The following is a 57671-nucleotide window of genomic DNA, read 5'->3' as shown; positions in this document are numbered from 1 at the left end:
TGGTCAGGTTGCGCTCCCAGAACACTTGATGCGCGTGCCCGGCATCGGCATGGAAATACTCGCTGTCCACCAGTTCATCGCAGGTCACGTAGCTGTGAGTCGCGGCACGTACGAACAGGTCGTCCATGTAGTGATCGGGGCCGCTGATCTGGCAGACACCGCGCGCATCGGCACGGTCGACGTGAATCAGCGCCGCATCGAGTTTGAGCGCCGGCATGGCGACCCAGTCCTTGCCGTCGGCATAAGGCGAGGCGATCAATTTGATCTGCGGGTTGTGCCGCAGCACATCGGTGCCCAGGCCTACCGCCGTCGGAATAAATGGCACATTCATCGCTGCGGCCCGCAGACCGAGCAGGAGCATGCCTTCGTCGATTTCCATCACCTCCAGCGCCGCCTCTTGGCGTGCCTTGCGGAAGTACGGTTCCAGTGGAATGAAATCGAGGGATACGAAGGCAAACACCAGTTTCCTGATTTTGCCGGCCGCGCAGAGCATGCCAACATCCGCACCACCGTAGGCGACCACGGTGAGGTCCTTGAGGTCCGAGCGCAGAATCTCCCGCACCAGAGCCATGGGTTTGCGTCGCGGCCCCCAGCCACCGATGCCGATGGTCATGCCGTCACGCAGTTGGCCGACCATCTCGGCCGTGGTCATTCGCTTGTCCATCGTCATCGTCCTCATTGGCGACCGACACTGAAGTCGTGGCCCCAGTGGCTGACCACGGTGCTTTCAAAAGGTGTGTGGCGATCCCAATCGACCACCAGGCCATCGCAGCCGTATTCCAGGTCAAACCCTGACGGCGTCTTGATGTAGAACGAGATCATCTGATCGTTGGTGTGCTGGCCCAGGGTGGCCGACAGCTTCACGCCATTGGCGTGCACCCGGTCCAGCGCTCGACCGACTTCGTCCAGCGCGTTGACCTCGACCATCATGTGCACGCAGCCGTGGGGCATCGGGCACTCGAAAATTGCCAGCGAGTGGTGCCGACCGTTATTGCAGTGCAGGAAGTGGATGCGCTTTTGTGGCTCGGCCGGGTCCGGGGTGAAGCGCACTTTCATCAGGTCGGACAGACCGAAACCGAGGACTTGCTCGTAGAAATCCCGGCAACGCTCGAAGCTCGGCGCCGGCAGTACCACGTGGCCCATGCCCAATTCGTTGGTGACGAAACCCTTGACCCCGACCGGAGAAACGAAGCGCGCGAAGTCCTGCAGAGGTCCCCAGAACAGTTCGTGGCGATTGCCATCCGGGTCGCTGAAGTGCACCAGTTCCTGGACCTTGCGAACCTCGGCCTGGGCCACGGTGCCGCGGGTAACTTGCACATCGGCTTGTTCCAGAACGCTGACAGCGTGTTCAAGCGCCGCTTTGCCAGGGACTTCCCAGCCGCACGCACCGAAGCCGTTCTCAGTGCTTTTCTCCACCAGAATGCGGTAATGGCGCTCGTCCATTTTCAGGTACAGCCGCTCATCGTCGTCGCTGCCGGCCACCATCATGCCCAGCACCTGGCTTGCGTACTGACGCCATTGCGCCAGGTCGCTGGATAACAGGGTGACGTAACCCAGACCACGGATATCCATGGATGCACTCCTCGTTCTTTTTCTAAGGCCCCGCCGCACTCGGCGGCTGCCGGGGGAGACTTTATGCAGGGCTATTCAAGCGGGTTTGAGCGGGGGGAACATCGTCCAATGGGACTAGCGGAAATGATTGGTGGAGACATAAAAACATGTGGGAGCGAGCCTGCTCGCGATGGGGCCATAACAGTCAACATTGATGTTGAATGTAAGACCGCTATCGCGAGCAGGCTCGCTCCCACAGGGGGTCATGCGGTGTTCAGTTGCTTATATGGCGGGGTCACGCCTTACGGAAATGCGGGATCACTTTCTCGCCAATGTTGCGCAGGGTCTCCAGTTGCGCCCATTGCGGCACGGTGCCCATCTGGCAGATGAACAGGATTTCGTCGGCGCCGGCATCGATCAGACGCTGCACGTAACCGATGCAATCCTCGACGGTGCCGTAGGCGTGGTTGGGGTTCATCATCGCCATGGTCGGGTCGGAGAAATCGACGCTGACTTCTTCCGAGGCGAAGCGCGACTTGATGACGCTCTGGCCGTTGCCATCGACGAAGGTGTCGTCCTTCCACTTCTCCGGGTCCGGGCGCTCGCCACCGCCGTACCAGTAGCCCAACGACTCCATGAAGTAACGCTGGCCACGGATGCCAATGCGGCGCGCCTCCTCGTTGTCTTCCAACACGATGGCCGGGCACAGGGCGGCGATGTGACGGTTGGGACGGAAACCCACTTGTTTCTTCTCATCGCGGTTGTCCCAGGCTTCATGGTAGACCTCGACTTTCTTGGCGATTTCTTCCGGGCCACCGAAGCCCAGCACCAGGGCGCCCATGCCGCGACCGCCGGCGTTTTTCAACGACTCGGTGTTGGTGCAAGCCAGGTACATCGGCGGGTGCGGGTCTTGATAAGGCTTGGGATGGATCGGCCGTTTCGGTATCTGCACAAAGTCGCCGTTGTGTTCGATTTCGTCCTGCACGAACATTTTCGGGATCAGGTACATCATCTCGTCGATCTGCGGCTGCAACGTGGCCAGGTCGTAACCGAAGGTGCCGGCCTCCTGCTGGGTGCCGCCCTTGCCGACGCCAAAATGCACCCGACCTTTGGACAACAGGTCGAGGGTCGCGATGCGTTCCGCGACTTTCACCGGGTGGTTCATCGCCGGCGGCAGACAGACCACGCCGTGGCCGATGCCGATGCGTTCGGTTTTGCCAGCGACGAAGGCCAGCATGGTTTCCGGCGCGGACATGTGCGAGTAGTTGCTCAGCGCCGTGTGCTCCACGCACCAGAAGGTGTCGAAGCCGAGCTTGTCGGCCAGCACAGCCTGCTCGACGGTGTCTTCGAAAATCTTGCGGTCGCCTTCGCGGCTGGAGTCCACCGTCTGGGCTTCGTAAATCAGTGAAAATTTCATGGTTGATCCTTGTGTTTATTGGATGCGCAGTCGGCGCCTGAGACCTACGCCTTGTGCCCATGCTCGGGCATCAAAGAGGCGCTCGAATCACGCAAACGGACTAGCTGACTTAAAGGGAAAAGTCAGAGAAAAAAGTCGTTGCTGTCTTGGCCCATACTGACCCCGCCGAGATTCCAGGCGTACTTGGCCGGGTTGTTCGCGACGTGGGCGCGGCCGGTGTGAATGTCGCGGAATGCCCGGTTGATTGCGTGGCTGCGGAAGATGGTCGAGGCGCCGCTGTTGAACATCAGGTCGGCAACCGCTTTGGCGCACTTGTCGGCCACCAGCGCCGAGTCGTAACGCATCTTCACCCGCTCGGGCATGCTCAACGGTTTTGCGCTGTGGGCCCGTTGCATCATCAGAGCGAAGTTGCGCAGCAGGACGGTTTTGCACTCGTCGACGCAAACCATGGCGTTGGCCAGCGCGGATTGCGCGGCCGGGTCTTGGACCATTTTGCGACCGTCGTTGACCCCGACCCGCGCGCGGTTGTGCTCGACAAACTGATCCACCGCGCCTTGCAGGGCACCAATGGCCGAGGACGACACCGCCCGCACAAAAATCTGCCCGAATGGCAGGCGGAACAGCGGCGCGGTGTTCACTGCGTTACCCGGACTGTCCTGCATGAAACCGTCGAACGCCCGATGAGTGCGGTACTCCGGAACGAAGGCGTTCTCCACCAGGATATCGTGGGAGCCGGTGGCTTCCAGGCCCATGACATTCCAGTTGTCGAGCACCTGATAGTCGCTGCGCGGCACCAGGAAAGTCCGGTAATCCGGCGCCCCGCCCGCCGCCTCCGATGGCACCAACGCCCCGAGGAACACCCAGTCGCAATGCTTGCTGCCGGAAGAAAACCCCCAGCGCCCGCTCAGCTTGAAACCACCCTCGACCCGCTCGACCTTGCCCACCGGCATATAGGAAGAAGAGATCAGCACACTGGAGTCGGCGCCCCAGACATCCTGTGCCGCACGGTCATCGAACAGCGCCAGTTGCCAGTTATGGATCGCCACCACCCCCAGCACCCAGGCCGAAGACATGCACCCTTCAGCGAGGGTCATCTGCACCTCGAAGAAGTCCCGGGGTTCCAGTTCATAACCTTCCCAGCGCGATGGCTGAAGGATGCGAAAGAACCCGGCGTCGTGGAAATCCTTCAGGGTCTCTTCAGGCAACTGGCCGGCTTGCGCGGCGTTCTGGGCGCGCTCACGCAGGATCGGCACCAGCTCGCGGGCACGTTGGCTCAGACGCTGGCGAATCAGGTCTTGGTTGAGCATTTTTATTGTTCTCCTCTGTTCACCCCATCCGCCGGGGCGCGCGTGCAGCGGGGCGGATGCAGCACCAGCGGCGCTCGCCTCCACAGCGGCATTCAAGCAATGCACGCAGCAGCGGACATCCCTCAAACGGACCATGTGCCTAAGAGAAGAGCGAAAGTTGCAGCCTCCAGTAATTCCTGAAGTCGTTGAGTCAACCTTGAGAGATTGGCTGATAGATAGACCGCCATCGCGAGCAGGCTCGCTCCCACAGGGGATCTGGGCGCATCTGCAAGAGATTGGCTGATAGATAGACCGTCATCGCGAGCAGGCTCGCTCCCACAGGGGATCGGTGTCCGTCTGCGAGACATTGGTCGGCTGTCAGGCCGCCATCGCGGGCAAGCCTTGCTCCTACAGAGTCAAAAGCAGAGCGGCATACGCCGCACCGCCCCTCACCACTCAACAGGCCGAGCGTTAGCTCGCCTGCAGCTTGTGATCTTGATCCACCCGCCCCTTCGGGAGGCTGAGTGGAGGTGTTCATCCGGGGAGTGGCGCGCAGCGCCGTTCGACGCAGTCGAACACGCTGCATGTAGGTCGTCGCGAAGCAGACCGGAGGGCAGTGTCCCCGGATGGATACCGGAGCGAAGGAACGCCGAGCCTAAGCGAGGGGCCGGACGCTCGGGGCGAGACTTTTTGGTTCCTTTTGTGGCGTTTGACAAAAGGGACTCGCCGTAAGGGCGAAACCGCCAGCCGCCGTTACCGCAGAAACGGATATGTACACAACCAACAGGAACATGGTCGGCCCAAAGGCCGCCAAGGCCTAGTCCCCTCGGACGATGTGACAGAGGGGCGTCGGAGCAAGAATCCATCGCACTCCATGCACAACGAAAGGGCTAGTGCGATGAACGACATCAATTTGAAAGCCGACATGCTCCAGGCCATGCGCCGCCTGGCCAAGTCAGTCACCATAATCAGCACCAGTAACGGCTCCGAACGCTTCGCCATGGCCGCCACGGCAGTCGACTCCCTCAGCACCGAACCCCCATCGCTACTCATCTGCATCAACAAAACCGCCTCCCCCCATGCCGCACTGGCGACCGGCGCAGACTTCTGCGTCAACATCCTCGGCGTCGAACAACAAGACCTCGCCCACCTGTGCAGCGGCGCAATCAAAGGCGAAGCACGATTCGACCGGGGCAACTGGCTAACCAGTGCCGGCGGCATTCCCTACCTGGGAGACGCCCAATCGGCCATCCTCTGCCGGCAAGACGGCCACTTCAGCTACGGCACCCACACCGTCTTCATCGGGCGCATCCTGCAAATCCACACCAGCGAATCGATCACCCCGCTGGTCTACCTCGACGGCACCTACACCACCACCGCCAAACCCGTACCCTCCTTCGCTGTCGCCGGCTGAGGCCTGAAAAAATGGACAGCCTGAACGGGTTGACGGCGTTGCGAGTGAGCAGCGCCGACCAGCTGAACTGGGATGATCGCTGCGACTTGCTGGTGGTCGGTTTCGGCGGCGCCGGTGCCTGTGCCGCCATCGAAGCCGCCAGTCGCGGATTGGCGGTGCTGGCGCTGGACCGCTTTGAAGGGGGCGGCGCCACCGCGCTCAGTGGCGGAGTGGTGTATGCCGGTGGCGGCACGCCGTATCAGCGCCAGGCGGGCTATGAAGACAGCAGCGAAGCGATGTTCAACTACCTGCGCCGAGAAGTCGGCGAGGCCGTCAGCAGCCAGACGCTGCGTAGTTTCTGCGAAGGCAGTGCCGAGCAACTGGCGTGGCTTGAACGTCAGGGTGTCGCATTCGAATCCAGCGTGCCGCCGCACAAAACCTCGTACCCAAGCGACCAGTACTACCTTTATTACTCCGGCAACGAAGCCGTGCCGGCCTATGCCGCCATTGCAAAACCGGCACCTCGCGGTCACCGCACCAAAGGCCCCGGCATGTCCGGCGCCAGCCTGTTCGCTCCGCTCAAGGCCAGCGCCTTGCGTCACGGTGCGCGCCTGCGCAGCCAGTGCGAAGTGCGGCGGCTGGTCCTCGACACCAGCGATCACGTGTTGGGGGTCGAAGCCTGGCAACTGCCGCCCGGTAGCCACGCAGCCCGTCAACATGCCCGGCTTTCACGTTGGGCCAGCGCCATCCACATGTACGCCCCTGCATTGGCCGACCGTTTGCGCGCTCGCTTGCGACGCATCGAACAAACCAGTGCCGAACGCCAGCTGATTCGCGCCGAACAGGGTGTGTTGCTGAGCAGCGGCGGTTTTATCTTCAATCGCGGCTGGGTCCGCCAGCATGCGCCGCAGTATTTGGCCGGTTTGCCGCTGGGGACCACTGGCTGTAACGGCAGCGGAATCGCCCTGGGCCAAAGCGCCGGTGGCAGCGTGGCGCGGATGGACAAGGTCAGCGCCTGGCGTTTTATCAATCCACCGCTGGCCTGGGCCCGAGGGCTGATTGTCAATGCTCGGGGTCAGCGTTACGCCAACGAAGAAATCTACGGTGCGACCCTCGGCCACGCGATGGTCGAAGAGCAGGGCGGTCGCGCCATTCTGATTCTCAACCGGGCGCTGGTGCGCGAGGCATTGCGTCAGGTCGGACCGGGCAAAGTCTGGCAATTCCAGCGCCTGCCGGTGCTGCTCAATTTGCTGTTCAACGCCCGGCGCAGCAACAGCTTGACGAAGCTGGCCAAGCGTTGCGGATTGCCCGTCGAGGCCCTGCGACAGAGCGTGGAAACCTATAGCCGCGCCGCGCGGGGCGAAGTCGTTGATACGTTCGGCAAGTCGCAAGCCATGCTCGCCGACATGGACCGGGGGCCGTGGTACGCCCTCGATCTGTCCTTCGCCAGCCGCCTGTTTCCCTGCCCGGTCATCACCCTTGGCGGGCTGAAAGTCTGCGAGCACAGCGGTCAGGTGCTGGACCACGCAGGTCAGCCAATCCGAGGTCTTTACAGCGCCGGCCGCAATGCAGTCGGGGTCGCTTCCAACCTTTATGTCTCCGGCCTGTCGCTGGCCGATTGCATCTATTCAGGTCGCCGGGCCGCTGCCCATCTGGTCGATCAAGTCGCACTTCAAACCACACGCTCAGGAGAACAACAATGCAACGTGTAGAAGGCAAAGTCTGCATCATCACCGGCGCCGCCAGCGGCATCGGTCGCGAAGACGCCCTGCTGCTGGCCCGTGAAGGTGCCAAAGTGGTGCTGACCGATCTCAACGAAGAAGCCGGACGCCAGGTCGCCGCAGAAATCGGCGGCAAGGCGCTGTTCATTCGCCATGACATCGCCAGCGAAAGCGATTGGCAACAGGTGATCAAAACCACCCTGGAACACTTCGGGCGCCTCGATGTACTGGTGAACAACGCTGCGATTCTGGCCTTGGGCAGCATCGAAGACACCACGCTTGAACTGTGGCAGAAGGTGCAAAAAATCAATGGAGACGGTTACTTTCTCGGCTGCAAATACGCGATCCAGGCCATGAAGGAAACCGGCGGCGGCTCGATCATCAATATGTCGTCGGTGGCGGCACTGGGTGCGATGCCGATGTTCTGTGCCTACTCGGCGTCCAAAGGCGCGGTGGCGGCAATGACTCGCTCGATTGCCTTGCACTGCAAGCAACAGGGCTACCGCATTCGCTGCAACAGCGTGCACCCGGATGGCGTCAACACGCCGATGACCCAGGCCTTGACCGGCGGCCAGCCGATCCCTCAGGAAGCCCTCGACCAAGACCCGATGAACCGCATGTGCGCGCCCCGGGACATTGCCAATGTGGTGCTGTTCCTCGCCACTGACGAGTCACGTTTCGTCAACGGTGCCGAGATCCGCGTCGACAACGCCCAATTGATCAGCGGGCTCTGAGGCCGAGGTGAACATGGGCACGCAACAGCAGAACCTGACACCGGCCGAATCAGCGACGGGAAGCTACTCATTGCAAGTGTGCGCGGTGATCGACGAGACCGCCGACGCGCGCTCGCTGGTGCTTGAAATACCGCCGCCACTGCGTGAGCGCTTTCGTTACAAACCGGGCCAGTTCCTGAGTTTTCGCGTGCCTTGCGCCGGCAAGCTGTTGACCCGCTGTTACTCCATGGCCAGCTCGCCGCTGTCGGATGCGCTGCCCAAGGTCACGGTCAAGCGGGTCGAGGGCGGCCGGGTGTCGAACTGGATGAACGAGGTTCAGGCCGGTGACTGGCTGGAGGTGTTGCCGCCAGCCGGGCATTTCTGCCTGAACGAGGAGCAATCGGTTGACAGACCGCTGGTGTTGTTCGGCGGAGGATCGGGCATTACCCCAGTGTTTTCGATCCTGAAGTCAGTGCTGCACAGCAGCCACCGGCCGATCAAGTTGATCTACGCCAACCGTGATGAAGCCTCGGTGATTTTCAAGGATGAGCTGTGTCAGTTGATCAAGGCGCATCCTGATCAACTGCACGTGGTGCACGTTCTCGACTCGGTTCAGGGTTTCCTGACCGACACCCAGGTGCGTCATCTGCTGCGCGGTTCGGCTGGCGGTGACTACTTCATCTGCGGACCGGGGCCGTTCATGGACACCGTGGAGCGCACGCTGCTGGGACTGGGCGAAGCCGCCGAACGCATCCATGTCGAACGCTTTGTCTCGCCTCCGGATCCCGACGAACTACTCGCTGAAGCAACCCTGGCCCGGGTGGCAGCCCTCGGATCACTGTGCGAAGCGTTGATTGTCGAGCTCGATGGTCAGCAACACGAAATTGCCTGCCGCCCCGGCGACACCCTGCTGCAAAGTTGCAAAGCGGCAGGCCTGGACGTGCCCTCCTCTTGCGAAGAAGGTTTTTGCGGGGCCTGCATGTGCGTCGTCCAGGAAGGTGAGATCCAGCTGGCACGCAACGATGTGCTCAGCCCCAAAGAGTTGGCCGAAGGCTGGACGCTGGCCTGCCAAAGCCGTCCAACCGGCGCCCGGGTACGGTTGAAGTTCCCGGATTGAGCGTCCGTCAGTCATAGTCTCAACGGACGATCACCTTGGCCGGGTCTGCGGTTAGACTCGGCCACAGCATTAGCCCACAACAATAAAAGAGGTGCAGTTATGGCTCGTTTGCAGAACAAGGTCGCGGTGATTACCGGCGGCGCTTCAGGGATCGGCCTGGCCTGTGTGCGCCGCTTCGCCGCTGAGGGCGCGCAAGTGGTCGGGCTGGACATCGGCACCGCACCGGCGGATTTCCCTGGCCTGTTCATGACCCTCGATGTGCGCGATGAAGCGCAGGTCCAGCAGGTCATGCAAGAAGTCATCGGCCACTTCGGGCGCATCGACGTGCTGGTCAACGCGGCCGGCGTCGCCGACCAGGGCAGCGTGACCCAGACCACCACCGCCAACTGGCAACGGGTGATGGACATCAACCTGACGGGCAGCATGCTCACCAGCAAATACGCGCTGGAATCGATGGTGTCCCAACGCGGCGGTTCGATCATCAATGTCGGCTCGATATTCGGCCTGCAAGGCTGCGACGGCAACGTTGCTTACAACGTCTCCAAGGGCGGCATCAACCAGCTGACCCGCTCGATGGCCATTGATTACGGCTACGCCAATATCCGCGTCAACGGCTTGTGCCCCGGCCTGATCGAAACGCCGATGACCAGCATGGTCCGCGAGCAGGAAGCCTTCCACGCCTTCTTCGCCTCGCAGCACATGCTCAATCGCTCCGGGCAACCGGAAGAAGTGGCCAGCGTCGCGCTGTTCCTGGCTTCAGACGAAGCGTCCTTTGTCAGCGGCCAGATGATCGCCGTGGACGGTGGTTTCTCCGCCGGTCGCCGCTTCGCCCCGCCCGCCGCGTAACGTCTATCCGGCCGGGTACCCTGCCCGGCCTCTCCCCTTTTCGCACTTGTCCTCTAACCGAGGAGGCCCCATGCCGCCTGTCGCAAACGCACTGACCATCGCCCAACTGTTCGCCAACGCTGCCCAGGCCTACGGCGACCGCCCGGCCATCGAGGATGACGGGCGTTCGATCAGCTACCGAGAACTCGACCAGCTGCGCCGCCAAGCCGCCCGCGCGCTGCTGGCACTAGACGTTCAAACCGGGGATCGGGTGGCGATCTGGGCGCCAAATATGTGGGAATGGATCGTGGCCGCCGGTGCGCTACAAAGTGTCGGCGCAGCACTGGTGCCACTCAACACCCGCATGAAGGGCAGCGAGGCTGGTTACATCCTTCGCGAAAGCGGTGCCTGTTTGCTGTTTGCCATCGGTGAATTTCTGGGTGCCGATTACCCGCGCATGCTGGCGTCTGAAGATCTACCGACGCTGCGCCAGATCGTCACCTTGCGCAGCGGTGGGTCGGGCACTTTGAACTGGGATGATTTCCTCGACCTGGGCGCAGACGTTTCGCAATTGTCCCTGCGAACTCGCGAACAAAGCTTTGGCCCGCAAGCGCTGTCCGACCTGCTGTTCACCTCGGGCACCACCGGCAAGCCCAAAGGCGTGATGACCAACCACAGACAAAACCTGCGGGTGATACGCGACTGGAGCGAGGTGGTGGGTTTGCGTGAGGGCGATCGCTACCTGATCGTCAATCCGTTCTTCCATTCCTTCGGCTACAAGGCCGGTTGGCTGGCGGCGCTGATGCGCGGCTGCACCATCGTGCCGCAGCAGGTATTCGATGTGCAGGCGCTGCTTGAATGCGTCGAGCGCGAACGGATCACCGTGCTGCCCGGCCCGCCGACCCTCTATCAGTCTTTGCTTGCCCACCCACAACGCAGCGAATTTGACCTGACGTCATTGCGGGTAGCGGTGACGGGTGCCGCGGCGATTCCGGTGGAGATGATCCGGCGCATGCGTGACGAACTGGGGTTTGCCACCATCATCACCGCTTATGGTCTTACCGAAGTCTGCGGTTTTGCGACGATCTGCCGTCCTGGTGATTCGCCGGAATTGGTCGCCAACACCAGCGGCCGGGCCATGCCTGGCGTGGAAATCCGCTGCGTTGGCAACACGGGCCGCAGCCAGCCGGCCAACGTCCCCGGCGAGGTTCAGGTGCGCGGCTACAACCTGATGCAGGGTTATTTCGATGATCCGCAGGCCAGCCGGGAAGTCCTCGATGCCGACGGCTGGCTGCACACCGGGGACATCGGCGTGCTCGACGAACAGGGTTACCTGCGCATCACCGACCGCCTCAAGGACATGTTCATCACTGGAGGTTTCAACGTGTACCCGGCGGAGATCGAGCACTGTTTGCTGACCTATCCTGGCGTGGCCCAGGTCGCGGTGATCGGCATCCCCGATGAACGTCTTGGTGAAGTGGCAATGGCCTTCCTGCTGCCGGCTCCAGGCATCGAGATCGAGCAGGCCCGATTCCTCGCCTGGTGCCGCGAGCAGATGGCCAACTACAAAGTCCCGCGCCGGGTGCGGGTGCTTGAGAGCATGCCGCTCAACGCAGCGGGTAAAGTGACCAAGAATGTGTTGCGTGAGTGGGCTTTGCAGCCAGTCAATTAAACGCAATCCCTGTGGGAGCGAGCCTGCTCGCGAAAGCGGTGTATCAGTCAGCATCAATGTTGAATGAACAATTGCCTTCGCGAGCAGGCTCGCTCCCACAGGGGTTTGTGTTTGTCTTGACAACGGTGGAATCAGATCACCCGTGCCGGGTGCTGCTGGCGCGGGTCGCCGAGCATGGCGCGGTGGGAAGGTGGCTGACGGCCGCCGGCTTCGCTGATGCCGTAACCGGCGGCGATTTCGGCGGTGATTAATGTCTGCCCGGAGAACGTCATCAACTGCGGGTCATTGAGCAATGCGTGAATCACCCGGCCATTGAATTGCGGGGTTTCGGCATCCGCCAGAAAGGCCTTGTATTGCTCGCCATGTTGCTCGCCGGCTATCCGGGTGCGTTCGGTCAGTTGCGGGCCGAGCCATAACGATAACGCCGCCACGCCTCGCCCTTCGAAATCGATGGCCATGTCAGCCGCCAACTTGTCGCAACCCGCCTTTTGCGCGCCGTACGCGGGGCCATGCATGTAACACCCGGCACCGAATGACGAGGTAAAACAGATCAACCCTCGACCGCTGTGCAGCAACAACGGCGCGGCGTGATAACTGGCGATATAAGCCGAGCGCAGACCAACGTCGAGGATCCGCACCAGGTCCAGAGGTTTCTCCCAGAAAGGTCCCGGTTCAATCAACTGGTCATGAATAAACGCGGCATTGTTCACCAGCAAATCCAGTTGGCCGCATTCCTTTTCAATCCGAGCGAACAGTGCCTGGACCTGCGCATCATCGGCATGATCGCAGACCACCGCGATCCCCCGCCCACCCGCCGCAGTAATCGCGGCAGCCGTGTCCTCCAGCGAGCCGCACAATGCATGCCCATATAAATTCGATCCACCGTGCTCCGGAGCGCGTCCGGTGACAAACACCGTCATGCCCGCTGCGCCAAGGGCCAGGGCGATGCCCTGACCGACCCCGCGACTGGCGCCCGTCACGACGGCAACTTGTTTAAGTGGCTGATTCATTCGACGCTCCTGAACAGGCTTTTGGCCGAGCAGATCTCGCTCTGACACTTGATGTGATTGGCCGCCACGTAACCGAAGGTCATTGCCGGGCCGATGGTCGAACCCGCGCCCGGGTACGTGCGCCCCATCATCGAAGCGGCACTGTTGCCGATGGCATACAAACCGTTGATGGGTTGCCCGTCCTCATGCAACACGCGGGCGTGAACATCGGTCAGCAAACCACCCTTGGTGCCGATATCCCCGGCATCAATGCGCACGGCGTAGAACGGACCTTTGAGCAACGGCGCCAGGCAAGGATTGGGCTGCACATTCGGATCGCCGTAGTAGCGATCGAACAGCGATTCACCTTTATGGAAATCTGCGTCGACACCCTGCACGGCCATGCCGTTGAAACGCTGCACCGTACGGACCAGACCGGCACCGTCGACGCCGATTTTTTCTGCCAGCGCCTGCAAACTCGCCGCCTTGTAAAAGTACTCGCGCAGATGCTCGGGCAGCTGCCAATCGGGCTGGGCGTAGCCTGGCAGTAACGCGCCGCAGGGGTACTTGCGGCGGAATTCGGCGTCGAACACCATCCAGCACGGCACACTCACCGCGTCTTCGCGATTGTTGGCGTACATCGCGTAAACGATATCGGTATAGGGCGCGGCTTCGTTGACGAAGCGCTCGCCGGCAGAGTTGACCAGCACGCAGCCCGGCAAGGTCCGCTCGACGAACAGTGCCCGCTGTTTTTCTTCGCCCTGAACATGGGTGGTCGGCGCCCACCAACTGTGGTCCATCAGCGCAGTGCGAGCACCGATTGCCTGACCGGCGCGAATACCGTCACCGGTATTGTGCGGCGGTGTGGCACTCCAGGTGGCCTGGGTCGGCTGTGGCAGATACTGCGTACGCATCGCCTGATTACGCTCGAAACCACCGGCCGCGATGATCACGCCGTAGCGTGCCTTGATGTTGAGTAACTGCCCGTCGCGACAGACGCGAGCGCCGCCAACCCGATCACCAACGAGCAGCAGTTCTTCCAGTGCACAGTTCAGCCAAAGAGACTTACCGCGATCCTGCAACGAACAGCGCAAGGCGCCGATCAAGGCATTGCCAAGGGTCAGGAAGCGGTCGCGGCGTGACAACCGCCGCCCCTCGCGGTCACGCCAGTAACGCCACATCACCCGCAGCGTCAGTCGCAACCAGCCAGGGCCACGGCACAGCAGAACCTGCGCCTCTTTCATGGTCATTGCCATGCGTCCCATCATCAGGGTTCCGGGGGATGGCGCACGCATGCGCAGAAATTCCTCACCCAGTTCGGCGGCGTCAAACGGTTGCGGGTCCATGGAGCGGTAACCCGGTTTTCCGCCTTCGACTTCCGGGTAGTAATCGGCATAGCGAGGCTGCGCCTCGAAACGCACGCGGGTCTGTTGTTCGAGGTATTCAACCATCTCGCGGCCGTATTCGACGTAAGCCTCGATGCGCCCGTCATCAATCTCGCCATGGGTCACTGCACGGATATAGGCAATCGCTTCGGCTGCTGAATCACTGCCGCCCAGGGCTTTGATCCGGTGGTTGTCCGGTATCCAGATGCCGCCGCCGGACACCGCCGAGGTGCCGCCGTATTCGGCGCTCTTCTCGATCAATAGCGCATTGAGTCCCAGATCGTGGGCACGCAGCGCCGCAGTCATTCCCCCCGCTCCGGAGCCAATCACCAGTACATCGCAGCACTCATCCCATTTGATCTCGGCAGTTTTCATGCGATCACCTTTGCTCAGCGCCCATCAGGCAAAAACCGCCGCCGCCAGATCTTCGCCCGGTGCAGTCGGTCTCGGGATTGTTCGCCGCGTGCTCTGAACGGTCATCGTCCGATGGGACTAAGGCGATGGGCGCCCCAGCCTTGTGCAAATCGCTTAGTCCGCTTGGACGATGTTGCGCCCCAAAGCTGACTCCATAGTCGCCCACAGCACCAATCACCCCCTGAAATGCAGGTCGGGCAGGTCTGACCTGGGCATGAGGACGACATGATAAAAACAATAATCGCCCCACAATCGCTGCACCCTCGCGTACAGCTGGCCATGCTCTTGCTGGCTGGTGGACTGGGCAGTCAAGCCAGCGCCATGAGTTTCCAGCCGAACGAGGATTTGAGCGTCGACTGGGATACCACACTGACGTACAGCCTGGCGTGGCGGACCGACTCTCGCGATCACAAGCTGACGGCCAATGCCAACGGCAACGATGGCAACAACGCGTTCGACAAAGGCAGCCTGATCAACAACCGCAGCGGTTTTCTCACCGAGGCCAACATCAAATGGCGTGAGGACTACGGCGTGTTCCTGCGTGGGACGGGCTTCTACGACAACGTTTACGATCAGGGCAACGACAACGACACGGGCACCTCGAACTGCTTCGCCGGCGGTCATTGCAACCGTCCCGACCGGTTCTCCCAGGACACCATCGACCAACACCGCAATGAACTGCGCATGCTCGATTACTACGCGTATGGCACCTGGGACATCGGCGGCCACAACTTCAACGCGCGGCTCGGCAATCAGGTAGTGAGCTGGGGTGAAAGTCTGTTCTACCCCGGCATTTCCGCCGCCCAGAGCCCGGTGGATGCGACCAAGTCGACCACTCCGGGGGTTGAGGTCAAGGAGATCCTGCTGCCCGTCGGTCAATTGTTCACGCAGTTCAGCCTGACCGACAGCCTCGACCTGCAGGCCTACTACCAATACAAATGGGAAAAGACCGAGCTGTTCGGCGTGGGTAGCTACTTTTCCACCACCGACTTCATCGACGAGGGTGGCTTCAACGACGCCAGCGGTTTCCTGACACGCCTGGGTGACGACAAGCCGAGCGACAGCGGCCAATACGGTGTGGCGCTGACCTATGCGGTAGAGTCGCTGAACAACACCGAGTTCGGCCTCTACTACTCGCGCTACCACGACAAGACCCCGTCGCTGGATTTCCAGACGGACCTGGGGCACTACCGGGTGCGCTACTTCGACAACATCGATCTTTACGGAGCGAGTTTCGCCACGGTGCTGGGCAGCGTGAGCTGGGCCGGTGAAGTCAGCTACCGCGACGGTCAGCCAGTGATGGTCGACAACGGTTTCTCAAGCCCGGTGCGCGGCAAAACCATGCAGGCGCAGACATCGATGATCTACGTGCTCGGCCCGACTTCATGGGCCGACAACACCACGCTGACCGGTGAGCTGGTCTACAACACCGTGCTCAGCAATGACAAGTCGGAACCTGTGACATTCGCCCCCGGATTCTCGCTGCCGGGCACCGACAGTCTGGTCTATGACCGCGACGCCTTCGGTTACACGGTTCAGGCGAACTTCGATTACAACAACGTGTTCAGCGGCTGGGACATGTCGGTGCCCGTCACCTACAGCACCGCCGCCCAGCATGACAGCGCACTGGTGGGCTCGATCAACTCGGGCCAGGGCGACGACCGCGCGAGCATCGGCAGCTCGTGGCGCTATCTGGGTAACTTCACCGTAGAAGCCCGTTACAACGCCTACCTGGGCAACGCCAACAACGCCCCGTTGGCCGACCGCGACAACGTCGCCCTCAACTTCAAATACCGGTTCTGAATCCCCTGATGGAGGAGCACAGCATGTCTAGATTTACCCACACATTGTTGGGCACGGCGTTGGCCGTCAGCCTGCTCGGCAGTGGCCTGGTTCAGGCCAAAATCAGCAATGAAGAAGCCGCACGCCTGGGTCAGGACCTGACCCCGATGGGTGCCGAAAAAGCGGGCAACGCCGACGGCAGTATTCCTGCCTGGAGCGGGAAATGGCGCGGCTTGCCGCCACAGCTCAAATACGCTGGCCCCGGCACGCCGTACCCGGACCCGTACGCGGCGGAAAAACCGCTGTTCGTGATCAACGCTCAGAACATGGACAAGTACGCCGACAACCTCACCGATGGCCAAAAAGCGTTGCTTAAACGCTACCCCGCGACCTTCAATATTCCGGTGTACCCGAGCCATCGCGACTTCCGTTTCGATCAGCGCCTGGAAGACCTCGTCAAAAAAAACGCGGTCAGTGCCGAACTGGCCAACGACAACAACGACACGCAAAACGCCTGGGGCGCCTCGCCGTTCCCGATTCCAAAGAACGGTAGCGAGTTGATGTTCAACCATACCCTGGCCGGACGCGCCAACACCGAAGAGGCCAACTACGGGCAGGCGGTGGTCTATTCCAACAAGGAGCGGGTACTGGAAGAGGTCAATTACAAGATCTTCTCGATCTGGTCCAGCCCGGATAAAACCCTGGAAAGTGCCAACGGCATTCTCACCAACTTCCTGATCACCACCCTGGAGCCGGTGCGCAAGAAAGGCGAGATTGTCGTCGGTCACGAGTTCATCAACCCGACCGCCTCCCCTCGCCAGGCCTGGCAGTACAGCCCGGGGCAACGGCGGGTACGTCGTGCGCCAACCGTTGGCTATGACTCACCGAGCGGCGCCGGCGGTTTTCGGGTGTATGACGAAGACCGTTTGTTCAACGGTGCGCCGGATCGCTACAACTGGACCATCGTCGGCAAGAAAGAAATCTACATCCCGTACCACAACTACAAGATCGACGACCCAAGCGTGAACACCGACCAGATTCTGGCCACCACCGGCCACATCGATCCGCAGTACATGCGCTATGAAAAGCACCGCGTCTGGGTCTTGCAGGCAACCCTTAAAGAAGGTGCCCGGCATGTTTACGCCAAACGTGTGTTGTACCTGGACGAGGACTCCTGGGCCGCAACCCTGGCCGACAACTACGACAGCCGCGGCGAGCTTTGGCGTACCAACATGCAGACCTCGATCTACGCCTATGAGCTGCAGCGCTACCACGCTCGTCTCGGGATCTACCATGATCTGATCGCCGGTTCGTACCTGGTTGACCGGATGTTGATCGATCAAAAGCCCGCCAAGCTCAACGCCACCGCCTTCACTGAAGACGAATTCACCCCCGGCAACCTGCGCAAACTCGGCACCCGCTAAGCCCTCTGCGCCCTGACCGATTTACTCGGTCGGGGCGTTGTGCTTTTTTGAACTCGCTCATTTCACGGAAAACTCCCCATGAATAAATTGTTCACTGGCGTCATCGCCATGGCCAGCGTCAGCCTGTCGATGCAGGCCAATGCCCTGAACATCCTGCTGACCAACGACGATGGATGCCGGGCACCCGGCATCGATGCAATGTACCGGGCGCTGACGGCCGCCGGGCATCAGGTGACCCTCGTGGGTCCGTTGAACGACAGCAGTGGCATCAGCGCAGCCAGCGTGGTCGTGCCCGGGCAGGCGTTGGCAGTGACCGAGTTGGCGCCAGGCAAATTTTGCGTCGGCCCACCCGAGGGCTTCACCCCACCCACGGGCAAGACTTCCGCCATCGGCACCCCCGTGGATGCAGTCAATGTTGGCCTGGACGTGCTGCTCAAAGGCAATCCACCAGACCTGGTGGTGTCGGGCAGTAATTTTGGCGAAAACGTCGGCCCGCTGACGCAAATGTCCGGCACCTTGAACGCAGCGGTCCGCGCGATGTTCAAGGGCATTCCGGCGGTGGCGGTGTCGACGGCCATCGACATGGACCTGATCATCCGCGACCAGCAGGCCGGCTACCGCAAAACCCTCGGCGCCATGGACGACACCGCACGGTTTGCGGTGAAGGTTATCGAGCAGGCAAGCCTCGCGGGTGCTCAAGCCAAACAGGCTTGCGAAAAAAACAACCTCGGCTGCGAATTGAATGTGCTCGGTTTGCCGGGTGTCAGCGGGTTGAATATCAATTACCCGGCGCTGGCGGCCAGTGAGGTCAAAGGCGTGAGTGTTGCCCCGATCGGCAATTGGGATCGGGTGAACTTCACTTCTCAGCGCGGCGCCGACGGCATGGTTCACGTCAACCTGGTCGCCCCGCCGACACCGACGGCCACCCAGCAACAGGCCGATGCGTATCAGTTATGGCAGGGGCACGCGGTGATTACCGTGATCGACGGCAACATGAGCGCACCCGTTGCGGTGCAGGATCAGGCGAAGGAAATGTTGCGAGGAATAAAACCTTAATCCAACACTAAACCTGTAGGAGCGAGCCTGCTCGCGAAGAGGCCGGCACATTCAACATCTATGCCGCGGGTAACTCCGCTATCGCGAGCAGGCTCACTCCCACAGTTGATCGTCGGTAAACACACAGCCTGTGAACACCCCAAATCCCCTGTGGGAGCGAGCCTGCTCGCGAAGGGGCCGGCACATTCAACATCTATGCCGCGGGTAACTCCGCTATCGCGAGCAGGCTCACTCCCACAGTTGATCGTCGGTAATCACACAGCCTGTGAACACCCCAAATCCCTTGTGGGAGCGAGCCTGCTCGCGAAGAGGCCGGCACATTCAACATCTATGCCGCGGGTAACTCCGCTATCGCGAGCAGGCTCACTCCCACAGTTGATCGTCGGTAATCACACAGCCTGTGAACACCCCAAATCCCTTGTGGGAGCGAGCCTGCTCGCGAAGGGGCCGGCACATTCAACATCTATGCCGCGGGTAACTCCGCTATCGCGAGCAGGCTCACTCCCACAGTTGATCGTCGGTAATCACACAGCCTGTGAACACCCCAAATCCCTTGTGGGAGCGAGCCTGCTCGCGAAGGGGCCGGCACATTCAACATCTATGCCGCGGGTAACTCCGCTATCGCGAGCAGGCTCACTCCTACAGTTGATCGTCGGTAAACACACAGCCTGTGAACACCCCAAATCCCTTGTGGGAGCGAGCCTGCTCGCGAAGGGGCCGGCACTTTCAACATCGATGTCGCCTGACACACCGTCATCGCGAGCAAGCTCGGCTCCTACAGGTTATGTGCTCGCTTAAGATAGCGCCCTGCGCAGGTCTGCCGCGGCACCGGACAAGGCTTGCGCAGCGCGCTCGACAAACGGCGCCATGCTGATAAACCCGTGAATCATGCCCTCGCAGCGCTGCACCCGCACTGACACGCCGGCTTCCCGCAGACGCAAGGCAAACGCCTCGCCCTCATCCCGCAAAGGATCAAACTCGGCGCTGATCAGGGTGGTCGGCGGCAAGTCCGCCAACCGGTCGGCGCGTAACGGCGAGGCCAAGGGATCATCCCCCTGATCGGCATCCTGCAGGTACTGCTGCCAAAACCAGTACATCATTGCACCGGTGAGGAAATAGCCCTCGGCAAAATCCTCATAGGACTGACTGTCGCAGCGTGCATCGGTGACCGGGTAAAACAGGCACTGATAACTGATTTTCGGCCCCTGACGTTGCGCCGCCAGCCGACTCACGGCGAGCACCAGATTGCCCCCGGCGCTGTCCCCGGCCAAGCCCAGCCGGCTGCCATCGGCGCCCAGTTCAGACGCGTGCTCGACCAACCAACACGTGGCCGCATAACAATCGAGCGGTGCCGCCGGGAAATGGTTTTCCGGCGCCAGTCGGTAGGCGACCGACACCACCACTGCCTCCGTCAGACTGGCGAGTGAACGGCAGAGGTTGTCATGGGTGTCGAGGTTGCCCATGACAAAACCGCCTCCGTGGAAGAACACCAGCAGCGGCAGGTTGTCCTGCTCCAGTGGTCGATACAGCCGCGCATCCAGCTCGCCCGCCGCGCCGGCGACCCGCAGGTGACGCACTTCGATCATCGGGTCGCCGGGGATGGCGGGTAGCAGGTTGTCGGAAAACTGCCGATATTGCTCGGCATCGACCTGGCTGAAGTCGGGTTCCGGCAGGTCGCGAAACTGCTGGAGAACTGCGGCGATCTGCTTATCGAGCGGCATGGGCATCTCCCCCTACATCGGTCATTTGAAACTGCGGATTGGTTTCTTCCAGGATGCTTTGCACACGTCGCTCCAGCGCCGATTTGAATCCCTTGTGAGGGAAGACCCAGAAGCGTTTTTCGGCGATGGCGGCGAACACCTGCTCCGCCAGCTCGCTCGGCGTCATGCCTTGGCGGATGCTGCTATCGAGCAATTGACTGAATGACGAACCGGCCGCGTCCACCACTTGATTCGACGCCATGATTTCGCTGGCCACCGGCCCGGGGCACACCACCGAGACCGATATCGGCACACCGAGCATGCTCAATTCGTAGTGCAGGGTTTCCGAGAGTGCGACCACGGCTTGCTTGGTCACGTTGTAAGGCGCCATCAACGGGCTACTGAGCAAGCCCGCGAGGGACGCCGTGTTGATCACATGGGCCGCCCGCCCCTGGCGCAAAAACAGCGGCACGAAACTGCGAATGCCATTGATCACACCGGTGAGGTTGACGTTGAGCATCCGCTGCCATTGCTGCGCAGTGATTTCCCAGCTGTAGCCGGTCTGCATCACTCCGGCGTTGTTGAACAGCAGATCAACCCCGCCAAAGCGCTCGAGAGCGATATCGCGCAATCGCTCGACTTGCGCCAGATCGCCAACATCCGTGACGCAAGCAATCGCCTGCGCACCGCCCGTCTGCAGTTCATCGCACAGCGCTTGCAACCCCGGCCCATCGAGATCGGCCAGCACCAGGCGCATCCCCAGCCTTGCCGCATGCTCGGCCAAACCCCGGCCAATACCACTGGCGGCCCCGGTAATCACCGCGACCGGCCCTTGTTCATTGCTCATCGCCAACTCCTGCACTGGGTCCAATGGCGTCAGTAGAGCGGGCGGGCGTAAACCGGCCATCGTCCATTCAGACGATGCCCGCTTCTACAGGGGCGGCAGAATCCGTGACAGGCGCCAAACCCGTGAACCCTGGGAGAATAATAAGATGAGTACCTTGCACCGCATCGAAGCCAAACTGCTGGAAGACCGCTACGCCCGTGGCTGGCATTGTCTGGGTCTGGCCGCCCAATACCGCGACGGCAAAGCCCATCGCCTGGAGGTGTTCGGCACCCGGCTGGTGGCCTTTCAGGGCGAAGACGGCGAGCTGCATATTCTGGATGGCTACTGCCCGCACATGGGCGCCGACCTCAGTACCGGTTGCGTTGAAGGCAACTCGATTCGCTGCCCGTTCCACGCCTGGCGATGGGGTGCCGATGGTGTCTGCGATGACATTCCTTACGCCAAACGCATTCCCCCACGGGCCCGGCTCAAGAGCTGGCCGCTCATGGAAGAAAACCAGTTGCTGTTCGTCTGGAATGACCCGGAAGGCAACCCGCCGCTCCCTGAGCAACGCATCCCGCGCATTGACGCCTGCTTCAGTGACGAGTGGGCCGCGTGGGAAGTCGCCGAACTGCAGATCGGCACCAACTGCCGCGAATTGATCGACAACATCGCCGACATGGCGCACTTCGGCACGGTGCATGGCGCCCCCGTCGAGGCGTTCAGCAACGTTTTCGAAGGTCACCTGGCCACCCAGATCATGAGCGCCCGCAGTGAGCGCTTGTCCGGCGACAGCGCGTTGAGCACCGTGGCCACCTACTTCGGCCCAGCCTACCAGATCACCGAGATGACCGGCGCGATGAATGGCCAGCCGATCCATTCGATCCTGCTCAACTGCCATGTGCCGATCGACCTCGACAGCTTCACCCTGCGCTACGGCGTGCTGGTGAAAAAGATTCCCGGTCTCAGCGAAGAACAGAATCAGGCGATGGCCAAGGCCTATGTGCAGCAAGCACAGGAAGCCTTCTACGAAGACGTGACGATCTGGCACAGCAAGACCCGCGTCGACAACCCGCTGCTGTGTGACGGCGATGGCCCGGTCTATCAGTTGCGCCGCTGGTACGAGCAGTTCTACACCGACGTCGCGGCGCTCTCGGCCGACGTGCTGGAGCAAAAACGGTTCGTCGTGCGCGCCACCGAACGGGCCTGAACACAGCGGCCTGTCGCGCTCCCTGCGCCTGACCGGCAGCCGCCCGTCAGGCCTTGAGCCCGAGCGTTGCAAGGAGTCGATATCGGCGCTTATTCTCGGCCACCGCCAACGCTAATAATAAGAACGGTTTTCCCTATGCAGCAGAGCCTCAGCCTCGATACGTTCAGTGATTTGATCGGCAACCTCTATCAGGGACCGCTGGAAACCATTCCCTGGGCGACCTTTCTCAACCAGCTCAACGTGTACCTGGAAAGCAAGTACGTGACCTTCATCCTGCGTCCGCCCAGCGCGCATGTGGATGGCTTGATGGTCAACACCACTGGCACGTCGACCGAGGCGACCGCGTCGTATAACAAACACTTTTTCACCCTCGACCCGTTCGTCGACCTGCCCAACCGCCAGGTGGTGACCCTCGCCGAGTTCGTGTCCAACGACGATTGGCAGCACTCGGAGTTCTACAAGAATTTCCTAGAACCGGTGGATGTTTTTCACATCCTCGGCGCCGACATCAACACCTGCGACGGCGCCCAGTGCCGTATCCGCATCAGTCGCGGACGCGATGACAAGGCCTTCGGCAACGAAGAGAAAGCCTTGCTGACGCACTTCATTCCGCACCTGGAACGCTCGATCAAAATCCACATGCAGCTCAATCGCATCGAAGCCGAGCGCAACCTCTACGCTGGCGCGGTGAATCAATTGGCGGTCGGTACGATCATCCTCGACGAGGCTGGCAAAGTGCTGCAAACCAACCAGGTCGCCGATCGGCTGATCCAGGAAAAGGACGGCATCAAACTGGTCAATGACGGCCTGCAAGTCGGCACCGCGCGAGACACTCAAGAGTTCCGGCGCCTGGTGAAACAATCGCTGCTCTCGCAAAAAAGCAGCAACCCGTCGGTGGTCGAAGCCCTGCGCGTGCAACGGCCGTCCGGGCGGGCGGACCTGGGGATCATCGTGCGCTCGGTGCCGTTGTCGGACTGGAGCGAAGGCAAACAATGCCCCACCGTGGTGATTTTCATCAGCGACCCGGAACAACAATCCACCGCACCACAGGAGATCGTCCGCGCGCTGTTCGACTTCACCCCGGCCGAAACTCAACTGGCCATGTTGTTGGCCAACGGCTTAACCCTCGACGAAGCCTCCGAGGAGCTGGGCATCAGCCGCAACACCTCGCGGGCACACCTGCGGTCAACGTTCTCCAAGACCGGCGTGACCCGCCAGACCATGCTTGTGCGGTTAATCCTGCGCAGCGTGGCGACCCTCGGTTAGCGTTCAACCTCCGCCCTCGTCCGCTCGGACGATGGCGGCCATCCCGGCACGGCGCACAGTGGCTTTATCCCAACCAGGGGCCTGACCATGCGCAACTGTCCGACCATCCTCAAGACTGAATTGCTGGCTGAAAGCGGCTATTTTCAGATCGAAGCTTTGCACCTGCAATTCAGCAACGGCCAGCAGCGGGTTTACGAGCGTCTGCGCGGCACCGGCTATCGCTCGGTGATGCTGGTGGCGATGCCCGATCCGCTGCATGTGTTGCTGGTGCGTGAATATGCGGTCGGTGTCGAAAAAACCGTGCTCGGCCTGCCCAAGGGCGGCGCAGAGCCTGATGAAGACTATCTGCAAGCGGCGCAACGCGAACTCTGCGAAGAGGTCGGGATGCGCGCTGCACGCCTCAGCGAACTGGGTGAACTGACCCTGGCACCGGGTCACCTGTGCCATCGCTACCGGGTGGTGCTGGCCGAACAGTTGAGTCCCTGTCAACTGGTCGGCGACGAGCCCGAACCGCTGGAATGCCTGCGCGTGCCGCTGGCGCAGATCCCCGACCTGGTGGCCCGCGGCGAACTCAATGAAGCACGGGCCATTGCTGCACTGTTCATGGCTATGGGCGCCCTCGCCCGGCGGGGTTGACGTAAATACCAGACAGTTCGCAAAACCTGTGGGAGCCGAGCTTGCTCGCGATGAGGGCGGCACATTCAACATCGATGTCGCCTGACACACCGCCATCGCGAGCAGGCTCGCTCCCACAGGGGATTCGGGGCGCACACAAATCCCAGGCAACACACAAAAACCTGTGGGAGCGAGCCTGCTCGCGAAGAGGTCGGCACAATCAATATTGATGTCGGCTGACACACCGCCTTCGCGAGCAGGCTCGCTCCCACAGGGGCCTGTAGTCCATTCGGACGAAGCCACGTTCCGCCAGCCGCAATACCTTGCCTCTACAACAATAAAATCCGTGTCGAGGCTCGCTATGCGAAAAGCCACCTGTGCCCTGTTCATCATCGTCTGCGCCAGCAGCACCGCCAGTCTGTGTCAGCTGTTCAAGAATGAAGCCTACCGACCGACCACTGCGTTCTTCAGTTGCTCGGCCAGTGCCATCAATTGCTATCCCCCGCTGGTGCGTAATCTGCTCCCATAAAAAAACCACCGGGCCTGCAAGCAAGGCCGGTGGCTTTTTGTGCTGTCGCCAGATCAGGTTGGCAAGACACCCCGCGAACGTGACAGGGTCAGCGCCAGGTCTTCGATCATGTCTTCCTGACCGCCGACGGTGCCGCGTCGACCCAGTTCCACCAGCAGCTCACGTGCGGCAATGCCGTACTTTTGCTCGGCACGTTTGGCGAACAACAGGAACGAACTGTAGACCCCGGCGTAACCCAGGGTCAGTGCATCGCGGTCGAGGCGGATCGGCTGGTCCATCATCGGCACTACCAGGTCTTCGGCAACGTCCATGATCCGGTACAAGTCGATGCCACTGTTGACGCCCATCCGCTCAAGCACCGCGACAAACACTTCGAGCGGCGTATTGCCCGCCCCTGCGCCCAGCCCCGCCACCGAACCGTCGATACGGGCGGCGCCCGCCTCGATCGCGGCAAGGGAATTGGCAATCGCCATGCCCATGTTGTGGTGACCGTGAAAACCGACTTCGGTCCCGGCGCTCAGCCCAGCTCGCAATGCAGCGATTTTCTCGGTGACTTCATCAGGCAGCATGTAACCAGCCGAGTCAGTGCAGTAAATGCAGTTGGCCCCATAACTCTCCATCAACCGCGCCTGCTCCAGCAGTTTTTCTGCGCTAACCATGTGCGCCATCATCAGAAAGCCGACGGTATCCAGGCCCATCTTCGACGACATGCCGATGTGCTGGCCAGAAACGTCCGCCTCGGTGCAGTGGGTGGCCACGCGAATGGTCGACACCCCGTGTTCATGGGCCATTCTCAAATGATCGAGGGTGCCGATACCCGGTAACAACAGCGCCGAAACCTTGGCCTGTTTCATCCGCGGGATCACCGCCGCGAAGTATTCCTCGTCGCTGTGGGCGGGAAAACCGTAGTTCAGCGACGCACCGCCCAGACCATCGCCGTGGGTGATTTCGATCAGCGGCACGCCGGCCGCATCGAGACCGGTCGCTACCGAGATCATCTGTTCCAGGCTGATTTGATGCTGTTTGGCATGCATGCCGTCGCGCAGGCTCATGTCGTGCAGACGGACGCTGTTACCTTGCAAATTCATGGCAATTCTCCACTCAACGGACTGGCAGTTGCAGGGTGCCCTTGTGGGCTTCTTCGGCGAACATCTCGGCGGTACGCAGCCCCGCAGCGGTCATGATGTCCAGGTTGCCGGCAGACTTTGGCAGGAAGTCGCCGAGGCCTTCGACTTCGATGAAAATCGACACCTTGTGCCCATCAAACACCGGGCCATTGATCAGCTTGTAGCCGGGAACATAACGCTGCACTTCCTTGACCATCTGCAACACCGAGGTGCGAATGGCGTCCTGATTCGGTTCGTCATCCGTCAGGCAGTGGATGGTGTCGCGCATCATCAGCGGTGGCTCGGCCGGGTTGATGACGATGATGGCCTTGCCGCGTCGGGCGCCGCCGATCTTCTCCACCGCACCGGCCGTGGTGCGGGTGAATTCGTCGATGTTCTGGCGAGTGCCCGGGCCGACCGAACCGGAGGACACGGTGGCGACGATCTCGCCGTAACTCACCGGCTGGACCCGCGACACTGCCGCGACCATCGGAATGGTCGCCTGGCCACCGCACGTCACCATGTTGACGTTCATCGCCAACGTCGCCGCATGCTCCTTGAGATTGACCGGCGGCACGCAGAACGGGCCGATGGCCGCGGGCGTGAGATCAATCATGATCACCCCCAGTTCGTTGAGCTTGCGGCTGTTTTCCGCGTGCACGTAGGCCGAGGTGGCATCGAAGGCGATGCGAATATCATCGTCGAGCACATGGGGCAGCAGCCCGTCGACGCCCTCGGCCGTGGTTTTTACGCCCAATTCACGGGCGCGTTTAAGGCCTTCGGATTGGGGGTCGACGCCGACCATCCACACCGGCTCGATCCATTCCGATCGGTACATTTTCATCAGCAGGTCAGTGCCGATATTGCCCGGGCCGATAATGGCCGCTCTGAGTTTCTTGCTCATCCGGTTAAACCCCACAGGTCAGGCGCAGAAGGACACCTGGGCACTGCCCAGGCCATCGATGGTCAAGGAAAAAAGGTCGCCCGCACGCGCAGGCTCCAGCGGCACCAAAGAGCCTGAGAGAATGATTTCCCCGGCCTTGAACGGAATACCGAAAGCACCCAAAGTGTTGGCCAGCCAGGCCACGGCCGTCAGCGGATTACCCTGCACCGCCGAGCCCAAACCTTCGCTGAGAGGCTCACCATTCTTGAACACACGCATGCGCAAGTTGGGCAAATCCAGCGTCCGTGGATCGACCTGAGCATCGCCCAGCACGAACACACCGCAAGAGGCGTTGTCGGCGACGGTGTCTTGTATGCGGATCCGCCAGTCATGAATCCGTGAGTCGACTATCTCGAAGCACGGCATCACATATTCGGTCGCTTCCAGCACGTCGGCTTCGGTAACACCGGGGCCGATCAGATCGTGCTTGAGCTTGAAGGCAATCTCGCCCTCGGCGCGCGGCTGGATCAGCTTGTTCGCGGCGAGGGAGATTTGTGCGTCATTGGCGAATGACATCTGCCGGGTGATGAAGCCGAAATCCGGCTGATGCACATTGAGCATTTGCTGGACCGCCGCCGACGTCACGCCGATTTTTTTGCCGACAATCCGGTCACCGGCGGCCACCCGGCGCTCGATGCTGTAGAGGGAAATATGGTAGGCGTCTTCGATGCTGATCGATGGCCAGCGCTCGGTCAGCGGCGCGAGGGTGGTGCCGCTCAGCAACGCCTGATACAGCTCTTCGCCGAATTGACGGCGCAGTTGCACGCTCATCGCTGTGCCTCCTGGAAAAATGCCAGGCACTCGCGATTGAACAGTTCACGGTGCTCGACCATCACCCAATGCCCGCATTCGCTGAGCAGGACAAAGCGAATGTTCTGGCAGTGTTGCATCATCGTTTGCGCACCAGAAACCGGGCAGAATTTGTCGTTCATGCCCCAGAAACCGAGGATCGGACACTGCAACTCGCCGAGGCGCGAGGTCATGTTCGGCACTTGCATGGTCGACAACACGCAGACCGGTTGCTGTCGCACCACTGCGACCCGCTCATTGACCGTTGCGTCGCTGATCAACGACTCATCGAACAGTTGCAGCGCCAGCAGCCGGCGCATTCCGCCCGCATCGTGCAGTTCACCCTTGGCGAAGGCCGCGCCCATTTTCTGGATGCCTTCCATCTGCAAGTAATACTGTTCTTTTTCCATCAGGCCGCCGGGTGCCATCAGCACCAGCCGGCTGACCCGCTGCGGCTGGTCGAGGGCCAGTTTGATCGCTATCGCACCGCCCAGAGAATTGCCGACCAGCAGGCATCGCTGGATATCCAGGGCATCGAGCAGATCGCACAAGGCGGCGACAAAGAAGTCCAGGGTGTAGAGGGTGTCGGGTTTATCCGATGCGCCATAACCCGGCAGGTCCGGGACGATGGTCCGGTAGCCTGCCGCGACAAACACTGGGTAGTTCTGCTTGAAGTTGCTGTGGCCGCTGGCGCCCGGCCCGCTGCCGTGAATAAAAATCACCGGCTCGCCGCTGCCGATGTCCTGCCCGCCGATATCCAAATAGTGCAGCTGCAAACCATCCGGCAGCGTAACGAAGTGCCCTTGCGCTGATGCGTCCATAAGGTGTCCTCCCGGCCTGTTGTTGTCGCCGGATTATTCCGAGCGCCCGGGCAAACAACATCGTCCGACAGGACTACGTCGCCCTAGTCTTTTCGGACGTTGGCCTGTGGGTGCTACGGACCTAGCATCGGCAGCATTCCCGAGCGATAGAACGAGGCATCCCATGCTTGATCCGTTGGACTTTCGCGGCAAAGTGGTACTGGTCACAGGTGGTGGCAAAGGAGTCGGTCGCGGCATCAGTCAGCGTTTTCTCGACTGTGGTGCTGACGTGGTGATCTGCGGTCGCGAAGCACCGGACACCCTGCCTGCCAGCGCTGGGCGCGAGGCGCAGTTTCTGCCCTGCGACCTGCGGGATGTCGAGCAGTCCGGCCGGTTGATCGACAGTATCGTCGAGCGTTTCGGTCGCCTCGATGTATTGGTCAACAATGCCGGTGGTTCGCCGAATGCCGACGCGGCCAATGCCTCGCCGCGCTTTAGCGAAGCGATCATCCGCCTCAACCTGTTGGCGCCGCTGAATCTCTGTCAGCAGGCCAATCAGGTGATGCAGGCGCAAACCGACGGTGGCGCAATCATCAATATTTGCAGCGTCAGCGCGACGCGTCCCTCGCCGGGCACTGCCGCTTATGGTGCGGCCAAGGCCGGGCTGCTGAACCTGACCGGTTCGCTGGCGGTGGAATGGGCGCCCAAAGTGCGGGTCAACGCTGTGACGGCCGGGTTGATTCTCACCGAGCAGGCGGCCATGCATTATGGCGATCAGGCGAGCATTGCCCGGGTAGCAGCGACCATCCCGCTGCAACGCCTGGCGGCTCCGGAAGACATCGGCGATACCTGTCTGTACCTGGCCTCAACGTTGGCACGTTATGTCAGCGGCGCGGACATCACCGTACACGGCGGTGGCGAACGCCCGGCGTTTCTCGATGCAGCGCAATCCCATTGAACAAGAGGAATTCCAATATGCCCGCGATTGCTCGCCACAGCGTCTTGCTCGACCTCACCCCACAAGCCGCGTGGGCCAAACTGCGCGACCTGAGCCTCGCCCCGCATTACGTGCCGGGCCTGACCGGTTGCCAGTTTCATCCCGGTGCACGCGAAGGGCTCGGCGCCAGTCGCCGGGTGTTCCGCAAAGGGGGGCAGTGGCTGGATGAGAGCGTGGTGCAATGGCAGGAAGGTGTCGGTTTTGTGCTGATTTTGCACAAGGCCAGCGGCGGCGCGCCCTTCCCGTTCCGCGAAGCCAGCTTCAGTTATGCCTTGCAGGCTGAGGGTGACGCGACACGCATCACCACCCAAATGAACTACAGCCTGCGCGGTGGCCGACTGGTGGAATGGTTGCTGGCGAAGGCGTTCAACAACGTCGTGCGTGAGATCGCCGAGAACCTCAAGGCCTTCTACGAAACCGGGCAGACGCAGAATCGCGATTTGCTCGCCGCCACGCCTCAGGAACGCGCCCTGTAGCAGCTGCCGAGCCTGCGAGGTTGTGGTGAGGGGATTTATCGAAACGTCGCACCGCCCCGTTCGGCGGCGAAGCCGTCGTAATCCATTGGACGCGGTGTGGCTGGAAAAAACAGGGGCCGCTTCGCAGCCCAACGGGGATAAATCCCCTCACCACAGCCTCGCAGGCTCGGCAGCTGCTACGGGGATTTATGCGTGGCTTTGGGGGGTTAGGTTCGCCTCGCTCCAATAGGCTTTCATCGAGCGGATCTTGCCGTCTGCATCGAACTCCATCACGTCGATCACATGAAGCGAACACGGTTGCCCGAACCACTCCATGTCGACCCGAAACGGCATCGCCCCACAACCGTTGAGTGTCGCCCGAACCGGGCCGGTCAGGGTCGCCGAGACTTTGCTCGCGCCCAGCCCTTCACGGTAGAAACGTTCGATGGCGACAAGGCCCCGAATCGGCGGTTGGCCGACGGGGTCTTCGACTACCGCGTCCTGACCATACAGCGCAATGATTGCGTCGATATCACCGGCATCCACCAATTCCACATAACGCGCCATAGTCGCTTGAATCTGTTGTGCACTAATCATTCAGAGCACCTCGAACAGTGCGGCGGCACCCATGCCGCCGCCGATGCACATACTCACCACCACGTAACGCAATCCGCGGCGCTGCCCCTCGACCAACGCGTGACCGACCATCCGCGCACCGGACATGCCGAAGGGATGGCCCACCGAAATCGCACCACCATTGACGTTCATGCGTTCGGGGGGAATGCCCAGGGTGTCGCGGCAATACAGCACCTGGCAGGCAAACGCCTCGTTCAACTCCCAGAGGCCAATGTGGTCCACGGTCAGGCCATGGCGCTTGAGCAGTTTCGGGATGGCGTAGACCGGGCCGATGCCCATCTCGTCGGAGTTGCAGCCAGCGACCGCCATCCCGCGATAAATCCCCAGCGGCTCCAGGCCACGCTTCTCGGCCAATTTGGCACTCATCAACACCGAGGCCGAAGCACCGTCGGACAGCTGCGAGGCGTTGCCGGCCGTGATGAAGCGGCCCTTTTCACTCCACTGACCGCCCGGCCACACCGGTTCCAGCGCATTCAGGCTTTCGCGGGTGGTGTCGATGCGGTTGCACTCGTCGCGCAGCAAGGTGACGGTCTCAAAGCGGGTTTCGCCACTGGCCTTGTCGAAGATCGCCTTGCGGCTGGTCAGTGGCGCGAGTTCACGGTCGAACAATCCATTACTCTGGGCCAGCGCGGTACGCACCTGGCTCTGATAGCTGTATTCGTCCTGTTCCTCGCGGGAAATACCGTAACGCGCGGAGACGATCTCGGCGGTTTCGATCATCGGAACGTAGGCGCGGGGATCAAGCTCGATCACCGAGCCTGACTGATTGCGGTACAGGTTCTTGTGCTTGTTCTGCACCAGCGAAATCGACTCCAGGCCACCGGCCACGGCGATGTCGATTTCATCGCACATGATGCCTTTGGCGGCCATGGCAATGCTCATCAGCCCCGATGAACACTGGCGCTCGACCGCCATCCCGGCGACCGAGGTCGGCAAGCCGCCGGCAATCGCGCACAGACGCCCCAGGTTATAAGACTGCGTGCCCTGCTGCGCTGCCGCGCCGATGATCACATCGTCCACTTCGCCCGGCTCGATGCCGGCGCGACGCACGGCTTCGCGCACCACATGGCCGCCGAGCTGCGGGGCGTCGGTGTCATTGAATGCACCGCGAAAGGCTTTGCCGATCGGGGTACGGGCGGTCGAAACGATGACGGCTTCTTTCATGCTGGATTCCTCGAATGTTCTGCTAAAGGGTTCACGCGGGGTAGTAACGGCTGATGGTGTCGACCACACAGCCGGGACGTTCCTCGCCGTCGATTTCGACGCTGACGCGAATGGTCGCCTGAACGCCGCCCTTGACCTCCTCGACCGCCATCAATTGCGCACTGCCGCGCACCCGCGAGCCAACACGCACCACCGTGGGAAAGCGCACCCGCTCGCAGCCATAATTGACACCCATGGCAATGCCGCGCACCTCGACGATCTGCGGTAAAAACAGATTGACCAACGCCAGGCTCAGATAGCCATGGGCGATGCAGGCGCCGAACGGACCGCTGGCTGCCTTGAGCGGATCGACGTGAATCCACTGGTAATCACCGGTCGCCTCGGCGAACCGGTCGATGCGGTCCTGCGCAAGCACCAGCCAGTCGCTGACGCCCAGCACCTCTCCCACGGCATCGTGCAAGGCGAGGGGCGTGTCGAAAATACGTGGCATGTTCAAGCCCTCTGACTGGAAACCGACAACACTTCGCCGGTCATGTAGGAGCTGTAGTCGCTGGCCAGAAACATCATCACGTTGGCCACTTCCCAGACCTCGGCGGCACGACCAAACGCTTCGTTGGCGGCGAGTTGATCAAGCACTGCCTGAGGGGCGGACTTACGCAGGAAATCGTGCAACGCAATGCTCGGGCTCACCGCGTTGATGCGGATTCCGTAGTCGGCGGCCTCGACCGCGGCGCAACGGGTCAACGCCATGACCCCGGCCTTGGCCGCGGCGTAGTGCGACTGCTCTTTCTGCGCCCGCCAGCCCAGCACCGAAGCGTTGTTGACGATGACCCCGGCACGCCGCTCGATCATCTTCGGCAACATCGCACGGGTCATGCGCATGGTGCCGGTGAGCGTCACATCGAGGACCCGGTTCCACTCCTCGTCCGTCATGTCCACCAGCAGCCGTGAACCACCAAGACCGGCGTTGTTGATCAGCACATCGACGCCCTGCAGATCGCGCTCGGCGCAGGCAATCAGCTGTTGAACCTGAGCTTCGTCAGCGACATTGCAGACCTGACCGAAGACCTGTTGCAGACCGGTCGCTTCGCGGATTTTCGACACCGCTTCTGCCAGCCGGCCTTCATGGATATCGCTGATCATCAAGGCGCGGCAACCCTCCTCGGCGGCACGCACCGCGGCGGAAAAACCGATACCGGCCCCCGCCGCAGCCGTGATCAGCACCGACTTGTCACGCAACAGGCCGTGACCTGCAACATAGTTGGGAACAGACATGGAAAACTCCTTGGTCAGGTGCGCAGGCGCGGTTCTTTGGGCATTCCCAGGGCGCGCTCGGCGATGATGTTGCGCTGGATCTCGTTGCTGCCGCCGTAGAGGGTGTCGGCGCGACTGAACAGGTACAGCGATTGCAAACGGGTGAGTTGATAGGGGGCGGCCTCAAGCACTTCGGCCTCGGCGCCGAGGACGTCCATCGCCAGCTTGCCGAGGCTGGCGTGCCAGGTGGACCAGAACAGTTTGTAGATGGTCGCTTCCTTGCGCAGCGAACCGTCTTGCGCCCCGGACAGCATGCGCAGCGAGTTGTAGCGCATGATCCGCAGCCCGCTCCAGGCTTCGGCCAGGCGCTGGCGCAGGATCGGGTCGCGCGCGGCGCCATTGGCCCGGGCGATGGCGATGATTTCATTCAGTTCATTGTGAAATTGCATCTGCTGGCCGAGGGTCGATACCCCGCGCTCGAAACCGAGCAACGCCATGGCGATCTTCCAGCCCTCGCCCGGCGCGCCGATGATGTTGGCGGCGTCGGTGCAGGCATCATCGAAGAACACTTCGTTGAACTCGCAGGTGCCTGTGAGCTGCTCGATCGGCCGCACGGTAATCTCCGCCTGGGCCATGGGCACCAGCAAGAAGGACAAGCCGCGATGGCCAACGCTGCCCGGTTCAGTGCGGGCGATCACAAAACACCAGTCCGACTCATGGGCCAGGGAGGTCCAGACTTTTTGTCCGTTGATCACCCAAGTGCCGCGGGCTTCATCAAGCACCGCGCGGGTCTTGACGTTGGCCAGGTCGGACCCGGCCCCCGGTTCGGAATAGCCCTGGCACCAGAAGGACGTGCCGTTGACGATGCCCGGCAGAAAGCGCTGTTGCTGCTCGGCAGTGCCAAACGCGGCAATGGTCGGGCCGGCCAGCCCTTCGCCGATATGCCCCATGCGTCCCGGGCCTCCAGCGCGGGCGTACTCTTCGTGGAAAATCACTTGCTGGCTGATCGACAGACCACGCCCACCGTGCTCCGGCGCCCAGCCCACACACGTCCAGCCGCCCTCGGCGAGTTTGCGTTCCCAGGCTTTGCGTTCCTCGGGAAACATATGTTCGTCACCCGGGCCGCCGCGAAAACGCAGGGGCTCGAATTCACCGCACAGGTTCGCGCTCAACCAGTCGGCTACTTCCTGACGGAAGCGCTCGTCCTGCTCACTGAAACTGATTTTCATGGCTGCTCCCCAAGAATCGCCACGGCAATGCGCTCTCGATGCCAGGCAGGTGCGCCGAGAAAGCTTTCACTGGCGCGGGCGCGTTTGAAGTAGAGGTGCGGGTCGTATTCCCAGGTGAAACCAACGCCGCCGTGCAACTGGATCGACTCGGACGCGCAGTGGAAATAGGTTTCAGAGCACTGCGCCTTGGCCAGCGCCGCCGCCAGCGACAGCTCGGCGGCCACCTGCGGGTCGCCTTCAGGATCGAGGACTTCCTGGGCCACGCAGGCCGCGTAATAACTGGCCGAACGTGCGCATTCGACCTGCAGCATCATGTCGGCGGCGCGGTGTTTGAGCGCCTGGAAACTGGCGATGGGTCGACCGAACTGCTGGCGTTCCTGCATATAGGCAACGCTCAGGTCGAGCACCTGCTGCGCGCCACCGGTCTGTTCGGCAGCCAGGCCGATGCAAGCCAGTTGCAGGACTCGCTCCAGGTGCGGCCAGCCCGCGCCGAACTCGCCGAGCAGGCAGTCAGCGCTGAGGTACAGCCCCTTGAGCTGAACCCGTGCCTGACGACGAGTCTGGTCCATGGTCGGCAACATTTGACGCTCGATCCCCGCCCGGTCCGCGTCCACGGCGAACAGGCTGATGCCCGCCTCGCCGGTCGATCCTGGAACCCGTGCGGCGATGATCAAGAGCTCAGCGCTGTGCCCGTCGAGCACATGATTGAGGGTTCCATCCAGCACAAAACCCTCGCCCTCGGTCACCACCGTGGCCTGAACATCCTTGGCCGCCCAGCCATTGGCGCTGCTGAAGGCCAGCGTAGCGGTGAGGCTGCCGTCGGCGATCAAGGGCAGCCAGCGTTGTTTTTGTTGTTCGTTGGCGGCCAGCAACAGCGCTGGCGTGGCCATGCAGGCGGTGGCGAAAAACGGCGAACACAGCAAGCGCCGACCCATCTGTTCCAGCAAAATCGACAGCTCGACAAAGCCCAGTCCCAGGCCGCCGTACGCTTCGGGAATATGAATCGCCGGCCAGTACATTTCGCGGCACAGGCGCTGCCACAGCACTTCGTCAAAACCTCGCTCGCTGACCATCGCCGCTCGCACGGCGGCAGAATCCGAGACATCGGCGAGAAAGCCCTCGGCCGATGCGCGGATCATTTCCTGTTCGTCGCTGAATGCAAACTCCATCGCGGCGCCTTCTGCTCGTTAGGCGGGGCACGCATGAAGCGACACCCCTCTGGCCTTCGAGTTTGGTGGCAGCGGCACACGACAGAAACGTCATCCCTGCCTAGTCCGAATGGGCGATGCCGAGGCCTCTGGACCCGCGACATCAACCGCGCCTATCGCATGGGCCGCGCCATCAAGGCCGGCCGTGTGTGGACCAACTGCTACCACCTGTACCCGGCGCACGCCGCGTTCGGCGGTGTGGGCGATACGGGGTTTCTGTATCGCCCTTCAAATAGTCATCGCGAGCAGGCTCGCTCCCACAGTGATTTGGGCCAGTTCCAAAAGGTAGGGTTCACTCCACAACCCTGTGGGAGCGAGCCTGCTCGCATGGCGTGAAACAGGCCGAGCATTAGCTCGCCTACAGCTTTTGATCTTGATGCTAGTCGCCGTGACCACAGAAACGGATATGTACACAAAACACAAAAAAAAAACACAAGTCGACCGCCTCGCTGTAGCACTCGGTAACATCCGGCCCTGTTACGGGGCGTCTTTTCAACGACTCGACATCATGCGCCCCGCCCTGCAAGGCCAAAACAGCCATGGCGTAAATTGTGCATCTAAACGCAACCCAATCCTGCTTGAAGCCGCCATGCGCCCCAAGGAACTGAAACTCTGGACCTCCGGTGTTGCCCATTTACTGGACCTTCCTCCCGGGCATGCGCGGCTGGCAGGCTTAAGTCACTGGTTGCGGCAAGTATGCCCGGTCGATCACTTCGTTCTGTTCGTCTACGAAGGCAATCATCGGCCGTTGGCGCTGTTCGACACCTTCGCAGCCGACAAGCGTGCGGTGTATGTCGATGACTATCAGTGCGGGCCCTATTTACTTGATCCGTTCTACCTGGCATGCACTCGCGGGCAAGCGCCTGGACTGTGGCGTTTGCGACAGTTCGCACCCGACCACTTCTACCTCGGCGAGTATTACCTGACGTATTACCAGCAAACCGGGCTGGCTGAAGAAGTGGCGTTTTTCGTCGACCTCGGTGGCGGCGCCATGGCCGTTCTGTCGTTGATGCGATCCACCGCCAGCTGTGCTTTTGGTCGTGACGAGATGCAGTTGATCGAGTGCGCGCAGGCCGTGGTTGAACAGGTCATCAATGAAGCCTGGCGTTTGCGTCAAGCCCAGCAACCACGCCCGGCGCAGGACCTGGACTTCAAGATCCGCGAAGCCTTCGATCAGTTCGGCGCGCACATCCTCACCGGCCGCGAACAAGAGATCGTGCAGTTGCTGCTACGCGGTCACTCCAGCGCCTCGGTCGCCGAACAACTGAGCATCAGTCCTGGCACGGTGAAAATTCACCGCAAGAACATCTACGCCAAGCTCGGCATCGGCAGCCAGTCCGAATTGCTCGGGCTGTTTATCCGCGACCTTACCGGCCAGGAACTGGTCGTCGAAGCCTGACACCTGAAACCGACTCTATCCCCCAAGGGATATATACAGCGCAAAACCCCGATTGCTAGTTTGGCCCCCGACGCACTGATTCATCACTGCAAGGGAGCCCGTCTCGTGAACAACAGCGTGAACGACACTTCGCCAAGCGATATCGAATTCTGCAATGTGGTCAAACGCTATGGCGAGGTGTCAGCCGTCAATGGCCTGAACTTCGCGGTGCGTCGCGGCTCATTCCATTCCTTCCTCGGCGGTTCCGGCTGCGGCAAAACCACCACCCTGCGCATGATCGCCGGCTTCGAACAGCCCAGTAGCGGCGAAGTGCGCCTGTCGGGCAAGAACGTTGCCGGAGTGCCGGCGTTTGAACGGCCGGTAAACATGGTGTTCCAGCATTACGCCCTCTTCCCGCACCTGACAGTGGCGCAGAACATCGCCTATGGACTGCGTTATCGCACCCCGCGACCCGACAAAAAAACCCAACTGCGCATGGCTGATGAAGCGTTGGAAATGGTGCGCCTGAGCGGCTTCGGCCAACGCAAGCCGAGTGAGCTTTCCGGCGGCCAACAGCAGCGTGTGGCCCTGGCCCGGGCGCTGGTCAACAAACCGACCGTGTTGCTGCTGGACGAGCCGCTGGCGGCGCTGGACCGCAAGCTGCGCAAGGAAATGCAATCTGAATTGCTGCGCCTGCAACGCGAAGTCGGCATCACCTTTGTGCTAGTCACCCACGATCAGGAAGAAGCCTTGTCGATGAGTGACAGCATCAGCGTGATGCACAACGGCTCGATCATCCAGACCGCCACCCCGGAACAACTGTATGAGGCGCCGGCCAGCCGTTACGTGGCCGACTTTATCGGCGAATCCAATCTGTTCAACGGCACGGTTCACCATATGCAGGGCGATTCAGTAGTGCTGCGCACCGAGCAAGGACTGGAACTGACCAGCCCACTGACGCCCACCGGCAAAGCCTTGAGCGCAGACGTCGCCGGTTGCATCGCGGTGCGCCCGGAGCTGATCAGCATCGCCAGCGCCAACGCCGACATGACCCGCGAAGTGAAGCTGCAAGGCCACGTGGAAGACCGCATCTACCTCGGCAACTCCACCGAATACCGCGTGCGCACCCAAGCCTTTGGCGTGGTTTGCGTGCGTGTGCCGCGCCAGCAGGATCACGGCGCCAATGCATTCGAACACGGCGCGGCAGTGAGCGTCGGCTGGGATCACGCCAATGGCCTGGCCATGGCGTTGTAAATCATCGATTCGTTTCATCAACCGAATGTGGAGCGTGCTATGGACCAGAAGACGTTTATCAAAACCCTGCGTAGCTGGCAGAACGGCTCGATCAGCCGCCGCGAGTTCCTTGGTCGCACAGGCCTGGGAATTGCCGCAGCGGTGGTCGCAACCAACATGCCCGGCCTGCTGACCTCCACCGCCGAGGCCGCCGAGCAGGCCAAGCTGGGCGATCGCCTGTCGCTGGCGACCTGGCCGAATTACCACAGCCAGGAAAACCTCGACACCTTCGCCAAAACCACCGGTGCGCGCGTTTCGATGAGCGTGTTCGGTTCCAACGAAGAGATGCTTGCCAAATTGCAGGCAGGTGGCAGTGGCTGGGACGTACTGGTGCCGACCAACTACACCATCAGCACTTACGTTGGCCTGGGCCTGATCGAACCCTTGGACCTGTCGCGCATTCCCAACTTTGAGGCGTCGGCTTTCCAGCAAAAATTCATGGCCCAAGGAACGGTGGACGGCAAGGTGTATGCGGTGCCGAAAAACTGGGGCACTACCGGCATGCTCTACGACGCCGGCAAACTGAAGAACGGCCCCGCCAGCTGGAAAGAATTCTGGGCAGCAGCTCAAGGCCCCGCCAGTGGCCGGACGATGGTTCACGACTACCAACTGACCGCCATCGGCAACGCGCTGAAAAGCTTCGGCTATAGCTTCAATTCCCTGGACCCGAAAGAACTGGCCGATGCCGAAAAACTGCTGATCGAGGTCAAGCCGCACCTGTTCGCCATCAACTCCGACATCCAGCCGTCAATGCGCAGCGGCGATGCCTGGCTGGCGATGTCCTGGACCGGCGATGCCTCTCAGTTGCACCGCGACAACGCGCAGATGCAGTTCGAACTGGGCAAGGAAGGTGGCGAACTGTGGAGTGACTTCTTTGCCATTCCCAAAAGCTCGGAGCACAAGGACGCGGCCTACGCCTTCATCAACTACCTGCTCGATCCGCAGCACAACAAGCTCGAAGTGTTGAGCCACGGTTACCCGAGCGGCGACAAACGCGTCGATGCGCTGCTGCCCACCGCCATGCTCGACGATCCGATCATGTACCCGGCCGCCGAAGCGCTCAGTCCTCTGGAGTTCGGTGCCGCGGCGACGCTCACCAGCCCGGCGCGCGCCGAACTGATGGCTCGCTTCAAGTCCGCCTGATCGCCTGGCCATGGCCAATGAGGAGTCCCCCATGAACGCCACCACCCACCCGCAAACGGTGCAGCCGGGCAATGCCCTGTCGGTCGAGGTTCGCCAACGGCGCAGCCTCGGCCGGCGGATCACCCTGCTGATGCTCTTGCCCTCGACCTTGTGGTTCCTGCTGCTGTTGTTGATGCCGCTGGTGATCATCCTGGTCTTCAGTTTCGGCGAGCGCAGTGCCGTGGGCGGTTACGCCGGTGGCTTCACGCTGGCCAACTACTTGAACCTCGGTTCCCGTGGCGCGGCGTTCAGTAACACGCTGATGTTGGCGCCGCTGGGCACGCTGGTGTGCCTGGTGGCGGCTTACCCGCTGGCGTATTTTCTGGCGGTCAAGGTCAGCAAGAACCGCTCGCTGCTGCTGACGCTGGTGATTGTGCCGTTCTGGACCAGTTTCCTGATCCGCACTTACGCCTGGATTTTCATCCTCAGCGGCAAGGGCATTCCGGCCTTGCTCGCCAGCGTTGGCCTTGAAGACGTGCGGCTGATCAATACGCCGTGGGCGGTGCTGATCGGCATCGTTTACGGCTACTTGCCGCTGATGGTGTTTCCGATTTACGTCAGCCTGGAAAAACTCGACAAGCGTCTGCTCGAAGCCTCGGCAGACCTGGGTGCCAGCGCTTTCGAAAGCTTCCGGCGGATCACTCTGCCACTCTCCGCGCCCGGAATCATCACCGGGGTGATGCTGGTGTTCATCCTGTTGATGGGCGAGTTCCTGATCCCGGCCATTCTCGGTGGCGGCAAAGTGTTCTTCGTCGGCAACGCACTGGTCGACCTGTTTCTGCAATCGCGCAACTGGCCCTTCGGCAGCGCGCTGGCGATGACCTTGGTGGCGATGATGCTGCTGATCATCGGCGTGTATTTGAAACTGGTGGCGCGCTATGGCGGCCGCCCTGCCGACGGAGGGTTGTGACATGTGGCTGCGCAGCTATTCGACTTCGCTGTACCTGTTTCTCTACGCACCGATCGCGTTGATCGTGCTGTTCAGCTTCAACGCCGGGCGCAGTGGCCTGGCGTTCGAATGCTGCTCGGTGCAATGGTTTGGTCGCGCGTTTGGCAACCCGTTCATCATGGAGGCGCTGGGCCATAGTGCGTTCATTGCCTTCACTTCAGCGGTGATTGCCACGCTGTTCGGCACGCTCGCGGTGTTCGGTTTGCAACGTGCCGGCGCCAAAGTGCGGTTGCTGTTCGATGCGCTGACCTATTGCGCAATCATCGTGCCCGGGATCGTCATCGGCATCTCGACGCTGATTGCGTTCATTAGCCTGTTCGACCTGATCAACCCGTTGCTGGCGAGCTGGATACCGAGCGTTCCACGGTTGAACATGGGCTTCTTTACCGTGATCGCCGCGCACTCGCTGTTCACCATGGCGTTGGTCATGGTGATCGTGCGCAGCCGCGTCGATTCACTGGACAAGGCCTTGCTGGAAGCCTCGGCCGACCTCTACGCCCCCCCCATGCAAACGTTCTGGCGGGTCACCCTGCCGCAGATCAGTCCGGCGATCATGGCCGGCTTTCTGCTGGCGTTCACCTTCAGCTTCGACGATTTCATCATCGCGTTCTTCGTCGCCGGTTCCGAAACAACCTTGCCGATCTACATCTTTTCATCCATCCGCCGCGGGGTGACCCCGGAGATCAACGCGGTTTCGACCGTCATCATCTGCGCGTCGCTGGCGCTGCTGTTCACTTCCCGTCACCTGCAAAACCGCCGAACTGGCGTCCAGGAGTCTCACCATGCGTGATCAGCTTTACATCAACGGCGAGTGGGTCAGCCCGGATCTGGGCGGTTACCTGGACGTCATCGACCCGGCCACCGGACAGGCTTTCCATCGGGTCGCCGCGGGCACCGAAGAGGACGTCGATCATGCGGTGCGCGCCGCCAGGCGAGCGTTCGATAACGGCTGGAGCCAAACCACTGGCGCCGAGCGCGCGCAGTGGCTGGAAGCGTTGGCTGATGAACTGGACAGTGGTCAACAGGCGTTGGCTGAACTGGAAGTGCGCGACAACGGCAAACCGTTGCCCGAAGCGCAGTGGGACGTTGGCGATGCGATCGGTTGCTTTCGTTACTACGCCGGATTGGCCAGGGAACTGGATCAACAGCAGGACCAACTGCTGGCGCTGCCGGACGAGCGTTTTCGCTGCCGCATCCGCCATGAACCGATCGGCGTTGCCGGGCAGATCATCCCCTGGAACTACCCGCTGCTGATGGCCGCGTGGAAGGTCGCGCCCGCCTTGGCCGCCGGGGCCACGCTGGTGTTGAAACCGTCCGAACTGACACCACTGACGGCGCTGGAACTGGCTGCGGCCGCCGACCGCATCGGTCTGCCGGCCGGGGTCCTGAACGTCGTGACCGGTTTTGGAGCCGACGCCGGCGGTCCACTCACCGAACACCCCGGCGTGGACAAACTGGCCTTCACCGGCAGTGTGCCCACCGGGGCTAAAATCATGTCGGCGGCCGCTCGCGACATCAAGAACATCAGCCTGGAGCTGGGCGGAAAGTCTGCGTTGATTGTGTTCGACGACGCCGATGTCGAAGCAGCGGTGGAGTGGATACTGTTCGGGATTTTCTGGAACCAGGGCCAGGTGTGCAGCGCCACTTCACGCTTGCTGGTACAGGAAAACATCGCCTCGCGGTTGATCGAGCGACTGGTTGAGGAAACCCGCAAGATCACCATCGGCCCGGGGCTGGAACCTGGCGTGTTGTTGGGCCCTTTGGTCAGCCGGGGTCAACACGACAAGGTCCTCGGCTTTATCGATCAGGGACTGGCCAGCGGCGCACGCCTGCTCACCGGAGGTCGGCAGCCGGCGTATCTGCCAGAGGGTTATTTCATCGAACCGGCCATCTTCGACGAGCCCGGACAAAGCAGCATCCTCTGGCGCGAAGAGGTGTTCGGCCCGGTGCTGTGCATCAAGCGCTTCAAGACCGAAGAGCAAGCCTTGCAAATGGCCAACGCCAGCCGCTTCGGCCTCGCCGCCGCCGTGATGAGTGCTGATTTGCAACGTACCGCCCGCGTCGCCAACCAACTGCGCGCCGGGATTGTCTGGGTCAACTGCTCGCAACCCACCTTCGTCGAGGCACCGTGGGGCGGCATGAAACACAGCGGTATTGGCCGGGAACTCGGCCAATGGGGGCTGCAAAATTATCTGGAGGTGAAGCAAGTGACCGAATACGTCAGCGACCAGCCATGGGGCTGGTATCTGAAATAGCCAGCCAGTGAAGAAAATCCACTGAAACACCCCTGTAACAGCTGGCGAAGCCTGCGTCCGGCTGCGCAGGTGGCCTATCACATCCATGAACCGCTGGGCGTGGTCGGGCAGATCATCCCGTGGAACTTCCCGATCCTGATGGCCGCCTGGAAACTCGCCCCGGCCCTGGCGGCCGGTAACTGCGTGGTGCTCAAGCCTGCCGAGCAAACACCGCTGGGCATCACCGTGCTGATGGAGCTGATCGGCGACCTGCTGCCACCGGGCGTGCTGAACGTGGTGCAAGGTTTCGGCAAAGAAGCCGGCGAAGCCCTGGCCACCAGCAAACGCATCGCCAAGATCGCCTTCACCGGCTCGACCCCGGTCGGCTCGCACATCATGAAATGCGCCGCCGAAAACATCATTCCATCCACCGTGGAGCTGGGTGGCAAGTCGCCGAACATCTTCTTCGCCGGCATCATGCAAGCCGAAGAAACCTTCATCGAAAAAGCCGCCGAAGGGCTGGTGCTGGCGTTCTTCAACCAGGGCGAAGTCTGCACCTGCCCATCCCGTGCCTTGGTGCAAGAGGGCAACCTGACGACCGGGTATTACATCCAGCCGACCCTGCTCAAGGGCACCAACAAAATGCGCGTGTTCCAGGAGGAAATCTTTGGCCCGGTGGTGAGCATCACCACCTTCAAGGACGAAGCCGAAGCCCTGGCCATCGCCAACGACACCGAGTTCGGCCTGGGTGCCGGCCTCTGGACCCGCGACATCAACCGCGCCTATCGCATGGGCCGCGCCATCAAGGCCGGTCGTGTGTGGACCAACTGCTACCACCTGTACCCGGCGCACGCCGCGTTCGGCGGTTACAAGAAATCCGGCGTCGGTCGTGAAACCCACAAACCTTCCAACACTGATATTTTTTCAACTAGCTGCATCCAGTTCATCCTCCAATGGGTAGTACAGGTAGTAGCCATAGCTGCTGAACTGATCACCTTCTGGAGAGATTTGCATGAACGCTAAACGAGTCCTGGGCATTGTCAGTCATACGCTTGCTGCCACCTGCTTGCTGGTCACAATACCAGCTGCCTATGCACAAACAGATCTGCCCGACAGCATCAAGGTCCCTGACGGTCACAAGGTCGCGCTGGAGACCGTGGGCGTGGGCGAAATCACGTATGAGTGTCGCGACAAAGCGAACGCCGCCGGCCAGACTGAATGGACTTTCGTCGGGCCCAAAGCAGTACTTAATGATCGCAGCGGCAAACAGGTCGGCACCTACTTCGGGCCGCCTGCCACCTGGCAAGCCAAAGACGGCTCTAAAATAACCGGGACGCAACTGGCGGTAGCACCCACAGGTACTGGTGACCTCCCTTATCAGTTGGTCAAGGCCAACCCTGCGGAAGGCAAAGGCGCGATGAGCAATGTCAGTTATATCCAGCGGGTGGCCGTAAAAGGCGGCGTAGCGCCCATGACCGCATGCACCGCCGCAAACAAAGGCGAACGCGAGGTAGTGAAATATCAGGCTGACTATATTTTTTGGGCAGCCAATTAAGCCAACGATCCAGAATAGGCTGGTAGCGCACAAAGTCGTCTACTCTGATGGAACCCCAGCCCAATGGCTGGGTATCTACCACCTGCTGACGGCTGAAAACCTTGTCTCTACCTGAGCCCTGTTTTGACTATGAAACCTGCCTGGCTGCTTGCGCCCGGGGCGAGCAGCAGGCATTGCGGGACTTGTATGAGCAGGAAAGTTCTCGTCTTTTGGGGGTTGCCAAGCGAATCGCTCGCGATAACGCCTTGGCCGAAGACATCGTGCACGATGTCTTTATCAAGATATGGACTCGTGCCGCCAGTTTCGATCCGACGCGAGGCTCTGCGCGTGGCTGGATCTACAGCGTGACGCGGCATTTGGCGCTGAACTTCATGCGAGATAACGCCCGGGAGGTGCAAGTCAGCGAGCACAGCGAAATGGCACTGCAAGCTTTAGCGTCCATGGAAACATCGCCAGAGAGTGTGGACAACTTCGATTATCGAGCCCGTACAGGACGTATTTATGTGTGCCTTGAGCAACTGGAGCCGGTGCGTCGCAACTGTATCCTTCATGCTTACGTAGACGGCTATTCGCATTCCGAAATATCGCAGAAACTGGGCGCACCGCTGGGGACCGTCAAAGCCTGGATCAAACGCAGTCTGGTGGTATTGCGGGAGTGCATGGGATGACTATAAGCCCAGAGGATGACAACCCCGACAACATTGACGAACTGGCGAGTGAGTATGTGTTAGGCACGTTGTCGGCAGAGCAACGCATCAAGATAAAAAAGCGTATCGCTCAGGAGGCCGATTTGCGAGCTGCTGTCGATGCGTGGGAACAGCGTTTGCTTGCGTTGACCGAACTGGCTGAACCGCAGAACCCCACTCCGCTACTCTGGAGGCGAATCGAACGCAGCTTGAACAGCAATGACCGGCGAGCATCAGGAGTGGCCGCCGCCGCGAAGCCAATTTCATGGTGGAACCTTCTTCCGCTTTGGCGTGGGCTCGCGGGAACAGGTCTTGTCGCGACGCTGTTGCTCGGAGCAGTACTACTGATACAAACAGCTCCGGTAAATCCGACCACCTACCTGGTCGTTCTGGTGGCCCCGCAGAATCAGGCGCCCGGCTGGGTCATTCAGGCGAGCAACCCAAGAAAAATCCAACTGATACCTTTGGGGGTAGCGCAAGTCCCAACCGATAAAGCACTTGAGTTCTGGACCAAAGCGGACGGGTGGCAAGGACCGGTATCCCTTGGACTGGTCAAACCAGGGCAAACGCTTTCAGTCCCTCTGGATAAATTACCGCCGCTGGAACCCAACCAGCTCTTTGAATTGACTCTTGAAAATCCCAGTGGATCACCGACCGGCAAGCCCACAGGACCGGTGCAGTTCATTGGCCGGGCCGTTAAAGTCATCTGACCATGGGCGCTTTGAAGGAAAAGGCCGCAGAGGCGGCCTTGTTTGTCCCTCACATCTCTACCTGAGTTCCCAGTTCAATCACTCTGTTCAGTGGCAATTTGAAATACTTCAGGTTGCTGTTGGCGTTTTTCAGCAAAAACGCGAACAAGCTCTCTCGCCAGCGCGCCATCCCAAAGCGCCTGGTGGGGATCACTGTCTCCCGGCTGAGGAAATAGGTCGTGCGCATCGGGCTGAAATCCAGCTCATTCAAATGACACAGACTTAAGGCCATGGGTACGTCAGGCTCCTCGATAAAACCAAAGTGCAGACTGACCCGGAAGAATCCTTCGCCATAGGCTTCGACCTCAAACCTTCTGTCAGCACTTACGCGAGGGCTGTCTTCAGACACTACCGTGAGCAACACGACTTGTTCATGCAAAACCTGGTTATGCATCAGGTTATGCAGCAGCGCATGAGGAACCGCATCGGCCCTGGCCGTCAGAAACACCGCGGTGCCTTGCACGCGATGGGGAGGCTGCGTACGGATGCTGCCGATGAAGAGCGGCAGAGGAAGCGCGGTTTCATCCAGCCGCTCAACAACAATCTTCCTGCCCCGCTTCCAGGTCGTCATCAAAATGAACAGGCCGATGCCGGCAATCACCGGGAACGCACCGCCCTGAAAAATCTTCGGCGCATTGGCCGCGAAATACAGACCGTCTACCAGCAAAAATCCGAGCAGTATCGGGATGGCCAACCAGCGCGGCGTTTTCCACAGGAGCAGGACGACAGCCGAAGACAGGATTGTTGTGATCAGCATGGTCCCCGTCACAGCGACACCATAAGCTGCGGCCAAAGCACTGGACGACTCGAAACCAATCACCAACAACACGACACCGACCATCAACGCCCAGTTAACCGTGCCGATGTAGATCTGTCCCTGCTCCTGACTGGAGGTGTGCTGGATAAACATGCGAGGGACGTAACCCAGCTGGATGGCCTGGCGCGTCAGGGAGAAAGCACCGGAGATCACGGCTTGAGAAGCAATGATGGTCGCCAGTGTGGACAGCGCGACCATCGGCAGCAGTGCCCAACTCGGCGCGAGCAGATAGAACGGATTGCGCACAGTCTCCGGATTCTCCAGGATCAGTGCACCCTGGCCAAAATAATTGAGCACCAGCCCTGGCAACACCAAAATGAACCACGCGCGAGAAATCGGTTTGCGACCAAAGTGGCCCATGTCGGCATACAGCGCTTCAGCACCGGTCAATGCCAACACGACGGCGCCCAAAATCGCCACACCCATTCCCGGATGAGCTACAAAAAACTGCACGGCCCACGCAGGATTAAGCGCTTGCAGCACTTCGGGGCGCTGCAAAATACCGTAGATCCCGAGTGCACCCAACACCACAAACCACAGCACCATGACCGGGCCAAACAGAATGCCGATGCGAGCGGTGCCGTGTTTTTGTATCAAGAACAACGCCACCAACACGACCACTGACAGCGGCACAACCCAATGCTCTATTCCGTCGAACGCCAGTTGTAGCCCTTCAACCGCAGAGAGCACCGAAATCGCCGGGGTGATCATGCTGTCCCCGTAAAACAGTGCCGCCCCGAACAGGCCGAGCAGCACCAGTACCTTGCTCATGTGCGGATAAGGGGCGGCGGCCCGGCGGGCTAAAGCCGTCAACGCCATAATGCCGCCTTCACCCTGGTTGTTGGCGCGAAGGATGAACAGCACGTATTTGATCGAGACGACCCAGATTAGTGACCAAAAGATCAACGACAGAATGCCCAGCACGCCGTCGTGATTTACCTGAACACCATAGTGACCGGAAAATACTTCTTTCAGCGTGTAGAGGGGGCTGGTGCCAATGTCCCCGTAAACCACTCCGACAGCAGCGATGAGTAAGCCCACTCCTGAGGCTTTGGATTGGAAGTCTTCGTTTTCAACGGTCGCTGTCTCACTCAAGGGGCGTTTCTCTCAATTGACGGGAGTCACTGCACGCCATCCTTGGGCAGTACATTTTTCCAGGGCCATTGGAAAAGCAAGGCGCATGGACGATCTAAAAATCGTGGCCAGTATCGTTGCGGGCAAAATCCCATACCGTAAAGAAAGCGTAAAAATACTTCGGTATCGCAACAAGACATCTGGCTTTTCATCCACCCCTACTTGGCGGAATGCACCCGTCAGATAGGGTTCGTTGTCAGTCCTTCGCGTTAGGCTGCAATCGGCCAGAAGCGCTCGATGGGCAACGGGATCGCTTGTCATCGGATGCAGGCTACATGAAGTGACCTAGCATTCTTCGCTATAGGATGAACATACCCTGGCCCTGCCAGTTTTCTTCGCCTCGTAAAGTTGCTTGTCCGCGGCTTCTATCAACGCCTGGAATTCAAGGTCGTCAGTGGGCGTCAATGTTGCGACGCCTAGAGAAAGAGTGACCACACGATCTACATCAGAAGCAGAATGCTCGATACCCAGCGCCCGGATATGCTCTTGCATTTTTTCTGCAAGTTGGACCGCTCCGCACAGATCTGTATTGGGTAGGATGCAGGCAAACTCTTCGCCACCATACCGAGCGACCAAATCGTAGGGGCGTCTAACCGTTTCAGATAACGCTTGGGCAACAGATTTCAAGCAGCCATCTCCAGACTGGTGCCCATATTGGTCGTTGTAGCGCTTGAAAAAGTCGACATCCGCCATGATGAGCGACAGCGGCTTTTGCTCTCGAAAGCACTGGCGCCAATCCGCCAATATGTCCTCATCGAATTTGCGTCGATTAGCCACTCCCGTAAGGCCATCCATTAATGCCATGGAACGCAGCAGATCGTTCTGTAGTTTCAGGGTCAGGTGTGTTCGCACACGGGCTCTGACAATGATTGGATTGATGGGTTTGCTGATGAAGTCGACCGCGCCAAGCTCCAGTCCCAGTACCTCATCCGACTCCTGCTGCTGTGCGGTAATGAATATGATGGGAATGTCCTGGGTCGCAGGGTCAGCCTTGAGTCGACGGCATACTTCATGCCCGTCCATGCCCTCCATGACCACGTCCAGCAGAATCAGATCGGGTAGTTGGGTCTGGCATACCGTGATCGCCTGCTCGCCGCTGGTGGCCATGAACACATCACAGTCCTGACGAAACAACTCATGGAGTACCCGGATATTGATCGGTTGGTCGTCGACAATGAGGAGTTTGGGACGGTTATGGGGGTGTGGTAACCAGGTTTGCATCGATTGTTCCATCAGGCAGATCTCAACAGTTCACGACCAATCGGCATCGCAGCGGAAAAGTCTAGCGACTGCACCATGACAACCAGTTCGTCGAACTGTGGGCGCAGGGATTGCGGCGTTTTTGACGCCAATGCGTCTGCCAGCTCTATGGCTTGAAGGTTGCCCGCTTCCAGCAACAGCAAAATCTCCTCAAGGGATTCTCGCCATTGCGCGAGCGCCATCAATTCGGAGTCAACACAGACCTGTGCGCTCGGGCTCTGACCAAAGTCGACATTCATCTGCTCAAGGCTTTGTTGCAATAACCTGCTCAATTCATCAAACCATGTTGCGTCAGAAAAGATGCTTGCGACAGACTCTGCATCGCCGTGTTTTAGTGTGTGCTCCAAATCGCCGGCCAGCAGCGAGAGCGCATTGGCACCCATGGTGCCGCTGCTACCTTTAATTGTATGGAGCACAAAAGCTGCCCCAGATACGTCTTGCCGCTGGATCTGATCGTGCAACCGGCCAAGCAGTTTTTCTAGCTCGGGGCCAAAGTTGCACAGCACGTTGCGGATCAAATCGAGGTCGCCACCAAAGCGGCTAATGATCGATGCACGAGACTCGATCACGCCTTCTCCTGTGTTGGCGTGGCCCGAGCCTGGAGATGCCTGGCGGTCCTCAAGGCCCACTTGAAAAAGCAATGTCGCGACGAGTTGTTCCAGATCTATGGGCTTGCCTACATGCTCATTCATCCCCGCAGCAAGACAGGCCTCACGGTCGGTATTGGAGGCATTTGCGGTCATCGCCACGATCGGCAGCGATGCAAACCGTGGATTCGATCGAATGCGACGGGTCGCCTCCAGGCCATCAATATCCGGCATCTGGATATCCATCAACACGGCGTCGAAGGGCACCTTCTCAGCCATCACCCTGCTCACACCCTCCAGACCACCTTCAGCCAGCGTCACTTGAGCACCTTCTCCTGTCAGTAACTCATCGGCAACCTGCCGATTAAGCATGTTGTCTTCCACTACCAATAGCCGCAGCCCGGCCAGGCGCTGCGGCCTGTCAACAGTTGACTTGGACGGGAGTGACTGCGCAAGGCCATTACCGTTGAGTGCTCTCTGAACAGCGTCGGATAACTGCTTGGGCGTGACAGGCTTGGTGAGAAACCCCACGAAGGGAGCGTCTCCCATCTCGCTTGCGTCGGCCAACACTTCACGGCCGTAAGCGGTAATCATAATGATCATTGGAGGAGGTACGCCGTTGCCCTGCTGATGGATCAATTGCGCAGCGCTCAGCCCATCCATATCGGACATCCGCCAGTCCATCAGTACCACGTCGTAGGCTTCGCCTCTCGCCTGGGCGTTTTTCACCCATTCCACTGCTTGCGTGCCACCACTCACGTGGTCGGCCTCCCACCCTAATGCATGAACGGTTCGCAACAGTAATTCACCCGCCATGGCATTGTCGTCGACTACCAGTATCCGTATGGACACATCGACGCCAGAGCTGTCAGAACTCAGCAGCAATTTCGGCGCTACATCCAGAGTGATATCGAACCAGAAGCGGCTTCCCATACCCTGCTGGCTCTCCACCTGAAGTTCACCGCCCATCAAGCTGACCAACCGCTTACAGATCACCAAGCCCAGACCGGTGCCGCCAAAGCGGCGTGTGGTTGAAGCCTCGGCCTGAGTGAATCCTTCAAAAATGCGCTGAAGTTGCTCCGGGCTGATACCGATACCTGTATCAGAAACGGCGATGCGCAATTTCACAGAGTTTTCCGTGCGCATCAATTGCTCGACGCTGACCACGATCTGGCCTTCCAGGGTGAACTTGAGGGCGTTACCCGCCAGGTTGATCAGCACCTGTTGCAGCCGCAAGCTATCGCCTATCAGGTCGTTGGGTAGATTGGAGTCCAAGTCGAACATGACCTCGACTTCTTTCTCGTCCTGGTTGCCGGCCAGCACAACGGAGAGGTCACGCATGAGCGATTCGAGTTCGAATGGGTGCACGTCGAGTTGCAGCTTGCCAGCCTCAATCTTGGAGTAATCAAGGATGTCATTGAGCAAGCCCAACAGTGATTTCGCAGCGGACTGTGCTTTGGTCACATAGTCGAGTTGACGACCATTCAGGTCAGTGTTCTGCACCAACTGCAACATGCCCAGCACGGCATTCATCGGCGTGCGTATTTCGTGGCTCATATTGGCCAGGAACGACGATTTGGCCGCACTCGCGGTATCGGCCTGCTCCTTGGCATACAGCAGATGTGATTCCAGCTCGCGCTGGGAGGTGATGTCCCGATTGATACCCGTCACACGCAAAGCCGCACCACTCGGACTGCGTTCGATCTGCGCACCTGCCTGTACAAAGCGGATCTGGCCGTCCGGGCGAACGACACGGAAAATGGTGTCGTACACGCCACTCCCCTCGACTGCCGCACTCAGCTTTTCAGCCGCTGCCACCGCATCATCGGGGTGAACTCGCGAATACCAGTGCTGATAATCCAGACCATTATTGCGCAACGTCAGTGGCTGACCGTAGAACTCGAACATGCGGTCATTCCACTGCAAGGTATTGTCGGCCAACGTCCAGGACCAGATGCCCAGTTCGGCTACCTCAGCAGCCATCACTAACTGGTCGTGCACCGCCATCAGTTCACTACGTTGTTTCTGCGTCGTCTCCAGGCTCGCAGCCAGCTCCCTTTCAGCGGCTTTACGTTCGGTGATGTCCACCGCGATGCCCAGGTAGCCGCTCAATTTCCCGTCGTCATCACGCATGGAGGTGACCACCAGCGTGACAGGTAGCCGCGAGCCGTCCTTACGTATGTAAGTCCACTCCCGGGTTTCTGCACCTTCAAGCTCAGGTTTATAGGTAAACACACGGAAACCATCGATTGTCTGAGCGTACTCCTCGCCCAGTTCAACGCTACGAGCCGCGACTTCCTCTGGTACATGGATCAGCGCTGGTGTGTGTTTTCCCAGTAACTCATCGGCGTTATACCCCAACAAATGCTCGGCACCTTTGTTGAACACACGGATAACACCATCGAGATCTGTCGCAATGATCGAGACCTCAGTGGCCGAGCGCAGCACGCTGCCTAACAATAGATTGAGATGCCGCAACTCCGACGTTCGCTGCGCAACCTGCTCCTCCAGGTTTGAATTGAGTTCAAGAATTCGGGCTTCTGCTACTTTTTTCGCCGAGATATCCCTTAACGTATTGGAGGCTCCAACGACGCGACCACCCTCTCCATAAATGGGTGAGATGCTGGCGGAGATATCGATCAGCCGGCCATCTTTACCGCGGCGCTGGGTATCAAAGCCGGTGATACGCTCCCCGGCCCTTATGCGCGCGAGGATATGGGCTTCCTCGGCTACAAACTCCTCAGGAACAACCAGACTGACCAGCGCGTTTCCCACAGCCTCCTCGGCGGTGTAGCCAAAAAGGTGCTCGGCACCTTTGTTCCAGTTGGTGACGATGCCATCGAGTGTTTTTCCAATAATGCCATCGGCCGAGCTTTCGACGATGGAGGCCAGCCTTGCCTGTTCGGCTAATATCTGCCGCCGGCGTTGGCGGCTGACACTCACGACACCCGCCAGAGTAGCCAATAAAAGAGTGAGCAGACCACCCATCAACAGAACGACTGTTGGTGAAACCTGATGCAGGCGCTGGATGAACAACGGATGCGCGCCGAGTTCGATTTGCCATCGCCTCCCGTATACCTCGCGCTCCAACAGATGGGTCATCAGCGTTTCACGGCTGGCCGAGCCGTTGGTGCTTTCATAAAACAGCTTCTCATGCCCAGGGACAGTGATATCCCTCAATCGCAGATGCACCGTCTCGTTTTCTATGCGCAGGCCTCTGAGGACCTGCTCTGTCTGCAACACGACATAAATCCAGCCAAACGCTGCTGTCTCTCGGTCAACAGCGGTCGCCGGAGTCTCTCCGCCGCGAAAGATGGGCATCAAAACCAGGAAAGACTGCTGCGGTTTCGCTGTGTCCTGTATCAAAGTGATGGGCCCGGTTATCCGTGCCACACCGCTCTGCATCGAGGATTGGGCAGCCTCTCGCCGCGCTGTTTCCGAAGCTATGTCCAAGCCAATTGCAGCCTGGTTACCCTCAGCCGGTTCGACATACTGGACAACGTAACGCTCGCCTGAATGGGGTGAGAATTGACGAATGGAGAAATCGGCTTTGCCATCGGTCCGAGCGTATTTGAGAAATTCGCGTTCATCGCGCTCCGATACTCGCCTGATAAAGCCCAAAGCACTTGCGCCGGGGAACTCGGCAGCGAGGTCGCGCGTTTTGTGATATTGGCCAAAAACTTCGCGACTGATGCCATGTTCACCCGCTGTCAGCACCGCTCCACGAGCGCCCCGCAATCCGTATTGGTAAAGATCGAGGCGAGTTAAAACCAACTCTGCGGCTTCCTCGGTAGCCGCGGCGATCGCGTCTTGAGCCTGCTGCTGGTTGATGCGTTCGACGATCCAGCCACCCAGAATGCTTGCCCCTAACCCCACTACCAGAGTGATGGCTACTCCCCTGCTCAATGCAAAAAACTTATGTTTTCTCACCCGCATTGTCCCATTGCAGAAGACCTTCAAGCCTTCAATATTAAAGTTAGAACCCTGTTGAGAGCGTCTGTAACTTAGTTTGCATGCACCACATTAACCATGAACCCCGTGGATAAAAATGTGCATATTTGAGCAAAGGGAAGAGGACGCAAATGTAGATAAACGTCTTGTCGCACATTCCTTTGGCCCTCGCAAATCCCTTCTATTCAATAACAAAAAATCCTCCCCAGCTTTTCGACGGTGGGCGGCCCTGTCTGTGTCCCCGAATGCGCTCAGATCAGGCCCGTCAATCGTTGAAGTCTTTCGAGGTCCGCTCTGAAATGCTTTGTCCATTAGGGGCCCGAGGACAGCTGTAACGGAGGACGCAGTACAACTGTGACTAGCTGCGGCGTTCAATTATGCTTTTTTGCAAGCTTTTCAGGCGCAGGGTCGCGCGTTGTACAGCGGCCATCTTTTCTGGACGCTTCATCCGCTTCCATTTTCTGATGTCTTCCTTGGTGCGACCGCAGCTCAAACACAGCTCGCTGTTCAGCTGGCAAACGGAAATGCATGGGTTCTCGATGTCCTTGGCCATGGTTTAACTCCGCGTGGATTGTGTACGTGTTAAACGCTGCCGCCAGTCACCGGCATTCGACCACTGACATTGCTCTTCAGTATCGAATGCAGCTTGGCCGACACCTGACTGACGTGAACATTCGCTTCACTTAATGTCAGGGTCGTCACTCTGCCTGAGACCGTGCGGAAAATCGCGTTCCTACGTAAAATTCAGGTCTGTACGCGGAACACGAAAGAACTGAAGGGTTAGCCAATCTGCTGCACCGACCGGTTGAATCCACAGCCAAAAACGGCCAGTGATGAGGCACCTTAGGCCTTCAACGACCGGAGTGCTGCTCCAGTATTGCGCAGGCTTCGGTGGTAAAGATGTATCTCTTGTCTGGTTGAAAAAGGATTACACCTTCATCACATAGGCGTTTGAGCACTTCACGCACACAAATGAACGACAACTCGGCAGCAAATGATTCCAGGTAGGCATGCACGTCGCGCGCATTGATGGAACGTCCATCTCTGGCGGCGATCAGCAAGGCGTCGATAACTTTCAAGCGGATCAAGCTGGTGCGCAGTCCGTAGTAACGCAGCAACTCACGGATATGTTTATTAGTGCTGCGATCTGACTCGGATGCTCGTTGAGTTGCCGCATTCTGGAATTGCAATTGCGTAACGGGGGGTGCTGATGCTGAGTGTTTGTACATGCGAATACTCCTTTTCAGAAATGTACGGTTTGCAAAGATTCTTCGACTCCAAGTCTCCAGATTTAGATGCACGACTGTTTTGTTTTTGGTTTTTTTGACATTTTTTTACCAAGCTCTCTCGTAGAGTGGCTTGTCCGGTCATACAGGTAGCTGTCAATGAATCCCCCCAACCCTTGCGAAATGGACGAAGATATCCTCACTCAAGCTGCGCATTGGTGTGTGCGATTGCATGATGAAACCTGCACGACCGAAGAACGCCTGACCTTTCAGCAGTGGATTCAGACCGATCCGCGTCACGCATTCGAGTACGCCAAAATGCTTGAAGTCTGGGACCTCAGCGACCAGTTACCCGACAATCAAAGCACATCGAAAAAACTGCTGACCGACACATCAGCCCGGCATCACGGCGCCCGCAAAATGTAACGTGGGAGCTGAATCCACATTACCGCGTTCCATCGTCTGCCACAGGCTCGGCGAGGCTGACACGGCGACTACGCAACCGATTTGCCGCGGACAAGACCCAGACAAAGAACACCGGTACCCACAAGACCCCGAGCACTGTCGCCGCCAGCATACCGCCGATCACGCCCGTGCCGATCGCTCGCTGGCTGGCAGCTCCCGCACCCGTTGCAATAGCCAGAGGCACCACGCCGAGAATGAAGGCCAGGGACGTCATGACGATCGGACGAAAACGCAGACGCGCGGCCTGAGCCGCTGCTTGCGCAAGGCTCGCGCCTTGAACGTGAAGTGCCTTGGCAAACTCGACAATGAGGATTGCATTCTTCGCCGCCAGTCCAATGATCGTAATCAGCCCCACCTTGAAATAGACATCATTGGGCAGGCCCATGACCGTCACCGCGGCTACAGAACCGAGCATGCCGACAGGCACGATCAACAGCACGGCAACGGGAATCGTCCAGCTTTCATACAGCGCCACCAGTACCAGCAGCACCACGATCAACGATAACCCCAGCAGCAGCGGCACCTGATCGCTGGCCTGTTTTTCCTGAAGTGACAACCCGGCCCACTCAAGGCTGAAGCCGGCCGGTAACTGACGGGCCATTTTCTGCAGTTCTTCCATGGCTTGACCGGTGCTGTAACCCGGAGCGGCATCGCCGGAAAAACGTAGCGACGCCGACCCGTTGTAGCGCGCGATCTGCAGTGGCCCGACCTGCCACTCGAAACGGCTGAACGCTTCCAGTGGTACCAATCGGTTCTGTCGATTGGGCACTTGCAGGCGCAGCAGCGCTTCAGGCGTCTGCCGACTGAAGCTGTCCGCCTGAACGATCACCCGCTGCATCCGCCCCTGATTGGCAAACTCATTGATTTGTTCCGAGCCCAGCGCCGAGGTCAACGCTGAACTGATCACATCAAAACTCACACCGAGGGCTTCGGCTTTTTCGCGGTCGATGCTGACATTGATCTGAGGCGCATCCGCCAGGCCATCCTCCATCAGGTAATCGATCACCGGCGACGCCTTGGCCGCCTCCAGCAATTGGGTTCGGGCCTTCAACAGCGCTTCGTGCCCCTGACCTGCCAGATCCTGCAACCGTAACTCGAAACCGTTCGAGGTGCCGAGGCCGTCCACCGGCGGCGGTACCACGCTGAACAGCGTGCCGTCAGCGGCGTTCTCAAAAGCCTCATTCGCGCGCCGGGCCACCGCGTTGCTGGCCTGGCCATCGCCGCGAACCGACCAGTCCTTGAGGCTGGTAAACGACAACGCCGCGTTAGCCCCGACCCCGGAAAAACTGAACCCCATGATGGCCAGCACCTGATCCGTGGCGGGTTGCGCCTGGGCATAGTGCTCCCACGCTTGCACCGTCACATCCGTGCGCGAAGCCGAAGCCCCAGGTGGTAGCTGGATATCCGTGATGATGTAGCCCTGATCCTCGGACGGCATGAATGAGGATGGCAATCGGTGATAGGCAAAAGCGAGTACCAGCAACAATATGAGGTAAAGGCCCATGCTGCGAGTGCTGCGCCGGACCCAGCTCGAACTGAACCGCTCGTAGCGCCGGGCCAAGGCATCGAAGCGTCGATTGAAGCCGTTCGCCCAGCGGTTGGGTCGTAGCGCTTTCGCCGGGTCGAAAGGTTTTAGCAAGGTGGCACACAGGGCCGGCGTCAGGGTCAACGCCAGGAATCCGGAGAATAGAATCGACACCGACAGTGCCATAGAGAACTGCTGGTAGATCACCCCCACCGAACCGCCCATGAACGCCAACGGCAGGAATACCGCCGCCAGCACCAGGGTGATGCCAACAATCGCCCCGCTGATCTGCTGCATCGCTTTGCGGGTCGCGTCTTTGGGCGACAGGCGCTCGTGAGTGATCAAGCGCTCGACGTTCTCTACCACGACAATGGCGTCGTCCACCAGAATGCCAATGGCCAGCACCATGCCGAACAGGGTCATCATGTTGATCGAAAACCCTAACGGCGCCATCACCGCGAGGGTGCCCAGCAGGCAGACCGGCACCACAATGGCCGGAATCAGCGTGTAACGCAGGTTCTGCAGAAACAGCAGCATCACCAGGAACACCAGCACCATGGCTTCGATCAGGGTGTAGATGACTTGCTTGATCGCCACGTCGACAAAGTATGAGGTGTCATAAGGCACGCTCAGCGTCATGTTCGCTGGCAGCGTGCTCGACAGTTGATCCAGCCGGGCCTTGATCGCCGCTGCCGTTTGCAGCGCGTTGGCACCGGGCGCCAATTGCACCGACATGGCCGCCGCAGGTTTGCCGTTCAGGCGAGCGTCGAAGCGGTAGTCCTGACGACCCAGTTCGACTCGGGCCACATCGTGAATCCTGACACTGGAGCCGTCGTCATTGGCCCGCAGCACAATGTTACCGAACGCCTCCACGGATTCGAGCTGACCCTGCACCATGACGGTGGCGGTAATGTGCTGCTCGGAAGGCCCCGGACGTTCGCCCATGCTGCCGGCGGGTACTTGCACGTTCTGCCCGGCGATGGCTTTACTGACATCGGCCATCGACAGGTTGTAACCCACAAGCCGGGCAGGATCGACCCAGATGCGCATAGCCCGTTCAGCGGTGTACATCTGCACCCGCCCTACCCCTGCCACGCGGCGAATCTCGTTATTGATGCCCCGCGCGGCGTAGTCTGCCAACCCGATCGAATCCTGCTGCCCATCGGTGTAGGACAAGGCATAGATCATCAGAAAGTTGGCACGTACCT

49 protein-coding genes and 2 pseudogenes (2 of these 51 only partly in view) are annotated in these 57671 nt (G+C 60.1%); 27 read left to right on the top strand and 24 right to left on the bottom strand.

Annotated elements, in window-relative coordinates:
• The 4 genes from ACYZUA_RS13335 to ACYZUA_RS13320 form a co-directional block, all read right to left on the bottom strand.
• On the bottom strand, positions 1 to 664 hold the 5' portion of the coding sequence (locus ACYZUA_RS13335) for a CoA transferase subunit A (protein ID WP_461963452.1). It extends 218 nt beyond the left edge of the window; 664 of the gene's 882 nt are visible here — the first part of the coding sequence; the start codon lies at positions 662 to 664; its stop codon lies off the left edge, out of view.
• Positions 665 to 675: 11 nt separating this feature from the next.
• Complete coding sequence (locus ACYZUA_RS13330; protein ID WP_348131327.1) at positions 676 to 1572, bottom strand: VOC family protein; 897 nt, start codon at positions 1570 to 1572, stop codon at positions 676 to 678.
• A 274-nt stretch (positions 1573 to 1846) separates the two neighbouring features.
• A complete protein-coding gene (locus ACYZUA_RS13325; RefSeq protein ID WP_461963451.1) occupies positions 1847 to 2968 on the bottom strand; it encodes an LLM class flavin-dependent oxidoreductase in 1122 nt (373 codons plus the stop codon).
• A 122-nt stretch (positions 2969 to 3090) separates the two neighbouring features.
• Positions 3091 to 4275, bottom strand: coding sequence for an acyl-CoA dehydrogenase family protein (locus tag ACYZUA_RS13320; protein WP_461963450.1), 1185 nt, complete (start codon positions 4273 to 4275; stop codon positions 3091 to 3093).
• Positions 4276 to 5152: 877 nt separating this feature from the next.
• Between ACYZUA_RS13320 and ACYZUA_RS13315 the strand changes: the two genes are divergently transcribed.
• The 6 genes from ACYZUA_RS13315 (at position 5153) to ACYZUA_RS13290 (ending at position 11695) form a co-directional block, all read left to right on the top strand.
• Positions 5153 to 5668, top strand: coding sequence for a flavin reductase family protein (locus ACYZUA_RS13315; RefSeq protein WP_461963449.1), 516 nt, complete (start codon positions 5153 to 5155; stop codon positions 5666 to 5668).
• 11 nt (positions 5669 to 5679) lie between these two features.
• Positions 5680 to 7359 carry an FAD-binding protein gene (locus ACYZUA_RS13310; protein WP_461963448.1) on the top strand — a complete coding sequence of 560 codons (1680 nt, stop codon included), beginning with the start codon at positions 5680 to 5682 and terminating at the stop codon, positions 7357 to 7359.
• Positions 7347 to 8102 carry a glucose 1-dehydrogenase gene (locus ACYZUA_RS13305; RefSeq protein ID WP_461963447.1) on the top strand — a complete coding sequence of 252 codons (756 nt, stop codon included), beginning with the start codon at positions 7347 to 7349 and terminating at the stop codon, positions 8100 to 8102. The genes ACYZUA_RS13310 and ACYZUA_RS13305 overlap by 13 nt, the downstream gene beginning before the upstream one ends.
• 13 nt (positions 8103 to 8115) lie before the next feature.
• Positions 8116 to 9198: a 2Fe-2S iron-sulfur cluster-binding protein gene (locus ACYZUA_RS13300; RefSeq protein ID WP_461963446.1), complete on the top strand. Its 1083-nt coding sequence runs from the start codon at positions 8116 to 8118 to the stop codon at positions 9196 to 9198.
• Between the two features lie 99 nt (positions 9199 to 9297).
• Positions 9298 to 10044 carry an SDR family NAD(P)-dependent oxidoreductase gene (locus tag ACYZUA_RS13295; protein WP_461963445.1) on the top strand — a complete coding sequence of 249 codons (747 nt, stop codon included), beginning with the start codon at positions 9298 to 9300 and terminating at the stop codon, positions 10042 to 10044.
• 70 nt (positions 10045 to 10114) lie between these two features.
• Entirely contained in the window at positions 10115 to 11695 is a 1581-nt protein-coding gene (locus tag ACYZUA_RS13290; RefSeq protein ID WP_461963444.1) for a FadD3 family acyl-CoA ligase, read from the top strand.
• Positions 11696 to 11826: 131 nt separating this feature from the next.
• Here the strand turns inward: ACYZUA_RS13290 and ACYZUA_RS13285 are convergent, their stop codons facing one another.
• Positions 11827 to 12705, bottom strand: coding sequence for an SDR family NAD(P)-dependent oxidoreductase (locus tag ACYZUA_RS13285; RefSeq protein ID WP_461963443.1), 879 nt, complete (start codon positions 12703 to 12705; stop codon positions 11827 to 11829).
• Positions 12702 to 14444 carry an FAD-dependent oxidoreductase gene (locus ACYZUA_RS13280; RefSeq protein ID WP_461963442.1) on the bottom strand — a complete coding sequence of 581 codons (1743 nt, stop codon included), beginning with the start codon at positions 14442 to 14444 and terminating at the stop codon, positions 12702 to 12704. Before ACYZUA_RS13280 ends, ACYZUA_RS13285 begins: the two co-directional genes overlap by 4 nt.
• A gap of 264 nt (positions 14445 to 14708) precedes the next feature.
• Here ACYZUA_RS13280 and ACYZUA_RS13275 point away from each other — a divergent pair, with 264 nt between their 5' ends.
• The 3 genes from ACYZUA_RS13275 (at position 14709) to ACYZUA_RS13265 (ending at position 18745) form a co-directional block, all read left to right on the top strand.
• Positions 14709 to 16286, top strand: coding sequence for a DUF1302 domain-containing protein (locus ACYZUA_RS13275; protein ID WP_461963441.1), 1578 nt, complete (start codon positions 14709 to 14711; stop codon positions 16284 to 16286).
• A 23-nt stretch (positions 16287 to 16309) separates the two neighbouring features.
• Complete coding sequence (locus ACYZUA_RS13270; RefSeq protein ID WP_461963440.1) at positions 16310 to 17689, top strand: DUF1329 domain-containing protein; 1380 nt, start codon at positions 16310 to 16312, stop codon at positions 17687 to 17689.
• 78 nt (positions 17690 to 17767) lie between these two features.
• A complete protein-coding gene (locus ACYZUA_RS13265) occupies positions 17768 to 18745 on the top strand; it encodes a 5'/3'-nucleotidase SurE (protein ID WP_461963439.1) in 978 nt (325 codons plus the stop codon).
• Positions 18746 to 19539: 794 nt separating this feature from the next.
• Here ACYZUA_RS13265 and ACYZUA_RS13260 read toward each other — a convergent pair.
• Both ACYZUA_RS13260 and ACYZUA_RS13255 read right to left on the bottom strand, forming a co-directional pair.
• The gene (locus ACYZUA_RS13260; RefSeq protein ID WP_461963437.1) at positions 19540 to 20466 is read right to left on the bottom strand and encodes an alpha/beta hydrolase; all 927 of its coding nucleotides are present in this window, start codon (positions 20464 to 20466) and stop codon (positions 19540 to 19542) included.
• On the bottom strand, positions 20453 to 21292 hold the full coding sequence (locus ACYZUA_RS13255; protein WP_461963436.1) for an SDR family NAD(P)-dependent oxidoreductase: 840 nt from the start codon (positions 21290 to 21292) through the stop codon (positions 20453 to 20455). The genes ACYZUA_RS13260 and ACYZUA_RS13255 overlap by 14 nt, the downstream gene beginning before the upstream one ends.
• A 145-nt stretch (positions 21293 to 21437) precedes the next feature.
• Between ACYZUA_RS13255 and ACYZUA_RS13250 the strand changes: the two genes are divergently transcribed.
• The 4 genes from ACYZUA_RS13250 (at position 21438) to ACYZUA_RS13235 (ending at position 24891) form a co-directional block, all read left to right on the top strand.
• Positions 21438 to 22481: a Rieske 2Fe-2S domain-containing protein gene (locus tag ACYZUA_RS13250; RefSeq protein ID WP_095128528.1), complete on the top strand. Its 1044-nt coding sequence runs from the start codon at positions 21438 to 21440 to the stop codon at positions 22479 to 22481.
• Positions 22482 to 22616: 135 nt separating this feature from the next.
• Positions 22617 to 23747: a helix-turn-helix transcriptional regulator gene (locus ACYZUA_RS13245; protein WP_046054842.1), complete on the top strand. Its 1131-nt coding sequence runs from the start codon at positions 22617 to 22619 to the stop codon at positions 23745 to 23747.
• Between the two features lie 87 nt (positions 23748 to 23834).
• Positions 23835 to 24383 carry an ADP compounds hydrolase NudE gene (gene nudE, locus ACYZUA_RS13240; RefSeq protein ID WP_403144318.1) on the top strand — a complete coding sequence of 183 codons (549 nt, stop codon included), beginning with the start codon at positions 23835 to 23837 and terminating at the stop codon, positions 24381 to 24383.
• Positions 24384 to 24723: 340 nt separating this feature from the next.
• Complete coding sequence (locus ACYZUA_RS13235) at positions 24724 to 24891, top strand: hypothetical protein (protein ID WP_415760027.1); 168 nt, start codon at positions 24724 to 24726, stop codon at positions 24889 to 24891.
• A gap of 53 nt (positions 24892 to 24944) precedes the next feature.
• Here the strand turns inward: ACYZUA_RS13235 and dmpG are convergent, their stop codons facing one another.
• Genes dmpG through ACYZUA_RS13215 form a run of 4 tightly spaced genes read right to left on the bottom strand, consistent with a single transcriptional unit; the run spans position 24945 to position 28550 of the window.
• On the bottom strand, positions 24945 to 25979 hold the full coding sequence (gene dmpG, locus ACYZUA_RS13230) for a 4-hydroxy-2-oxovalerate aldolase (protein WP_461963434.1): 1035 nt from the start codon (positions 25977 to 25979) through the stop codon (positions 24945 to 24947).
• A gap of 13 nt (positions 25980 to 25992) precedes the next feature.
• A complete protein-coding gene (locus ACYZUA_RS13225) occupies positions 25993 to 26901 on the bottom strand; it encodes an acetaldehyde dehydrogenase (acetylating) (RefSeq protein WP_415760026.1) in 909 nt (302 codons plus the stop codon).
• An 18-nt stretch (positions 26902 to 26919) separates the two neighbouring features.
• The gene (locus ACYZUA_RS13220) at positions 26920 to 27711 is read right to left on the bottom strand and encodes a fumarylacetoacetate hydrolase family protein (RefSeq protein WP_461963433.1); all 792 of its coding nucleotides are present in this window, start codon (positions 27709 to 27711) and stop codon (positions 26920 to 26922) included.
• Positions 27708 to 28550: an alpha/beta fold hydrolase gene (locus ACYZUA_RS13215; protein ID WP_461963432.1), complete on the bottom strand. Its 843-nt coding sequence runs from the start codon at positions 28548 to 28550 to the stop codon at positions 27708 to 27710. Before ACYZUA_RS13215 ends, ACYZUA_RS13220 begins: the two co-directional genes overlap by 4 nt.
• A gap of 163 nt (positions 28551 to 28713) precedes the next feature.
• Between ACYZUA_RS13215 and ACYZUA_RS13210 the strand changes: the two genes are divergently transcribed.
• Together ACYZUA_RS13210 and ACYZUA_RS13205 are read left to right on the top strand one after the other, a co-directional pair.
• Positions 28714 to 29487, top strand: a complete 774-nt coding sequence (locus ACYZUA_RS13210; RefSeq protein ID WP_461963431.1) for an SDR family oxidoreductase — start codon at positions 28714 to 28716, stop codon at positions 29485 to 29487.
• A gap of 17 nt (positions 29488 to 29504) precedes the next feature.
• Complete coding sequence (locus ACYZUA_RS13205; protein ID WP_461963430.1) at positions 29505 to 30002, top strand: SRPBCC family protein; 498 nt, start codon at positions 29505 to 29507, stop codon at positions 30000 to 30002.
• Between the two features lie 186 nt (positions 30003 to 30188).
• On the opposite strand, the gene ACYZUA_RS13200 is transcribed toward ACYZUA_RS13205, so the two are convergent.
• From ACYZUA_RS13200 to ACYZUA_RS13175, 6 genes are read right to left on the bottom strand one after another with little or no spacing between them, the layout of a single operon-like run.
• Entirely contained in the window at positions 30189 to 30578 is a 390-nt protein-coding gene (locus ACYZUA_RS13200; protein ID WP_461963429.1) for a steroid Delta-isomerase, read from the bottom strand.
• Positions 30579 to 31781 carry an acetyl-CoA C-acyltransferase gene (locus tag ACYZUA_RS13195; RefSeq protein WP_461963428.1) on the bottom strand — a complete coding sequence of 401 codons (1203 nt, stop codon included), beginning with the start codon at positions 31779 to 31781 and terminating at the stop codon, positions 30579 to 30581. It lies immediately after the preceding gene.
• Between the two features lie 31 nt (positions 31782 to 31812).
• Positions 31813 to 32271: a MaoC family dehydratase gene (locus ACYZUA_RS13190; RefSeq protein WP_461963427.1), complete on the bottom strand. Its 459-nt coding sequence runs from the start codon at positions 32269 to 32271 to the stop codon at positions 31813 to 31815.
• 2 nt (positions 32272 to 32273) lie between these two features.
• On the bottom strand, positions 32274 to 33056 hold the full coding sequence (locus ACYZUA_RS13185; RefSeq protein WP_461963426.1) for an SDR family oxidoreductase: 783 nt from the start codon (positions 33054 to 33056) through the stop codon (positions 32274 to 32276).
• A 14-nt stretch (positions 33057 to 33070) separates the two neighbouring features.
• The gene (locus tag ACYZUA_RS13180) at positions 33071 to 34264 is read right to left on the bottom strand and encodes an acyl-CoA dehydrogenase family protein (protein ID WP_461963425.1); all 1194 of its coding nucleotides are present in this window, start codon (positions 34262 to 34264) and stop codon (positions 33071 to 33073) included.
• Positions 34261 to 35433 (bottom strand): acyl-CoA dehydrogenase family protein, encoded by a 1173-nt coding sequence (locus tag ACYZUA_RS13175; protein ID WP_461963424.1) that lies wholly within the window; start codon positions 35431 to 35433, stop codon positions 34261 to 34263. Before ACYZUA_RS13175 ends, ACYZUA_RS13180 begins: the two co-directional genes overlap by 4 nt.
• 123 nt (positions 35434 to 35556) lie before the next feature.
• On the opposite strand from ACYZUA_RS13175, the pseudogene ACYZUA_RS13170 reads away from it, so the two are divergent.
• From ACYZUA_RS13170 to ACYZUA_RS13120, 11 genes and pseudogenes are all read left to right on the top strand, one after another.
• A pseudogene (locus ACYZUA_RS13170) lies at positions 35557 to 35685 on the top strand (aldehyde dehydrogenase family protein); the annotation flags it as partial.
• Positions 35686 to 36061: 376 nt separating this feature from the next.
• Positions 36062 to 36871 carry a response regulator transcription factor gene (locus ACYZUA_RS13165; RefSeq protein WP_461963423.1) on the top strand — a complete coding sequence of 270 codons (810 nt, stop codon included), beginning with the start codon at positions 36062 to 36064 and terminating at the stop codon, positions 36869 to 36871.
• A gap of 105 nt (positions 36872 to 36976) precedes the next feature.
• Positions 36977 to 38104 (top strand): ABC transporter ATP-binding protein, encoded by a 1128-nt coding sequence (locus ACYZUA_RS13160; protein WP_461963422.1) that lies wholly within the window; start codon positions 36977 to 36979, stop codon positions 38102 to 38104.
• A gap of 39 nt (positions 38105 to 38143) precedes the next feature.
• Positions 38144 to 39286, top strand: a complete 1143-nt coding sequence (locus ACYZUA_RS13155) for an ABC transporter substrate-binding protein (protein WP_461963421.1) — start codon at positions 38144 to 38146, stop codon at positions 39284 to 39286.
• 31 nt (positions 39287 to 39317) lie between these two features.
• Positions 39318 to 40235 carry an ABC transporter permease gene (locus ACYZUA_RS13150; RefSeq protein WP_461963420.1) on the top strand — a complete coding sequence of 306 codons (918 nt, stop codon included), beginning with the start codon at positions 39318 to 39320 and terminating at the stop codon, positions 40233 to 40235.
• A 1-nt stretch (position 40236) separates the two neighbouring features.
• Positions 40237 to 41064: an ABC transporter permease gene (locus ACYZUA_RS13145; protein WP_095128548.1), complete on the top strand. Its 828-nt coding sequence runs from the start codon at positions 40237 to 40239 to the stop codon at positions 41062 to 41064.
• The gene (locus tag ACYZUA_RS13140; RefSeq protein ID WP_461963419.1) at positions 41057 to 42529 is read left to right on the top strand and encodes an aldehyde dehydrogenase family protein; all 1473 of its coding nucleotides are present in this window, start codon (positions 41057 to 41059) and stop codon (positions 42527 to 42529) included. Before ACYZUA_RS13145 ends, ACYZUA_RS13140 begins: the two co-directional genes overlap by 8 nt.
• A gap of 69 nt (positions 42530 to 42598) precedes the next feature.
• A pseudogene (locus tag ACYZUA_RS13135) lies at positions 42599 to 43411 on the top strand (aldehyde dehydrogenase family protein); the annotation flags it as partial.
• A gap of 109 nt (positions 43412 to 43520) precedes the next feature.
• Positions 43521 to 44063: a DUF3455 domain-containing protein gene (locus tag ACYZUA_RS13130; RefSeq protein WP_461963418.1), complete on the top strand. Its 543-nt coding sequence runs from the start codon at positions 43521 to 43523 to the stop codon at positions 44061 to 44063.
• 101 nt (positions 44064 to 44164) lie between these two features.
• Entirely contained in the window at positions 44165 to 44731 is a 567-nt protein-coding gene (locus ACYZUA_RS13125; RefSeq protein ID WP_461963417.1) for a sigma-70 family RNA polymerase sigma factor, read from the top strand.
• Positions 44728 to 45459, top strand: coding sequence for an anti-sigma factor (locus ACYZUA_RS13120; RefSeq protein ID WP_461963416.1), 732 nt, complete (start codon positions 44728 to 44730; stop codon positions 45457 to 45459). Before ACYZUA_RS13125 ends, ACYZUA_RS13120 begins: the two co-directional genes overlap by 4 nt.
• A gap of 49 nt (positions 45460 to 45508) precedes the next feature.
• Here the strand turns inward: ACYZUA_RS13120 and ACYZUA_RS13115 are convergent, their stop codons facing one another.
• The 5 genes from ACYZUA_RS13115 to ACYZUA_RS13095 all read right to left on the bottom strand — a co-directional run bounded on the left by ACYZUA_RS13115 (position 45509) and on the right by ACYZUA_RS13095 (position 54476).
• Positions 45509 to 47410 carry a potassium transporter Kup gene (locus tag ACYZUA_RS13115; RefSeq protein WP_461963414.1) on the bottom strand — a complete coding sequence of 634 codons (1902 nt, stop codon included), beginning with the start codon at positions 47408 to 47410 and terminating at the stop codon, positions 45509 to 45511.
• Positions 47411 to 47734: 324 nt separating this feature from the next.
• A complete protein-coding gene (locus ACYZUA_RS13110; RefSeq protein ID WP_461963413.1) occupies positions 47735 to 48682 on the bottom strand; it encodes a diguanylate cyclase in 948 nt (315 codons plus the stop codon).
• Entirely contained in the window at positions 48682 to 53232 is a 4551-nt protein-coding gene (locus ACYZUA_RS13105) for a PAS domain-containing hybrid sensor histidine kinase/response regulator (protein WP_461963412.1), read from the bottom strand. Before ACYZUA_RS13105 ends, ACYZUA_RS13110 begins: the two co-directional genes overlap by 1 nt.
• A gap of 373 nt (positions 53233 to 53605) precedes the next feature.
• Positions 53606 to 53800 carry a DUF1289 domain-containing protein gene (locus ACYZUA_RS13100; protein WP_461963411.1) on the bottom strand — a complete coding sequence of 65 codons (195 nt, stop codon included), beginning with the start codon at positions 53798 to 53800 and terminating at the stop codon, positions 53606 to 53608.
• 298 nt (positions 53801 to 54098) lie between these two features.
• Positions 54099 to 54476, bottom strand: coding sequence for a fe2+ zn2+ uptake regulation protein (locus ACYZUA_RS13095; RefSeq protein ID WP_461963410.1), 378 nt, complete (start codon positions 54474 to 54476; stop codon positions 54099 to 54101).
• 156 nt (positions 54477 to 54632) lie between these two features.
• Between ACYZUA_RS13095 and ACYZUA_RS13090 the strand changes: the two genes are divergently transcribed.
• The gene (locus ACYZUA_RS13090; protein ID WP_461963409.1) at positions 54633 to 54899 is read left to right on the top strand and encodes a FecR/PupR family sigma factor regulator; all 267 of its coding nucleotides are present in this window, start codon (positions 54633 to 54635) and stop codon (positions 54897 to 54899) included.
• 19 nt (positions 54900 to 54918) lie between these two features.
• Here the strand turns inward: ACYZUA_RS13090 and ACYZUA_RS13085 are convergent, their stop codons facing one another.
• Positions 54919 to 57671: the 3' portion of a multidrug efflux RND transporter permease subunit gene (locus ACYZUA_RS13085; protein WP_461963408.1), read on the bottom strand. 388 nt of this gene lie beyond the right edge of the window; the window shows 2753 of its 3141 coding nt (coding positions 389–3141); its start codon lies off the right edge, out of view — the gene reads right to left on this strand; it ends in the stop codon at positions 54919 to 54921.

The organism is Pseudomonas sp. LS2P72 (assembly GCF_054897865.1).
This window is presented reverse-complemented; position numbering and strand designations above follow the sequence as displayed.

What these genes read in the sequence shown, in the direction of transcription:
- ACYZUA_RS13225 (WP_415760026.1), bottom strand. Translation starts at nt 26,901, where the DNA reads ATGAGCAAGAAACTCAGAGCGGCCATTATCGGCCCGGGCAATATCGGC.
- ACYZUA_RS13155 (WP_461963421.1), top strand. Translation starts at nt 38,144, where the DNA reads ATGGACCAGAAGACGTTTATCAAAACCCTGCGTAGCTGGCAGAACGGC.
- ACYZUA_RS13245 (WP_046054842.1), top strand. Translation starts at nt 22,617, where the DNA reads ATGCAGCAGAGCCTCAGCCTCGATACGTTCAGTGATTTGATCGGCAAC.
- ACYZUA_RS13290 (WP_461963444.1), top strand. Translation starts at nt 10,115, where the DNA reads ATGCCGCCTGTCGCAAACGCACTGACCATCGCCCAACTGTTCGCCAAC.
- ACYZUA_RS13330 (WP_348131327.1), bottom strand. Translation starts at nt 1,572, where the DNA reads ATGGATATCCGTGGTCTGGGTTACGTCACCCTGTTATCCAGCGACCTG.
- ACYZUA_RS13180 (WP_461963425.1), bottom strand. Translation starts at nt 34,264, where the DNA reads ATGAAAATCAGTTTCAGTGAGCAGGACGAGCGCTTCCGTCAGGAAGTA.
- ACYZUA_RS13150 (WP_461963420.1), top strand. Translation starts at nt 39,318, where the DNA reads ATGAACGCCACCACCCACCCGCAAACGGTGCAGCCGGGCAATGCCCTG.
- ACYZUA_RS13130 (WP_461963418.1), top strand. Translation starts at nt 43,521, where the DNA reads ATGAACGCTAAACGAGTCCTGGGCATTGTCAGTCATACGCTTGCTGCC.
- ACYZUA_RS13165 (WP_461963423.1), top strand. Translation starts at nt 36,062, where the DNA reads ATGCGCCCCAAGGAACTGAAACTCTGGACCTCCGGTGTTGCCCATTTA.
- ACYZUA_RS13275 (WP_461963441.1), top strand. Translation starts at nt 14,709, where the DNA reads ATGATAAAAACAATAATCGCCCCACAATCGCTGCACCCTCGCGTACAG.
- ACYZUA_RS13325 (WP_461963451.1), bottom strand. Translation starts at nt 2,968, where the DNA reads ATGAAATTTTCACTGATTTACGAAGCCCAGACGGTGGACTCCAGCCGC.
- ACYZUA_RS13220 (WP_461963433.1), bottom strand. Translation starts at nt 27,711, where the DNA reads ATGAGCGTGCAACTGCGCCGTCAATTCGGCGAAGAGCTGTATCAGGCG.
- ACYZUA_RS13095 (WP_461963410.1), bottom strand. Translation starts at nt 54,476, where the DNA reads ATGTACAAACACTCAGCATCAGCACCCCCCGTTACGCAATTGCAATTC.
- ACYZUA_RS13300 (WP_461963446.1), top strand. Translation starts at nt 8,116, where the DNA reads ATGGGCACGCAACAGCAGAACCTGACACCGGCCGAATCAGCGACGGGA.
- dmpG (WP_461963434.1), bottom strand. Translation starts at nt 25,979, where the DNA reads ATGAATTTGCAAGGTAACAGCGTCCGTCTGCACGACATGAGCCTGCGC.
- ACYZUA_RS13100 (WP_461963411.1), bottom strand. Translation starts at nt 53,800, where the DNA reads ATGGCCAAGGACATCGAGAACCCATGCATTTCCGTTTGCCAGCTGAAC.
- ACYZUA_RS13235 (WP_415760027.1), top strand. Translation starts at nt 24,724, where the DNA reads ATGCGAAAAGCCACCTGTGCCCTGTTCATCATCGTCTGCGCCAGCAGC.
- nudE (WP_403144318.1), top strand. Translation starts at nt 23,835, where the DNA reads ATGCGCAACTGTCCGACCATCCTCAAGACTGAATTGCTGGCTGAAAGC.
- ACYZUA_RS13185 (WP_461963426.1), bottom strand. Translation starts at nt 33,056, where the DNA reads ATGTCTGTTCCCAACTATGTTGCAGGTCACGGCCTGTTGCGTGACAAG.
- ACYZUA_RS13120 (WP_461963416.1), top strand. Translation starts at nt 44,728, where the DNA reads ATGACTATAAGCCCAGAGGATGACAACCCCGACAACATTGACGAACTG.
- ACYZUA_RS13175 (WP_461963424.1), bottom strand. Translation starts at nt 35,433, where the DNA reads ATGGAGTTTGCATTCAGCGACGAACAGGAAATGATCCGCGCATCGGCC.
- ACYZUA_RS13200 (WP_461963429.1), bottom strand. Translation starts at nt 30,578, where the DNA reads ATGATTAGTGCACAACAGATTCAAGCGACTATGGCGCGTTATGTGGAA.
- ACYZUA_RS13250 (WP_095128528.1), top strand. Translation starts at nt 21,438, where the DNA reads ATGAGTACCTTGCACCGCATCGAAGCCAAACTGCTGGAAGACCGCTAC.
- ACYZUA_RS13305 (WP_461963447.1), top strand. Translation starts at nt 7,347, where the DNA reads ATGCAACGTGTAGAAGGCAAAGTCTGCATCATCACCGGCGCCGCCAGC.
- ACYZUA_RS13265 (WP_461963439.1), top strand. Translation starts at nt 17,768, where the DNA reads ATGAATAAATTGTTCACTGGCGTCATCGCCATGGCCAGCGTCAGCCTG.
- ACYZUA_RS13105 (WP_461963412.1), bottom strand. Translation starts at nt 53,232, where the DNA reads ATGCGGGTGAGAAAACATAAGTTTTTTGCATTGAGCAGGGGAGTAGCC.
- ACYZUA_RS13270 (WP_461963440.1), top strand. Translation starts at nt 16,310, where the DNA reads ATGTCTAGATTTACCCACACATTGTTGGGCACGGCGTTGGCCGTCAGC.
- ACYZUA_RS13295 (WP_461963445.1), top strand. Translation starts at nt 9,298, where the DNA reads ATGGCTCGTTTGCAGAACAAGGTCGCGGTGATTACCGGCGGCGCTTCA.
- ACYZUA_RS13315 (WP_461963449.1), top strand. Translation starts at nt 5,153, where the DNA reads ATGAACGACATCAATTTGAAAGCCGACATGCTCCAGGCCATGCGCCGC.
- ACYZUA_RS13260 (WP_461963437.1), bottom strand. Translation starts at nt 20,466, where the DNA reads ATGCCGCTCGATAAGCAGATCGCCGCAGTTCTCCAGCAGTTTCGCGAC.
- ACYZUA_RS13110 (WP_461963413.1), bottom strand. Translation starts at nt 48,682, where the DNA reads ATGGAACAATCGATGCAAACCTGGTTACCACACCCCCATAACCGTCCC.
- ACYZUA_RS13210 (WP_461963431.1), top strand. Translation starts at nt 28,714, where the DNA reads ATGCTTGATCCGTTGGACTTTCGCGGCAAAGTGGTACTGGTCACAGGT.
- ACYZUA_RS13190 (WP_461963427.1), bottom strand. Translation starts at nt 32,271, where the DNA reads ATGCCACGTATTTTCGACACGCCCCTCGCCTTGCACGATGCCGTGGGA.
- ACYZUA_RS13090 (WP_461963409.1), top strand. Translation starts at nt 54,633, where the DNA reads ATGAATCCCCCCAACCCTTGCGAAATGGACGAAGATATCCTCACTCAA.
- ACYZUA_RS13140 (WP_461963419.1), top strand. Translation starts at nt 41,057, where the DNA reads ATGCGTGATCAGCTTTACATCAACGGCGAGTGGGTCAGCCCGGATCTG.
- ACYZUA_RS13285 (WP_461963443.1), bottom strand. Translation starts at nt 12,705, where the DNA reads ATGAATCAGCCACTTAAACAAGTTGCCGTCGTGACGGGCGCCAGTCGC.
- ACYZUA_RS13255 (WP_461963436.1), bottom strand. Translation starts at nt 21,292, where the DNA reads ATGAGCAATGAACAAGGGCCGGTCGCGGTGATTACCGGGGCCGCCAGT.
- ACYZUA_RS13320 (WP_461963450.1), bottom strand. Translation starts at nt 4,275, where the DNA reads ATGCTCAACCAAGACCTGATTCGCCAGCGTCTGAGCCAACGTGCCCGC.
- ACYZUA_RS13205 (WP_461963430.1), top strand. Translation starts at nt 29,505, where the DNA reads ATGCCCGCGATTGCTCGCCACAGCGTCTTGCTCGACCTCACCCCACAA.
- ACYZUA_RS13280 (WP_461963442.1), bottom strand. Translation starts at nt 14,444, where the DNA reads ATGAAAACTGCCGAGATCAAATGGGATGAGTGCTGCGATGTACTGGTG.
- ACYZUA_RS13145 (WP_095128548.1), top strand. Translation starts at nt 40,237, where the DNA reads ATGTGGCTGCGCAGCTATTCGACTTCGCTGTACCTGTTTCTCTACGCA.
- ACYZUA_RS13195 (WP_461963428.1), bottom strand. Translation starts at nt 31,781, where the DNA reads ATGAAAGAAGCCGTCATCGTTTCGACCGCCCGTACCCCGATCGGCAAA.
- ACYZUA_RS13310 (WP_461963448.1), top strand. Translation starts at nt 5,680, where the DNA reads ATGGACAGCCTGAACGGGTTGACGGCGTTGCGAGTGAGCAGCGCCGAC.
- ACYZUA_RS13215 (WP_461963432.1), bottom strand. Translation starts at nt 28,550, where the DNA reads ATGGACGCATCAGCGCAAGGGCACTTCGTTACGCTGCCGGATGGTTTG.